The 54,821-nt window shown below is 70.0% G+C and carries 47 protein-coding genes; 28 read left to right on the top strand and 19 right to left on the bottom strand.

From position 1 onward, the window contains the following. Positions 1–104: 104 nt before the first annotated feature. Complete coding sequence (locus tag E1281_RS03585) at positions 105–1,289, bottom strand: MFS transporter (protein ID WP_131875667.1); 1,185 nt, start codon at positions 1,287–1,289, stop codon at positions 105–107. A gap of 152 nt (positions 1,290–1,441) precedes the next feature. Between E1281_RS03585 and E1281_RS03580 the strand changes: the two genes are divergently transcribed. From E1281_RS03580 to E1281_RS03570, 3 genes are all read left to right on the top strand, one after another. Then, the gene (locus E1281_RS03580; RefSeq protein WP_131875666.1) at positions 1,442–2,737 is read left to right on the top strand and encodes a lipase family protein; all 1,296 of its coding nucleotides are present in this window, start codon (positions 1,442–1,444) and stop codon (positions 2,735–2,737) included. Between the two features lie 95 nt (positions 2,738–2,832). Continuing rightward, a complete protein-coding gene (locus E1281_RS03575; protein ID WP_131875665.1) occupies positions 2,833–3,819 on the top strand; it encodes an acyl-CoA desaturase in 987 nt (328 codons plus the stop codon). 28 nt (positions 3,820–3,847) lie between these two features. Further along, positions 3,848–5,659 (top strand): fatty acyl-AMP ligase, encoded by a 1,812-nt coding sequence (locus E1281_RS03570; protein ID WP_131875664.1) that lies wholly within the window; start codon positions 3,848–3,850, stop codon positions 5,657–5,659. Between the two features lie 52 nt (positions 5,660–5,711). Here E1281_RS03570 and E1281_RS03565 read toward each other — a convergent pair whose 3' ends face one another. The 3 genes from E1281_RS03565 to E1281_RS03555 form a co-directional block, all read right to left on the bottom strand. Beyond that, positions 5,712–6,977 (bottom strand): helix-turn-helix domain-containing protein, encoded by a 1,266-nt coding sequence (locus E1281_RS03565; protein ID WP_243716542.1) that lies wholly within the window; start codon positions 6,975–6,977, stop codon positions 5,712–5,714. A 101-nt stretch (positions 6,978–7,078) separates the two neighbouring features. Beyond that, positions 7,079–7,918: an EamA family transporter gene (locus E1281_RS03560; protein ID WP_131875663.1), complete on the bottom strand. Its 840-nt coding sequence runs from the start codon at positions 7,916–7,918 to the stop codon at positions 7,079–7,081. After that, a complete protein-coding gene (locus tag E1281_RS03555; protein ID WP_131875662.1) occupies positions 7,915–8,433 on the bottom strand; it encodes a MarR family winged helix-turn-helix transcriptional regulator in 519 nt (172 codons plus the stop codon). The genes E1281_RS03560 and E1281_RS03555 overlap by 4 nt, the downstream gene beginning before the upstream one ends. A 111-nt stretch (positions 8,434–8,544) precedes the next feature. On the opposite strand from E1281_RS03555, the gene selA reads away from it, so the two are divergent. From selA to selD, 3 genes are read left to right on the top strand one after another with little or no spacing between them, the layout of a single operon-like run. Then, positions 8,545–9,858 (top strand): L-seryl-tRNA(Sec) selenium transferase, encoded by a 1,314-nt coding sequence (gene selA, locus E1281_RS03550; RefSeq protein ID WP_131875661.1) that lies wholly within the window; start codon positions 8,545–8,547, stop codon positions 9,856–9,858. Beyond that, positions 9,855–11,621: a SelB C-terminal domain-containing protein gene (locus tag E1281_RS03545; protein ID WP_243716540.1), complete on the top strand. Its 1,767-nt coding sequence runs from the start codon at positions 9,855–9,857 to the stop codon at positions 11,619–11,621. Before selA ends, E1281_RS03545 begins: the two co-directional genes overlap by 4 nt. Continuing rightward, complete coding sequence (selD, locus tag E1281_RS03540) at positions 11,618–12,631, top strand: selenide, water dikinase SelD (protein WP_131875660.1); 1,014 nt, start codon at positions 11,618–11,620, stop codon at positions 12,629–12,631. The genes E1281_RS03545 and selD overlap by 4 nt, the downstream gene beginning before the upstream one ends. A gap of 66 nt (positions 12,632–12,697) precedes the next feature. Here selD and fdh read toward each other — a convergent pair whose 3' ends face one another. The 3 genes from fdh to E1281_RS03520 form a co-directional block, all read right to left on the bottom strand. Then, positions 12,698–15,946, bottom strand: coding sequence for a formate dehydrogenase (gene fdh, locus E1281_RS03535; RefSeq protein WP_207943081.1), 3,249 nt, complete (start codon positions 15,944–15,946; stop codon positions 12,698–12,700). A gap of 64 nt (positions 15,947–16,010) precedes the next feature. After that, complete coding sequence (locus tag E1281_RS03525; RefSeq protein ID WP_207943080.1) at positions 16,011–17,738, bottom strand: hypothetical protein; 1,728 nt, start codon at positions 17,736–17,738, stop codon at positions 16,011–16,013. Positions 17,739–17,880: 142 nt separating this feature from the next. Continuing rightward, complete coding sequence (locus E1281_RS03520) at positions 17,881–18,618, bottom strand: hypothetical protein (RefSeq protein WP_131875657.1); 738 nt, start codon at positions 18,616–18,618, stop codon at positions 17,881–17,883. Between the two features lie 132 nt (positions 18,619–18,750). Between E1281_RS03520 and E1281_RS03515 the strand changes: the two genes are divergently transcribed. The 4 genes from E1281_RS03515 to araB all read left to right on the top strand — a co-directional run bounded on the left by E1281_RS03515 (position 18,751) and on the right by araB (position 23,675). Then, positions 18,751–19,791, top strand: a complete 1,041-nt coding sequence (locus tag E1281_RS03515) for a LacI family DNA-binding transcriptional regulator (protein ID WP_243716538.1) — start codon at positions 18,751–18,753, stop codon at positions 19,789–19,791. Positions 19,792–19,858: 67 nt separating this feature from the next. Beyond that, the gene (locus tag E1281_RS03510; RefSeq protein WP_131875656.1) at positions 19,859–20,536 is read left to right on the top strand and encodes an L-ribulose-5-phosphate 4-epimerase; all 678 of its coding nucleotides are present in this window, start codon (positions 19,859–19,861) and stop codon (positions 20,534–20,536) included. Then, positions 20,533–22,029, top strand: a complete 1,497-nt coding sequence (gene araA / locus E1281_RS03505) for an L-arabinose isomerase (protein WP_131875655.1) — start codon at positions 20,533–20,535, stop codon at positions 22,027–22,029. Before E1281_RS03510 ends, araA begins: the two co-directional genes overlap by 4 nt. Before the next feature lie 17 nt (positions 22,030–22,046). Next, a complete protein-coding gene (araB, locus tag E1281_RS03500; protein WP_207943079.1) occupies positions 22,047–23,675 on the top strand; it encodes a ribulokinase in 1,629 nt (542 codons plus the stop codon). Positions 23,676–23,727: 52 nt separating this feature from the next. Here araB and E1281_RS03495 read toward each other — a convergent pair whose 3' ends face one another. From E1281_RS03495 to E1281_RS03475, 5 genes are all read right to left on the bottom strand, one after another. Continuing rightward, on the bottom strand, positions 23,728–24,747 hold the full coding sequence (locus E1281_RS03495) for a LacI family DNA-binding transcriptional regulator (RefSeq protein WP_131875653.1): 1,020 nt from the start codon (positions 24,745–24,747) through the stop codon (positions 23,728–23,730). A 58-nt stretch (positions 24,748–24,805) separates the two neighbouring features. Further along, entirely contained in the window at positions 24,806–26,047 is a 1,242-nt protein-coding gene (gene mmsB, locus E1281_RS03490) for a multiple monosaccharide ABC transporter permease (RefSeq protein ID WP_131875652.1), read from the bottom strand. After that, positions 26,044–27,582, bottom strand: a complete 1,539-nt coding sequence (gene mmsA / locus E1281_RS03485; RefSeq protein ID WP_131875651.1) for a multiple monosaccharide ABC transporter ATP-binding protein — start codon at positions 27,580–27,582, stop codon at positions 26,044–26,046. Before mmsA ends, mmsB begins: the two co-directional genes overlap by 4 nt. Positions 27,583–27,657: 75 nt before the next feature. Next, a complete protein-coding gene (chvE, locus tag E1281_RS03480) occupies positions 27,658–28,734 on the bottom strand; it encodes a multiple monosaccharide ABC transporter substrate-binding protein (RefSeq protein ID WP_131875669.1) in 1,077 nt (358 codons plus the stop codon). Positions 28,735–29,180: 446 nt separating this feature from the next. Then, entirely contained in the window at positions 29,181–29,375 is a 195-nt protein-coding gene (locus E1281_RS03475; RefSeq protein WP_131875650.1) for a hypothetical protein, read from the bottom strand. A 127-nt stretch (positions 29,376–29,502) separates the two neighbouring features. Between E1281_RS03475 and E1281_RS42525 the strand changes: the two genes are divergently transcribed. Continuing rightward, the gene (locus tag E1281_RS42525; RefSeq protein ID WP_165958777.1) at positions 29,503–34,098 is read left to right on the top strand and encodes a cation-translocating P-type ATPase; all 4,596 of its coding nucleotides are present in this window, start codon (positions 29,503–29,505) and stop codon (positions 34,096–34,098) included. 329 nt (positions 34,099–34,427) lie between these two features. Then, positions 34,428–35,003, top strand: a complete 576-nt coding sequence (locus tag E1281_RS03460) for a hypothetical protein (RefSeq protein WP_131875647.1) — start codon at positions 34,428–34,430, stop codon at positions 35,001–35,003. Between the two features lie 24 nt (positions 35,004–35,027). Here E1281_RS03460 and E1281_RS03455 read toward each other — a convergent pair whose 3' ends face one another. Next, the gene (locus E1281_RS03455; protein WP_131875646.1) at positions 35,028–35,522 is read right to left on the bottom strand and encodes an MSMEG_6728 family protein; all 495 of its coding nucleotides are present in this window, start codon (positions 35,520–35,522) and stop codon (positions 35,028–35,030) included. Positions 35,523–35,690: 168 nt separating this feature from the next. On the opposite strand from E1281_RS03455, the gene E1281_RS41070 reads away from it, so the two are divergent. Together E1281_RS41070 and E1281_RS03445 are read left to right on the top strand one after the other, a co-directional pair. Beyond that, positions 35,691–35,948, top strand: a complete 258-nt coding sequence (locus tag E1281_RS41070; RefSeq protein ID WP_207943078.1) for a hypothetical protein — start codon at positions 35,691–35,693, stop codon at positions 35,946–35,948. A gap of 75 nt (positions 35,949–36,023) precedes the next feature. Further along, positions 36,024–36,485 (top strand): hypothetical protein, encoded by a 462-nt coding sequence (locus tag E1281_RS03445; protein WP_131875645.1) that lies wholly within the window; start codon positions 36,024–36,026, stop codon positions 36,483–36,485. Between the two features lie 287 nt (positions 36,486–36,772). Here the strand turns inward: E1281_RS03445 and E1281_RS03440 are convergent, their stop codons facing one another. Further along, positions 36,773–37,669 (bottom strand): phosphotransferase, encoded by an 897-nt coding sequence (locus E1281_RS03440; protein ID WP_131875644.1) that lies wholly within the window; start codon positions 37,667–37,669, stop codon positions 36,773–36,775. Positions 37,670–37,800: 131 nt separating this feature from the next. Here E1281_RS03440 and E1281_RS03435 point away from each other — a divergent pair, with 131 nt between their 5' ends. Further along, on the top strand, positions 37,801–38,160 hold the full coding sequence (locus tag E1281_RS03435) for a hypothetical protein (RefSeq protein WP_131875643.1): 360 nt from the start codon (positions 37,801–37,803) through the stop codon (positions 38,158–38,160). Between the two features lie 501 nt (positions 38,161–38,661). Here the strand turns inward: E1281_RS03435 and E1281_RS03430 are convergent. Both E1281_RS03430 and E1281_RS03425 read right to left on the bottom strand, forming a co-directional pair. Then, entirely contained in the window at positions 38,662–38,883 is a 222-nt protein-coding gene (locus tag E1281_RS03430) for a hypothetical protein (RefSeq protein ID WP_131875642.1), read from the bottom strand. Then, the gene (locus E1281_RS03425; protein WP_165958776.1) at positions 38,880–39,206 is read right to left on the bottom strand and encodes an ATP-binding protein; all 327 of its coding nucleotides are present in this window, start codon (positions 39,204–39,206) and stop codon (positions 38,880–38,882) included. The genes E1281_RS03430 and E1281_RS03425 overlap by 4 nt, the downstream gene beginning before the upstream one ends. A 167-nt stretch (positions 39,207–39,373) precedes the next feature. Here E1281_RS03425 and E1281_RS03420 point away from each other — a divergent pair, with 167 nt between their 5' ends. The 7 genes from E1281_RS03420 (at position 39,374) to E1281_RS03400 (ending at position 44,187) form a co-directional block, all read left to right on the top strand. Beyond that, on the top strand, positions 39,374–40,186 hold the full coding sequence (locus E1281_RS03420; RefSeq protein WP_131875640.1) for a helix-turn-helix transcriptional regulator: 813 nt from the start codon (positions 39,374–39,376) through the stop codon (positions 40,184–40,186). Next, the gene (locus E1281_RS03415) at positions 40,183–40,374 is read left to right on the top strand and encodes a DUF397 domain-containing protein (protein WP_131875639.1); all 192 of its coding nucleotides are present in this window, start codon (positions 40,183–40,185) and stop codon (positions 40,372–40,374) included. The genes E1281_RS03420 and E1281_RS03415 overlap by 4 nt, the downstream gene beginning before the upstream one ends. 353 nt (positions 40,375–40,727) lie before the next feature. Beyond that, entirely contained in the window at positions 40,728–40,877 is a 150-nt protein-coding gene (locus E1281_RS39960; RefSeq protein ID WP_165958775.1) for a hypothetical protein, read from the top strand. A 584-nt stretch (positions 40,878–41,461) separates the two neighbouring features. Beyond that, positions 41,462–42,916, top strand: coding sequence for a tyrosine-type recombinase/integrase (locus E1281_RS03410; protein WP_131875638.1), 1,455 nt, complete (start codon positions 41,462–41,464; stop codon positions 42,914–42,916). Positions 42,917–43,036: 120 nt separating this feature from the next. Continuing rightward, positions 43,037–43,168 (top strand): hypothetical protein, encoded by a 132-nt coding sequence (locus E1281_RS42520; RefSeq protein ID WP_279433583.1) that lies wholly within the window; start codon positions 43,037–43,039, stop codon positions 43,166–43,168. 219 nt (positions 43,169–43,387) lie between these two features. Beyond that, on the top strand, positions 43,388–43,714 hold the full coding sequence (locus tag E1281_RS03405; protein ID WP_131875637.1) for a hypothetical protein: 327 nt from the start codon (positions 43,388–43,390) through the stop codon (positions 43,712–43,714). Between the two features lie 44 nt (positions 43,715–43,758). Continuing rightward, positions 43,759–44,187 (top strand): PIN domain-containing protein, encoded by a 429-nt coding sequence (locus E1281_RS03400; RefSeq protein WP_165958774.1) that lies wholly within the window; start codon positions 43,759–43,761, stop codon positions 44,185–44,187. A gap of 38 nt (positions 44,188–44,225) precedes the next feature. On the opposite strand, the gene E1281_RS03395 is transcribed toward E1281_RS03400, so the two are convergent. Beyond that, positions 44,226–44,492, bottom strand: a complete 267-nt coding sequence (locus E1281_RS03395) for a hypothetical protein (protein WP_131875635.1) — start codon at positions 44,490–44,492, stop codon at positions 44,226–44,228. A gap of 83 nt (positions 44,493–44,575) precedes the next feature. Next, complete coding sequence (locus E1281_RS39955) at positions 44,576–44,902, bottom strand: ATP-binding protein (RefSeq protein WP_165958773.1); 327 nt, start codon at positions 44,900–44,902, stop codon at positions 44,576–44,578. 169 nt (positions 44,903–45,071) lie between these two features. On the opposite strand from E1281_RS39955, the gene E1281_RS03385 reads away from it, so the two are divergent. Together E1281_RS03385 and E1281_RS03380 are read left to right on the top strand one after the other, a co-directional pair. After that, positions 45,072–45,884, top strand: a complete 813-nt coding sequence (locus tag E1281_RS03385; RefSeq protein ID WP_165958772.1) for a helix-turn-helix transcriptional regulator — start codon at positions 45,072–45,074, stop codon at positions 45,882–45,884. Beyond that, positions 45,881–46,072: a DUF397 domain-containing protein gene (locus tag E1281_RS03380; RefSeq protein ID WP_131875632.1), complete on the top strand. Its 192-nt coding sequence runs from the start codon at positions 45,881–45,883 to the stop codon at positions 46,070–46,072. The genes E1281_RS03385 and E1281_RS03380 overlap by 4 nt, the downstream gene beginning before the upstream one ends. A gap of 164 nt (positions 46,073–46,236) precedes the next feature. Here the strand turns inward: E1281_RS03380 and E1281_RS03375 are convergent, their stop codons facing one another. Continuing rightward, complete coding sequence (locus E1281_RS03375) at positions 46,237–47,577, bottom strand: hypothetical protein (RefSeq protein WP_131875631.1); 1,341 nt, start codon at positions 47,575–47,577, stop codon at positions 46,237–46,239. Between the two features lie 1,055 nt (positions 47,578–48,632). Here E1281_RS03375 and E1281_RS03370 point away from each other — a divergent pair. The 4 genes from E1281_RS03370 (at position 48,633) to E1281_RS03355 (ending at position 54,476) form a co-directional block, all read left to right on the top strand. Further along, the gene (locus E1281_RS03370; RefSeq protein WP_207943077.1) at positions 48,633–49,190 is read left to right on the top strand and encodes a hypothetical protein; all 558 of its coding nucleotides are present in this window, start codon (positions 48,633–48,635) and stop codon (positions 49,188–49,190) included. Beyond that, complete coding sequence (locus tag E1281_RS03365; protein WP_131875630.1) at positions 49,187–51,139, top strand: hypothetical protein; 1,953 nt, start codon at positions 49,187–49,189, stop codon at positions 51,137–51,139. Before E1281_RS03370 ends, E1281_RS03365 begins: the two co-directional genes overlap by 4 nt. Before the next feature lie 51 nt (positions 51,140–51,190). Beyond that, the gene (locus tag E1281_RS03360) at positions 51,191–53,137 is read left to right on the top strand and encodes a hypothetical protein (protein WP_131875629.1); all 1,947 of its coding nucleotides are present in this window, start codon (positions 51,191–51,193) and stop codon (positions 53,135–53,137) included. Between the two features lie 1,027 nt (positions 53,138–54,164). Next, a complete protein-coding gene (locus E1281_RS03355) occupies positions 54,165–54,476 on the top strand; it encodes a plasmid mobilization relaxosome protein MobC (RefSeq protein ID WP_131875628.1) in 312 nt (103 codons plus the stop codon). Positions 54,477–54,821 lie beyond the last annotated feature (345 nt).

Below are 54,821 nucleotides of genomic sequence, written 5' to 3'. Positions count from 1 at the left end.
CCCCTGACGCCCTCCCGCGCCGCACGGCCTCGGAGGGGAGGGGCGCGACGGGAGCGGCCCGCCGGCCGGAGCCGCCGCGCCCCGCGCGCGGCTAGCCTCCGCGGTCAGCCCGCGCGGCGGCGGAACGCCAGCGGCAGCGTGAGGAAGATCACCCCGGCGGTCAGGGCGAAGGCGGCCGGGTAGCCGGTGTGGGTGGCGGCGACGCCGAACGCGACGCCTCCGATGCCCATGCCGCCGTCGTAGCCGATGTTCCAGATCGCGCTGACCGTCCCGTACCCGGAGGCGGGCACCCGCTCGTACATCGTCGACAGGCTCGCGTTCTGCGTGACCCCGAACCCCGCGCCGAACAGGATCATCGAGACGAACACCGCGACCGGGTTCGGCACGAGGACCAGCAGCGCGACCCCGGCCGCCGAGAGCAGGACGGCGGGCGCCAGCAGGCGCGCGGCGCCGTGCCTGTCCCCGACGCGTCCCGACCACCAGCGGGTGAAGGTCGTCGCGGCCGGCTGGACGAACAGCGCGGCGGCGGCCACTCCCGCCGCCGGCACCGCCTCCGGCAGGAACGTGATCAGCACGCCCGCCGCCATCGCCGTCGAGGCGAACGCGGCCGCGGGACGCAGCAGGCCCGCCGACCGCAGCCCCTCGACGATGCCGAAGGGCCGCTCCGCCGGCGTGGACGCCCGCCGCCGCGGCAGGCCGGGCAGCATGGCCAGTGCCGGGAGCGGGAGCACCGCGGCCGCGACGAACACGGGCGGGTAGCCGACCTGCTCGGCGAGCCACACGCCCAGCGGCAGCGCGAGCACCGCCGGCAGCTGGGAGGTGACGCCGAACAGGCCGAGCGCCTCGCCCCGCCGCCGCGCCGGGGCGAGCTCGGCGACCATCGCGTTCGGGACGACGACGGCGATCCCGAAGCCGACGCCGCGCACCAGGCTCACCGCGATGATCGTCGGCATGTCCGACGAGGCGGTCAGCGCGAGCGGCGGGAGGCCGAGCAGCAGCAGCCCGGCCGCGAGCACCGGCACGTGTCCGAACCGGGCGAGCAGGCGGGGCAGGGCGAGTTCGACGAGCACCGTCGTCAGCATCAGCGAGCCCGTCGCGAGGCCCGCGCCGGTGCGGCCCGCCCCGCCGGACACGGCGTACATCGGGACGACCGACAGCAGCAGGAAGACCCCGGCCAGGCTCGTGAACGTGGCCGCGAACACCAGCGCCAGGTGCCGTCCGACCAGGCGGGGGCGGGCCTCGTGGGCGTTCTCGCGGGCGCCCCCGTCCCGCCGTGACGACTTGCTCATGCCGACGACGTTAGGAGATCGCCCGGACCGCCCGGTTCTTGAGTTGGTTGCTAAGAGCGGCCGCCGACCATGTGAGGAGACTTCATACCGCCTTTTGTGCCCGTGGGACACGGTGGTCTGCGTTCGGTGTCCAGCCCACCCCTGGAGCGAGAATGCGACTACGGAGCCTGTTCACCACCGCGGCGCTGGGCGTCGCCCTCGCGATTCCCGTGGTCGCGGCGCCGCAGGCGGTCGCCGTGCCCCAGACCAAGGCCGCCGCGCCGCCGGGCTGTGACGCCACCGACGCCGAGATCTACGCGGAGCCGCCCGCGACCGTCCGGGGGAACCCGGGCGACCTGCTCGCGTGCCGCCCGGCGAAGCTGACCAACATCCCCGGCGGCATCCCGATGCAGGCGTGGAAGGTCCGGTACGTCTCGACGGACGTGAAGGGCGCCAAGAACGTCGTGACCGGGACGGTCGCCGTCCCCGACGCCGCCTGGGACGGGGACGGCTCCCGCCCGACCGTCGCGTTCAACCCCGGGACGCTCGGCTCCGGCCTGCAGTGCGCGTTCTCCAAGCAGCTCGCCGGACAGTACGTCGACATGTACGAGGGCGGGAACCTTCAGAGGTTCCTGGAGGCCGGCCACGCGGTCGCGGCGACGGACGGCGTCGGCTACCTGAACGGGCAGGTCCACACGTACATGATCGGCGCCAACGCCGGTCACGCGCTGCTGGACATCGTCCGGGCGTCCCGCCAGATCCCCGGTGGAACGCTCACGGCGGACGGCGACGTCGGCATCTCCGGCTACTCCGAAGGCGGCGCCGCCGCGCTGTGGGGCGCGCAGCTCGCCGCGTCCTACGCGCCGGAGCTGAACGTGGTCGGCGCGGCGGCGGGCGGCGTGCCCGGTGACCTGAAGGTGACCGCGAAGGCGCTCAACGGCAGCCTGTTCGCGGGCTTCCTCGCCGACGCGCTCGTCGGGCTGAACGCCGCCTATCCGGAGATGCCGTTCGACGAGCTGATGAACGAGCGGGGCGAGCGGGCCATCGCGGACGTGAAGTCCAACTGCCTGTTCGGGACGCTCGCGGTGTTCCTCGGCGCGAGGGTCGAGGACTTCTCCACCGACGGCCTGACGCTGGAGCAGCTCTACGCGGTGGAGGGCCCCGGCGGCGTGACCTGGGGCGAGATCGTCGACAGGCAGAAGCTCGGCGTCGGGATCGGCACCGCGTCCTCGAACGCCAAGTACAAGATCGGTTTCCCGGTGTTCCAGTATCGGGGCTGGTTCGAGGAGATCATCCCGCACGAGACCGAGGACGCCACGAGGCAGCGCTACTGCGACGCCGGCATCAACACGACCTGGAAGAACGACTACCCGGCCGAGCACCTGAGCACCGACTGGGCCGCGGCCCGGGACGTGACGGGCTTCCTCGATGACCGGTTCACGGGCAAGCCCGCCGAAGGCAACTGCTGATCCGTCCCCCGCCAGGCGGGCCGGGCCGCCGGGACGACCGGCGGCCCGGATCCGTGACCGGGGACCCGCCGACCAATCCGTAAGGAGCCATCCATATGACAGCGGGCGTCGCCGATGCCGGCAGCCGTACCCCGCAGCCCGACATCTCCGGGACCGTCCCGCTGCCCGAGCGCATCGCGGTCGTGGTGTTCGTGGCGGCGCCGATCATCGGGGTGCTGGCGGCGGTCCCCTTCCTGTGGGGCTGGGGGATCGGCTGGACCGACGTGGCCATCTTCGCGTTCCTGTACCCGCTGAACGCGATCGGGATCACGGTCGGCTACCACCGGCACTTCACGCACGGCGGATTCAAGGCCAAGCGCTGGCTGCGGATCGCGCTCGCGATCCTCGGCGGGCAGGCCATGCAGGGGTCGGTCGTCCGGTGGGTCGCCGATCACCGCCGCCACCACAAGTACGCCGACCAGGAAGGCGACCCGCACTCGCCGTGGGCGTACGGGCCCGGCGTGTGGGGCCTCACCAAGGGGCTGTACCACGCGCACATGGGCTGGCTGTTCAGCAAGGACCGCACGTCCCGCAGCAAGTACGCGCCCGACCTGCTCAGGGACAAGGACATCCGCTTCCTGTCCCTCGACCCTGTCTACGCGGTGATCGTGCTCTCCACGTTCCTCGTCCCGATGGGGCTCGGCGCGCTGCTCACGTTCTCCTGGCACGGCGCCCTCACCGCGCTGTTCTGGGCGGGGCTCATGCGGGTGTTCGCCGGCGAGCACATCACGTTCTCGATCAACTCGATCTGCCACGTGTTCGGCAGGGAGGACTTCAAGACCCGCGACCGGGCCCGGAACGTGTGGTGGCTGGCGATCCCGTCGTTCGGCGAGTCCTGGCACAACCTGCACCACGCCGACCCGACGTGCGCCCGGCACGGCGTCCTCAAGGGGCAGATCGACATCAGCGCCCGCGTCATCTGGCTCTTCGAAAGGCTCGGCTGGGTCTGGGACGTGCGCTGGCCCGACCACGAGCGCCTCGCCGCCCGCCGCGTACCCCGCGAGCCCCACGGCGCGACCGCCGAGGACTCCGCCTCGTCCTGACCCGCCTCCAGTACGGGAGCAACGAAGCATGACCGAAACGCCCGCACTCGACCGGACCCCCCTCATCGAGCGGCTCTCCCGGTTCGCCAAGGACTTCCCCGACGACCGGGCCTACACGTTCATGGACTACATGACGGACCCGGACGGCATCGCCCTCGACGTCACCTGGGGTGAGCTGGACAGGCGCGCCCGGTCCATCGCCGCGGCGATCCGCCGCGCCACCGGGCCGGGACGGTGCGTGGCGCTGCTCGCGCCGCAGGACCTCCACTACGTCAGCGGGTTCCTCGGCGCGATGTACGCCCGCGTCATCGGCGTCCCGCTGTTCTCGCCCGACCTGCCCGGCCACGGCGACCGGCTGCTCGCCGTCTACAAGGACGCCGAGCCTGACGTCGTGATCACGTCGAGCGCGTCGCTGCCCCACGTCGAGGCGTTCCTGGCGGACGAGAGCGTCCCGGCGCCGGCCGAGATCATCGTCGCCGACCGGGTGGACGGGTCGCTCGACTGGACGCCCGAGCCGATCGACCCGGGCGACGTCGCCTACCTGCAGTACACGTCCGGCTCGACCCGCACCCCCGCCGGCGTGATCATCACGCACGGCAACTTCGCGACGAACGCCGAGCAGCTGTGGGGCACGTTCGAGGGCATCCCGCGCGAGTCGACCGGCGTGAACTGGCTGCCGGTGTTCCACGACATGGGCCTGGTCACCACGGTCGCGCTCCCGCTGGTCTACGGGAACCCGGGCGTGATCATGGACCCGGTCGCGTTCATCATGCGCCCCGTCCGCTGGCTGGAACTGCTCAGCGAGCAGTCGCACGCGTTCACCGGCGGCCCGAACTTCGCCTACGAGTACCTCACCGAGCAGGTCACCGAGGACGAGAAGAAGAACCTCGACCTCAGCGGCGTGCAGGTGTTCATGAACGGCGCCGAGCCGATCCGGGAGAGCACGCTCAGCGGGTTCTACGAGGCGTTCAAGGACTGCGGGCTGCGGCCCGAGGCGCAGGTGTGCGCCTACGGCCTGGCCGAGGCGACCGTCTACGTGTCGGCGTCGTCGCGCTTCCGGCCGCCGACGCGGCGGGCGTTCGACCACGAGCTGCTGCGCCGCGGCGCGGCCGAGCCGTGCGACGCCGGTGCGCCCGGCGCGATCCAGCTGATCGCCTGCGGGACGTCCTACGGCCAGCACGTCGTCATCGTCGACCCGGACACCGCGGACCGCCTCCCCGACGGCAGGGTCGGCGAGATCTGGGTGCACGGGCCCAACGTCGCCGCCGGTTACTGGGGACGCCCGGAGGCCACCAAGGAGACGTTCGAAGCCGAACTCAAAAGCGTTTCCGGGGGGTCTGAGGGGTCGTCTCCCCAGAACGGCAACGACCCGGGGGACCTGCCGCGCCGGCCGTGGATGCGCACCGGCGACCTGGGCGTCATGCACGAGGGCGAGCTTTTCGTCACCGGCCGGATCAAGGACCTGGTCATCGTCGACGGCCGCAACCACTACCCGCAGGACATCGAGGTCACCGTCTCGGGCGCGCACAAGGCGATCCGCCGCGAGTACACCTGCGCCGTGTCCGTCGACGTGCCCACCGCCACGGGCGAGACCGAGGGCCTCGTGGTGGTCGCCGAGCGGAACCGGCGGGTGCCGATCGCGCTGCTCGACCTCGACGAGGTGGCCCAGGGGGTGCGGACGGCCGTGAAGCAGCAGCACGACCTGCGCGTCCACGACTTCGTGCTGATCGAGCCCGGCGGGTTGCTCCGCACCAGCAGCGGCAAGATCGCGCGCGCCGCCTGCCGCCAGGCCTACCTCGACGGGGCCCTGCCCCTCACGAAGCCCGCCCGGCTTCGTTGACCTGCGGCGTGTTGTTGTTATGGAAGGCCGGATAACAACAACACGCCGCAAGTCAACGGCTCGTCGCTCCTGTGTCGCGGATCCAGACGGGGAGCAGCAGCATCAGCTCCAGCCGCAGCGCGGGGTCCTCGATGTCGTAGTCGAAGAGCTCGTGGAGCCGCGCGAGCCGGTACCGGACCGTCTGCGGGTGCACCGACAGCGCTTCGGCGGCGTCGGTCGCGTTGAAGCCGTGCCTGAGGCACTCCAGCATCGTGACCGCCAGCCGGCCGCCGCGCTGCGGGCCGAGGGCGGTGAGCGGCGCGAGCCGGCGCCGCGCCGCCGCCTCGGCGAGCGTCCAGCCCTCCTGCAGCAGCAGGTCCGGCAGGTACCCGTCCGCGCGGACGAGGGCGCCGGCCCGCGCCTTTCCGTTCGTGCCCGGGTCCGGGGCCTGCCCGAGCCGCCCGGCCACCATGAGATCGAGCGTCCGGTGCGCCCAGTGCAGCGACACCCCGGCCTGGTCCGCCGGGACCGAAGGACCGACCGCGCCCGTCCAGCCGCGGAGCGTGGCGGTGAGCCGGTCGGCCCCGCCGGGGCGGTCGGGGTCCGGCATCACCAGGCAGGGCCGCCCCTTGTCGAGCCCGCTCAGCAGGAACGGCGGCAGCCCCGCCGGTCCCTCCCCGCCGCTGCCGGGACGCGGGCTCAGCACGATCACCGCCAGCCGTTCCGGGAGGTCCCATCCCGCGAGGCCCGCCTGCTCGGCCACGATGTCCCTGGGCGCCGCCGGCTCCGACAGCAGCAGGCTCAGCAGCCGGCCGCGCCGCTGCTCCCGCTCGCCCGCCGCCTTCTCCCGCGCCCGCGCGTAGCCCTGCGCGGCGGCGGAGGCCAGCAGGTCCAGATACGCGAAGTTCACCTCGGTCAGCGAGATCGCCAGCTCCCGCGGTTTCTTCAGCCGTTCGGCCTCCCGGGACAGGTACCGCCAGGCCGTCCGGGACGCGATCCGCAGCGCGTTCTGCAGATGCTCCAGCGACCGCCCCTCGACCGCCTCCCCGTACCCGATGTCGAAGAAGACCTGGTGCACCTCCCGCCAGGACGCGTCGGGGTCGGCGATCATCTGGACGAAGTGCCCCATGCCCTGCTCCGCCGCGACCCGAATCACATCGATGTAGACGGGATCGTCCGGGCGGGCGTACTCGGGAACGTGCCGCAGCACGCCCTCCACCATGGAGTCGACCAGGGCCGGGAGATGCGGCCGCATCCACCGCGCCACTTCCTTCGGGACGTCCCGCCACGGCTGGTCCGACAGCCCGTCCCCGGAGGATTTCGCGCCTAGTTCGGTCAAAGCGTCACCTCCACAGCGGACACCCGGGCCGCCAGGCTAGGCACATCCCGCCCCCTGCGACACACACTTCGCTGACAAACCCGCCCGAAACCGGAGACCGGCTACGCCGTCAGCGTGAGCAGGACGACCGCGACTCCGGCGCCCGCCAGCCCCGCCGCCTGCGCCGCCGACAGCCGTTCGCGCAGCGCGGTGACGCCGAGCAGGACCGGCACCACCGGATACAGCGACGACAGCACGACCGCGATGACGACGAGCTGCTCGCGTGTGGCCAGCAGGTAGAAGACCAGCGCGACCGTCGCCAGGGCTCCGTTCAGCGCGGACCAGAGCCAGGTCTTGCCGGACGGGAGGCGGCACTGCGGCGACCCGGCCATCGGCGCGATCGCGAGGACGGCCGCGACCCTGCCCGCCGCCACGGGCCAGAGGCCCGCATCGCCGCCGGCCTGTGCGAGGGCCAGGTACTGGATCCCGATGCCGCAACTCGCGACGAGCCCGTTGAGGAGCGCCGCGCGTACCCTGCCGTGGTCCTCCGAACGCGACCGGGAGACGAGCCACAGCGCGGGCAGGACCACGGCGATCCCCGCCCACGCGGGCGCCGACGGGCGGTCGCCCAGGAACGCGACCCCGGCCACCACCGGCAGCGCCACCCCGCCGACCGCGCTGACCGGGACCACCACGCTCATGTTCCCGTTGCTGATGCCCCGGTAGAGGAAGACCATCGCGGCGCCCGTCCCGACACCCGACAGCGCGCCCCACCCGAGGTCGGCGCCGGTCACGCCGGGCGCGGGGACGAGCAGCGCGGCGGCCACCGCGCACACCAGCCCGCCGGCCTGCCCGAGGAGCGCGACGGCACGGAAGTCCGCCCGCCGCGACAGCAGGCCGCCCCAGACGTCGGCGACGCCGTAGGAGAGCGCCGACGCCAGTGCGAGGGATACGCCGGTCACGCGGCTCCCGCGTCACGCTCGGCCTGGCCGACCGGGCACACCGCACCGTCCGTGCAGCACCGGCGGTCGCACAGCCGGCACATGACCTCCGCGTCGCCGATCTCCTCGTACAGGCGGGCCAGCAGCTTGGCCAGGAGGACGGTGAACGTCTCGCGCTCGTCCTCGTCCAGGACGGACAGCACCCCGGCCAGCGGCGCACCGCGCGCCGTCAGCATGTCCCGCACCGTGTCCTCGCCCGCGGGGGTGAGCCGCACGTGGACGGCGCGCCCCTCCCGCCTCCGGCGCTCGGCCAGGCCGGTGGCCTGCAGTCCGTCCACCATCCGCGCGGCGGCGGACTGGGTCAGCCCGACGCGCCGCCCCAGCTCGGTCACGCCCAGTTCCGGCGCGTCCGAGAGGACGATCAGCGCCGCCGCCCCGCTCGCGCTCACCCGCCCGGATCCGGTGGCGGCGTCCAGGACGAGGTCGGTCACCGCCAGCGACGCGGCGCCGAGCAGGTTCGCCAGTCTTTCATGCATGACTCATGCATAGCATGCGTTCGCCCAACGGTGAAGGGGGCGTGTCCGTCCGGGGAGGCGGGCCGTTTCGCGTGCCATGCTGGCGGGTACCGGCGCAGCGGAGGTCGGCCGATGGATCATGGAACGGTGCCCGCCGGGGACGGGCGGCGGCGGATAGCGCGGACCGATGTCCTGCTCGCCGATCCCCGGCTCGGCGAGGCGGCGGGACGGCTCGGCCGCGGGGTGGTGAAGGCGGCCGTCGCCGAAGCGCAGCGGCGGGCCAGGGCGGGGGAGATCCCGCCGGAGGCGGTGGCGGACGCGGCGGTGGAGTCGCTTCCGGCGACCGCGTCCGGGCTGCGTCCCGTGATCAACGCGACCGGCGTCCTGCTGCACACCAACCTCGGGCGGGCGCCGCTGTCGGACGCCGCGCGGGAAGCCGTCGCCCTGGCCTCGGGCGCGACGGACGTGGAACTCGACCTGGAGACGGGCCGCCGGGCGCGGCGGGGGCGGTCGGTGCTGGCGGCGCTGCTGGAGCGGGTGCCGCAAGCGGAGGCGGCCCACGTGGTCAACAACGGCGCGGCGGCGCTCGTGCTGGCCGCGACCGCGCTCGCGGGGAACCGGGAGATCGTCATCAGCCGCGGCGAGATGGTCGAGATCGGGGACGGCTTCCGCATCCCCGCGCTGCTGGCGGCGACGGGCGCGCGGCTGCGGGAAGTCGGCACCACGAACCGCACCACGCCGGACGACTACGCGGCGGCCGTCGGGGACGAGACCGGCTTCATCCTGAAGGTGCACCCCTCGAACTTCCGCATGACCGGTTTCACGCACGGCGCCGACGTCGCGGAGCTGACCGGGCTCGGGGTCCCGGTGGTCGCCGACATCGGCTCGGGCCTGCTCGCGCACGAGCCGCTCCTGCCGGACGAGCCCGACGCGGCGTCCATGCTCAAGGCGGGCGCGCACCTGGTCACGGCCAGCGGGGACAAGCTGCTCGGCGGGCCGCAGTGCGGGCTCGTCCTCGGGCGGGAGGAACCGGTGCGGCGGCTCGCCCGCCATCCGCTGGCACGGGCGCTGCGGGTGGACAAGATGACGCTCGCCGCGCTGGAGGCCACCGTCCGCGGCCCGCGCCCTCCAACGGACGCGGCCTTGCACGCGGATGAGGCGGCGCTGCGGGAACGGGCCGGACGGCTCGCCGCGCGGCTGCGGGACGAGGGGGTGGACGCGATGGCCGTCGAGAGCGAGGCGGCGGTGGGAGGCGGCGGCGCGCCCGGCGTCGTGCTGCCGAGCGCGGCGGTGTCGGTGCCGGACGCGTACGCGGCGCGGCTGCGGCGGGGGACACCGGCCGTGATGGGACGCGTCGAGGACGGGCGCTGCCTCCTCGACCTGCGCGCGGTGCCGCCCGGCCAGGACGGCGAGATCGCCGGGGCCGTCCGGGCGGCGGCGTCATGATGCACGTCGTCGCGACCGCCGGGCACGTCGATCACGGCAAGTCCACGCTCGTCCGGGCCCTCACCGGGATGGAGCCCGACCGGCTGGAGGAGGAGCGGCGGCGCGGCCTGACCATCGAGCTGGGTTTCGCCTGGACGGCGCTGCCGGGCGGCGGGCGGATCGCCTTCGTGGACGTCCCCGGCCATGAGCGCCTGGTCGCGACGATGCTCGCGGGGGTGGGGCCCGTCCCCGCCGTGGTGTTCGTGGTCGCGGCGGACCAGGGCTGGCAGCGGCAGTCCGAGGAGCACCTGGCGGTCCTGGACGCGCTCGGCGTCCGGCACGGCCTGCTCGCCGTGACCCGCTGCGACCTGGCGGACGCGGCGGCGGCGGACCGGGTGCGGGACGAGGCGCTCGCCCGCATCGAGGCGACCTCGCTCGGCAGGGTGGAGGCGTTCGAGGTCAGCGGCTCGAAGGGCGACGGCATGGACGGGCTGCGCGCCGGGCTGGAACGGCTCGCCGGATCGCTGCCGCCCCCCGATCCGGACGCCGACGTCCGGCTCTGGGCCGACCGGGTCTTCACCGTCCGGGGCAGGGGCACGGTCGTGACCGGGACCCTCGGAGCCGGGACCGTCCGCACCGGCGACCGGCTCTCCATCGGCGGCGGACTCGTCCGTGTCCGCGGTCTGCAGAGCCTCAAGGAGGACCGCGACGAGGTGAGCGCCGTGGCCCGCGTCGCCGTCAACGTGCACGGCGGACCGGGCGGGATCGGCCGGGGCGAGGCCCTCCTGACGCCGGGACGCTGGCTGGCGGGCGACGTCGTCGACGTGCGGCTGCGCGGCGATCCCGCACGGGAGCTGCCGCGCGAGCTGATGCTGCACGCGGGGTCGGCGGCGGTCCCGGTCCATGTCCGCCCGCTCGGCGGCGACACCGCACGGCTCTCGCTGCGGCGGCCGCTGCCGCTGCGGGTCGGCGACGTCGCGCTGCTGCGCGACCCCGGGCGGCACCGCATCCCCGCCGGGGTCACGGTGCTCGACGTCCGCCCCGAGCCGTTCACCAGGCGGGGCGCGGCGGCCGCCCGGGCCCGCGAGCTGGCCTCGCTGACCGGACGCCCGGACGGCGACGACGAGCTGCGCCGCCGCGGCCTCATCAGACGCTCCGAGCTGGTCGCGATGGGCGTCCCGGTGCCCCGCGAACCCGTCGCGGGCGAATGGCTCGCCGACCCCGGCCACTGGGACGGGCTCCGCGAGCGGCTCGTCACGGCCGTCGACGAGCACGCCGCCGCCAACCCGGCCGACCCCGGCCTCCCCGCCGACGCCGCCCGCCGGGTCCTCGGCCTGCCCGACCGGGCGCTCGTGGAGGCCCTCGCCGCCGGGCTGCGGCAGCGCGACGGCCGGATCTACGGCCGGGTGACCGCCCCCGAACTGCCCGCGGACGTCCAGGCGGCGGTGGACGCCGTCCGCCGGGAGCTGACCGAGACCCCGTTCCTGGCACCGGACGCGAACCGGCTCGCCGAACTCGGCCTCACCCCGAAGCTGCTCGCCGCCGCCGCCAGGGCCGGCGCGCTCCTCCGGCTCGGCGACGGGATCGTCCTGCTGCCCGGCGACGACGCCCGCGCCGCGGAGCTGCTCGCCGAGCTCGGCGGCGCGTTCACGATGAGCGAGGCGCGCCGCGCGCTCGGGACCACCCGGCGCGTCGCCGTCCCGCTCCTGGAGCACCTGGACGAGGCGGGCTACACGGCCCGGGTGGACGACATGAGGCGCCGCTGCACCGGAAGGACGACATGACCCGGACCGGGACGACCAAGAGGCTGACCGAGTACGCGCACGGCGGCGGCTGCGCCTGCAAGATCCCGCCCGGTGAGCTGGAGGACGTGGTCGCGGGCCTGAACGCGGCCCCCGAGGTTCCGAACGGGGAGCTGATCGTCGGCCTGGACACCGGCGACGACGCGGCGGTCGTGCGCGTCCCCGGCTCCCCGGACGGCCTGGCCGCCGTCGCCACCGCCGACTTCTTCACCCCCGTCGTCGACGATCCGTACGACTGGGGCCGCATCGCCGCCGCGAACGCGCTGTCGGACGTGTACGCGGTCGGCGGCCGTCCCCTCGTCGCGGTGAACCTGCTCGCCTGGCCCCGCGACGTCCTGCCGTTCGAGATCGCGCGGGAGGTGCTGCGCGGCGGCCTGGACGTCGCGTCCCAGGCGGGCTGCCACGTCGGCGGCGGCCACAGCGTTGACGACCCGGAGCCCAAGTACGGCATGGCCGTCACCGGGGTCGCCGACCCGGCCCGCCTCCTCCGCAACGACACGGGCAAGCCCGGTGTGCCGCTCACCCTCACCAAGCCGCTCGGCCTCGGGATCCTGAACAACCGGCACAAGGCGACCGGCGAGGTCTTCGAGCACGCCGTCGCCGCGATGGTCGAGCTGAACGCCGCCGCGTCCGCCGCCGCCCTGGACGCCGGGGCGGTCTGCGCGACCGACGTGACCGGCTTCGGGCTTCTCGGCCACCTTTACAAGATGGCCCGCGCCTCCGGTGTCACGGCCGTGATCGACGCCGCCGCCGTCCCCTATCTGGACGGGGCCCGCGAGTCCCTCCGCGCCGGATACGTGAGCGGCGGCACCCGCCGCAACCTCGACTGGGCCGCCCCGCACACCGACTTCGGCGCGACGGGCGAGGAGGAACGTCTGCTCCTCGCCGACGCCCAGACGTCCGGCGGCCTCCTGGTGGCCGGCGAGATCCCCGGCGCCCCTGTCATCGGCGAACTGACCCCCGCCACCACCCACCCCCTCATCATCCGTTGACTTGCGGCGTGTTGTTGTTATGGAGCGCTCCATAACAACAACACGCCGCAAGTCAACGAGGCTCGGTCAGATCTCTGTGCCCGTCTCGTCCGTGATGCCGGCTCGGGTGCGGTACTCGCGGACCAGTGCCGGCGCCTCCGGGCCGCGGGGGCGGCGGCCCGGCAGGATGTCGACGGCCAGCGCCTTCGCCTCCTGGATGTGCGTGTTCGGATCCAGGACGAGGTGCAGCAGCTCGTTCGCGGCGTCGCCGACGCTGTACCCGTTCGGGCCCCAGTGGTAGGGGAGGCCGATCTGGTGCAGGGTCCGGCCGTCCACGGTGAGGGGCTGCATCCGCTCGGTCACCAGGACCCGCGCCTCGACCACGGCGCGCGGGCTGACGATCGTCGCCCAGCCACCGTGCTCCAGCCGCCGCTCGGCCGCCAGCTCCGGCGACACCTCGCAGAAGAACTCCGGCTGCAGCTCGGCGAGGTAGGGCTGCCACCGCGACATGCCGCCCGCCGTGTGATGCTCGGTCAGCCGGTACGTCGTCGCCACGTACGGGTACACCTCCGCGCCCGGCGACGCGCCGCTCGGCGCGTACCGGTTGTCGGGGTGCGGCGGCAGCAGGTGCCGGACGGGGTTGCGCTGCTGCCCGTACAGCGGGTTCGTGAACGGCGACTCCTGCGGCTCGTAGTGCGCGGGCAGCGGCCCGTCCGTCAGCCCGGCCGGGACGTACAGCCACGCCTTGCCGTCCGCCTGCATGATGAACGGGTCGTCGCCGGCGAGCGCGTCCGGGCCGGTCGCGTCCCGGGGCGGCTTGTGGTCCGGTGCGCGGTCGGCGATGAAGTCGGGCACGTCGTGGCCCGTCCATGTGCCCTGCTCGGCGTCCCACCACACGAGGGCCTTGCGGTCGCTCCACGGGTTGCCCTCGGTGTCGGCGGACGCCCGGTTGTAGATGATGCGGCGGTTCATCGGCCACGCCCAGCCCCACTCCGGCGCGACCCAGTGCTGGTCGCCGCCCGGCTTGCGGCGCGCGGTCTGGTTGACCCCGTCGGCGTAGCAGCCGCAGTAGATCCAGCAGCCGCATGAGGTGGACCCGTCGTCCTTGAGCTGCGTGTACGACGACAGCGGGTTCCCGTCGGCGTCGTAGCCGTTGATCTCGCCGAGGACGGCCTCGGCGTCGGGTTCGCCGAGGCCGCCGTGCGTGGGGTAGTCCCACGTCAGGTCGAGGACCGGGCGGTCCATCTCGTCGGCCGAGTCCGCCAGCTTCTCCCGGATGATCCGACCCAGGTGGTACGTGAACCACAGGTCGCTGCGCGCGTCCCCGGCGGGCTCCACCGCCTGGTGGTGCCACTGGAGCATCCGCTGGGTGTTGGTGAAGCTGCCGTCCTTCTCGGTGTGCGTGGCGGCGGGCAGGAAGAACACCTCGGTGCCGATGTCCTCGGTCCGCATCTCGCCCGACTCGATCTCCGGGCCGTTCCTCCACCAGGTCGCCGACTCGATCAGCGAGAAGTCGCGGACGACGAGCCAGTCCAGGTTCGCCATCCCGAGCCGCTGGATCTTGGAGTTCGCGGACCCGACCGCCGGGTTCTCGCCCATCAGGAAGTAGCCCTTGCACGTCCCGTCGATCTGCGCGATCGACGTCTCGTACGTGCTGTGCGAGCCGGTCAGCCGCGGCAGGTAGTCGAAGCAGTAGTCGTTGCCGGCCGTCGCCGCGTCGCCCCAGTACGACTTCATCAGGCTCACCATGTAGGAGCGCATGTCGCCCCAGAACCCCTTGCGCGCCGACTCTCCCTTGATGAACGAGTCCAGGCCCTGGCCGGCGTGCGCGTGCGGCATCGGGATGTAGCCCGGCAGCAGGTTGAACAGCGTCGGGATGTCCGTCGAGCCCTGGATGGACGCGTGCCCGCGCAGCGCGAGGATCCCGCCGCCGGGGCGCCCGATGTTGCCGAGCAGGCTCTGCAGGATCGACGCCGTCCGGATGTACTGGACGCCGACCGAGTGCTGCGTCCAGCCCACCGCGTAGACGAACGCGGACGTCCGGTCCCGGCCCGAGTTCGCGGTCAGCATCTCGCACACCTGGAGGAACTGGTCGCGTGGAACGCCGCAGATCCGCTCCACCAGCTCCGGCGTGTACCGCGAGAAGTGCCGCTTGAGCACCTGGAACACGCACCGCGGATGCTGGAGCGTCGGGTCCCGCTCCGGGTGGCCGACGCCGATCGGCGCGCCGCCGGATCCGTGCTCCTCACCGCGTCCCGTCTCGGCCCTGACGAGGCTCTCGTACGCCATGTCCCGCTGGCCCGACGCCGCCTGGACGTGCATGCCCTCGTACTGCCACGTGGTGTGGTCGTAGCTGCGGGCCTCCCGGTTCAGGCCGGAGAACACGCCGTCGAGGTCCTCGGTGTCGCGGAAGTCCTCCGAAAGGATCACCGAGGCGTTGGTGTACGGCACGACGTAGTCGCGGAAGTACTTCTCGTTCTGGACGACGTAGTTGACGATCCCGCCGAGGAACGCGATGTCACTGCCCGCGCGCAGCGGAACGTGGGCGTCCGCGAGCGCGCTCGTCCGCGTGAACCTCGGGTCCACGTGGATCAGCTTCGCGCCGCGGGCCTTCGCCTCCATCACCCACTGGAACCCGACCGGATGGCACTCGGCCATGTTCGAGCCCTGGATGACGATGCAGTCCGAGTTCTGCAGGTCCTGCTGGAAGGTGGTCGCGCCGCCGCGTCCGAACGAGGTTCCCAGACTGGGAACGGTGGAGGAGTGTCAAATGCGCGCCTGATTCTCGATCTGCACCGCGCCGAGCGCGGTGAACAGCTTCTTGATCAGGTAGTTCTCCTCGTTGTCGAGCGTGGCGCCGCCGAGGCTCGCGATGCCCAGCGTCCGCCGGACCCGCAGTCCGTCCTCGGTCTCCCACTGCCAGCTCCGCCGGCGCGCCTCGATCACCCGCTCGGCGATCATGTCCATCGCCGTGTCCAGGTCGAGGCTCTCCCAGCGGGTGCCGTGCGGGCGCCGGTAGAGCACGCGGTGCTCGCGGGCGGACCCGGTGGTCAGCTGGAGGCTGGCCGAGCCCTTCGGGCACAGCCGCCCCCGGCTGACCGGTGAATCCGGGTCGCCCTCGATCTGGGTGACCTTGCCGTCCTGGACGTACACGTCCTGCCCGCAGCCGACCGCGCAGTACGGGCAGACGGATTTCACGACCTTGTCGGCGGTGTTCACCCTCGCGTCGAGCCGTTCGCTGCCCGCGCTCTTGGCGGCCGCTCCACGGCCCAGCGGATCGTCGCCGGTGAACTGGCGGTAGACGGGCCATGACCCGATCCAACTGCGAACGCCCATGTCACACCACCCCTCACCTCGGCGCGGCCTCCACCTACCCGTCGCCCGAACCGTGAAACACGGCTCATTCGACCGCGAAGGCCGCCAGGTTCGCGGAGATCGGCTCGGGCTCGCCGTCGTTCTGCACGGCGGACGCGGTCAGCACGTCGATGTGCTGGTAGCCGGGGGCGATGACGTCGCCGGGCTGCGGATCGCCGAACCCGAGGCCGTCACCCGCCTGCAGGTTGATGACCGGGTTGGCGGTGACCCCGCCCTCGTGGACGGCTTCGTCGGCGATGCCGGGCGCACCCGCCAGCGCGATGTCGGTGACCATCCTCGTGGGGAAGTAGTGCTCGGTGAAGTCGAGCGGGTGCTCCGACAGGCTGCGGGCCAGCTCGGCGATGTCGGTGACCTCCTTGCCCGCGGCGGTGAACGGCGTGCCGTCCTTGGACCTGTACACCGGGTCGTCCGGTGCGCCGACGCGGTCGTAGTTCCGCCAGGTGTAGAGGGGGCCTTCCGGCTCGTCCGGGATCGCCTTCTTCTCCGTGCCGAGGAGGCGCGTCAGGCCGCCGAGCCCGAGTTCCTCCAGGTTGTTCGGTGCGGGGAACTCCTTGTCGACGATCTTCCCGCCGTCCCAGAAGCCTGCACTGGCCTGCATGAAGGCGAGCGGCTGGGAGTTGTCGTCCAGCAGCCCGCCGAGCGCCGCCGCGTTGGTGAACCCGAAGTCCCGGACCGTCGGGGAGCCCTTGATGAACGTCGGGTAGTCCTTGGAGAACAGCAGCCGGAACGTCGTGTCCTGGTTGAAGCCGGACGGGATGTAGGTCGCCAGGTCGGACCGCCCGTCAGGGGCGAGGTTGGCCGCCAGCCCGGCGATCGCCAGCAGGTTCATCGTCTCGGTGTTGACCACCGCCGGGGCCGACAGCGCACGCGGGACGACCCCCGCCTCGAACCCGACGTCCACCGCGCCCGCGCCGAACCGGAGGAGCGGGACCCACTCCTCGGGGACCTGCCCGCCCAGCCCCGGCAGGCCCTTCTCGATCCGGGTGTCCAGGGCGAAGTAGCCGGAGCACTGGTTGTATCCGGCGTCATCCGTGGTGGCGCGGTTCCCGTCGAAGTCCCATTCGGCGAAGTACGCGGTCAGGACGCCGCCGAGGGAGTGGCCGCCGCAGAGCATCTTCTCCTTGCGCGCCCGCTGATCCGGAAGCTCGGCGGCCATCAGGTCGTACTGGTCGCGGACGGTCTGCTCCAGTCCGACGTTCTGCAGCCATTTCACCTGGTCGTTGGTCTGGTAGCCGGCGAACGTCCTGCCGTCGATCTCCCGCTGCCGGTAGTAGTAGTCGACCGCGAGATGGACGTCCCCCGCCTCGAGCCCGGCCCGGACGCCGGTGCCGTCCTCCAGGCAGTTCGAACGCCGGTCGAGGGCCCAGAACTCGATGTGCCTCCCGCGCGCGGCCGCCGCCGCGACCGTGTTCCGCGCGACGCTGCCGAACGCGCCCGCCCCCTCAAGGATGCCGGGCTGCGCGACCAGGATCCGGTCCGCGTCCGCCGACGCCGCCGGCCCGTCCTTGTGCCGGAACCGCAGGTACGACAGCCAGTCGCACGCCTCGGGGTGCGGCCCGGCCGACGCCGGCAGCGGCACCCTGACCCGCACCACCGACTCGCTGACCTCGGTGACGGGCGAGCCGGAGGCGACGGGCGCCTCCGACCGTCCGGCTTCACGCGCGCCCGCCGGCGCGGCCGCCGCCGCCCCGGCGGCGAGGGCGGAGGCGGCCAGCACCGCGACCGTGACCATGGGGAGGGAGGGTCGCCCCATCTCTGGCTCCTTCTGGAGGAGGGATGACTACGGGGCAACGATGAACCTGTCGTTCTCCCGGCGACAGTCGTCTTTTTGCGCAATCTCCGCGCGGCTCTTGTCGCCGCCCGACAAGTCCGGGCGTCCGGGCTGGGAGAACGGCTCAGCCGAGGACGGCCGTCCCCACCTCCCGGACGCGGGTCGTGAACTCGGCGCGCTGGGACGGCGACAGCGCCCGCTCGTACACGGCGGCGGCGAGGCGGTCGGTGATCTCCTCGGCCTCCGCGTGCCGGGGCTTGAGGTGGTCGAACTCGGGGAGGTCGCCCTGCCAGCCGGAGAAGCGCGCCTTGTCCGGGCCGTCCGCGGTCAGGACGGCCTCCAGCGGCGAGAGCCCGACCGCGGTCGTCGCGACCAGGTGGAGCCCGCCGCGCCATTCCCGCATGACGTGGAGCACCTGGGTCAGGCGGCCCGGCCCGCCCTCGGGGAGGGGCACGGCCCGCCAGCCGCAGAACAGCGGCAGCCCCGCCCCCTCGGCCTCCCGTACGACGCGCTCGGCGAGCTCGCAGAGCCGCGGGTCGTCGGGGACGTGCTCCCGCCCCCAGTCCGTGCCCGCGAGCATGTACCGCCGCGCGGCCTCGTGCGGCCCGGCGACCGCGACGCCCTCGTCCCACATGGACCGGACGAGCCCCGGCTCGAACCAGCCCATCGCGGCCGTCACGACCCCGGCGTCGACGTCGCCCAGCACGCCGCACCGTCCGGCGAAGTAGTGCGCGAACGGGTTGTCGAACCCGTGCGTCTTTCCGTGCGCCCACGTCGCGGGGGCGAGCATCCACTTCGATCCGATCTCGTGGATGGTCTCGTCGGCGGCCTGCACGGTCTCCATGGCGCTCAGTTCGCCCATCGGAAGCTCCTCGCTCGGGGGTCGTAAGCGCGAGATTACTGCCCCGGGAGCGGGCCGGGCCGGGCGGGTGTTGACATCCCGGGTGGTTAGCGCAAACATTCCTCGTAGCACGAGACGCCGTGGGGAGGCGATGTGGCCGCCGAATCACCGGAGACGCCCGACGGCCGGCGGCTGGCGGTGATGGAGGACGTGGCCGCGATGGCCGGCGTGTCGGCGATGACGGTGTCGCGCGTGCTCAACGCGCCCGAGAAGGTGCGGCCGCAGACCCGCGCCCGGGTGATGGCCGCGGTGCAGGCACTCGACTACCGGCCCAACACGGCGGCGCGCGTGCTGGCCACCGGCCGGTCCGGGGTCCTCGGCGTGGTCGGCTTCGACACGACGCTGTACGGGCCGGCGTCGACGCTGTTCAGCATCGAGCAGGCCGCGCGCGAGCACGACTACACCGTCAGCATCGTCAGCCTGAGCTCCCTGAACCGCCGCTCGATCGGCGAGGGCGTGGAGCGGCTGCGCGGCCAGTCGGTGGACGGGATCATGGTCGTGGCGCCGCACGAGTCGGCGGCGGCCGGGCTGCGGGAACTGCCGTCCGGCCTCCCGCTCGTCGCGGTCGGGGCGGGCGCCGACGTGCCGTTCCCCGCCGTCGCGGTCGACCACCGGGCCGGTGCCGAGCGCGCCGTCCGGCACCTGCTCAGCCTCGGCCACGAGACCGTCCTGCACCTCGCGGGCCCGGCCGACTGGGTGGACGCCGGTGGCCGGGTCGACGGCTGGCGCGCCGCGCTGGAGTCGGCCGGGCGGCGGGCCGCCCCGCCGCCCGCCGGCGACTGGAGCGCCCGGTCCGGCTACGAGTACGGCCGCCAGATCGTCGCCGACCCCCGGGTCACCGCCGTCTTCGCCGCCAACGACGCGATGGCGCTCGGCCTGCTGCGCGCCCTGCGCGAGGCCGGGCGGGACGTGCCCGGCGACGTCAGCGTCGTCGGCTTCGACGACGTCCCCGAGGCCGCCTACTTCCCGCCGCCGCTCACCACCGTCCGGCAGAACTTCGGCGAGGTGGGGCGGCGGGCCTTCGACCTGCTGCTCGACCGGATCGGCGGGAGCGCGGCGGCCGGGGCGCCGCACCGCGTCGTCGAGCCCGAACTCGTCGTGCGGGAGAGCACGGGGGTCCCCAGGGGGACCTGACCTCGGCCGGTCCGCGGACCCGCCTTCGTCACGCCGGAGATGTTAGCGCTAACAGAACGGAGCCGAGATGCCAGAGCCGACCGGCGGGATCGCGACGCTCCGCACGGAGCTGACCGTCCTGCACCGGACCCTCGTCGAGGCCGGGCTGGTCGTGTGGACCGCCGGGAACGTGTCCGCCCGCGCCGGCGACGACGCCTTCCTGATCAAACCGAGCGGAGTCCCGTACGAACGGCTCACCCCCGACTCGATGGTGCTGTGCGACCTGGAGGGCGCGCCGGCCGGCGAGTCGCCGCTCACGCCGTCCAGCGACGTGTTCGCGCACGCCTACGTGTACCGGCACCGCCCGGACGTCGGCGGGGTCGTGCACACCCACTCGGCCTACGCCACCGCGTGGGCGGCCCGCGATGAGCCGATCCCGTGCGTCCTGACGGCGATGGCGGACGAGTTCGGTGGCGAGATCCCCGTCGGCCCGTTCGCGCTCATCGGCGGCGACGAGATCGGCCGCGGCATCGTCGAGACGCTCGACGGGCACCGCAGCCCCGCCGTGCTGATGCGCAACCACGGCGTCTTCACGATCGGCGCCGACGCCCGCGCCGCGGTCAAGGCGGCGGTGATGTGCGAGGACGCCGCCCGGACCGTCCACCTGTCGCGCCAGCTCGGCGAACCGCTGCCGATGGACGCCGGCGACATCGACCGGTTGTACGACCGCTACCAGAACGTCTACGGGCAGGGGAGCCGGCCGTGAGCCTTCCGAACCGCGAGATCTGGTTCCTGACCGGCAGCCAGGGCCTGTACGGCGAGGACACCCTGCGCCAGGTCGCCGGGCAGTCCGCGGAGATCGCGGCGGGGCTCGGGGAGGCGCTGCCGGTCGCCGTCAGGTGGCTGCCCGTCCTCACCGGCGCGGACGCGATCCGGCGCACGTGCCTGGACGCGGGCGCCGACGACTCCTGCGTCGGCCTCATCGCCTGGATGCACACCTTCTCCCCGGCGAAGATGTGGATCGCCGGGCTGGACGCGCTCACCAAGCCCCTCCTCCACCTGCACACGCAGGCGAACGTCGATCTGCCCTGGCATTCGATCGACATGGACTTCATGAACCTCAACCAGGCCGCGCACGGCGACCGGGAGTTCGGCCACGTCCAGTCGCGGATCGGCGTCGCCCGCAAGACCGTCGCCGGGCACGTCACCGACCCGTCGGTCACGGCGCGGGTCTCCGCGTGGGCGCGGGCGGCGGCGGGCCTGCACGAGTTGCGGCGGCTGAGGCTGGCGCGGTTCGGCGACAACATGCGCGACGTCGCCGTCACCGAGGGCGACAAGGTCGAGGCCCAGCTCCGGTTCGGCGTCTCCGTCAACACCTACGGCGTGAACGACCTGGTCGAGGTCGTGGACGCCGTGCCGGACGGCGACGTCACCGAACTGGTCAAGGAGTACGGCGACCTCTACGACGTCGCCCCCGGGCTGCGCCCCGGCGGCGAGCGCCACGACTCCCTCCGCTACGGCGCGCGGATCGAGCTCGGCCTGCGGACGTTCCTCGACGACGGCGGCTTCAAGGCGTTCACGACGAACTTCGAGGACCTCGGCGGGCTGCGCCAGCTCCCCGGCCTCGCCGTCCAGCGGCTCATGGCGGGGGGCTACGGCTTCGGGGGCGAGGGCGACTGGAAGACCGCGGCGCTGCTGCGCGCGCTCAAGGCCGCGTCCGCCGGCCTGCCCGGCGGGACCTCGTTCATGGAGGACTACACCTACCACCTCGAACCCGGCAACGAGCTGATCCTCGGCGCGCACATGCTGGAGGTCTGCCCGTCCATCGCCGCCGGGCGCCCCTCCTTGGAGATCCATCCGCTGGGCATCGGCGGGCGCGAGGACCCGGTGCGGCTGGTGTTCGACGCCGCGCCCGGCCCCGGCGTCGTGGCCGGCCTCGCCGACATGGGCGACCGGTTCCGCCTGGTCGCGGCAGAGATCGAGGTCGTCGCGCCGCCGGAGCCGCTACCGATGCTGCCGGTCGCCCGCGCCGTGTGGCGCCCGCTTCCCGATCTGCGCACGTCGACCGAGGCGTGGCTGACCGCCGGGGCGCCGCACCACACCGTCCTGACCGCCGCGCTCGGGACGGAGGAGCTGGAGGACCTCGCCGCGATGGCCGGGGTGGAGCTGCTCACGATCGACGCCGGCACCACGCTCCGGCAGTTCACGAAGGAGATCCGCTGGAACCAGGCGTACTACCGCCTGGCCGGGGGCCTGTGACGACCGAGGAGGAGCCTGTGAGCGCGGACGAACGGTACGTCGTCGGCGTCGACTTCGGCACGCTGTCCGGGCGGGCGGTGCTCGTCCGCGTCCGCGACGGCGTTGAGGTCGGCGACGGCGTCCACGAGTACGACCACGGAGTGATCGACGAGGCGCTCCCGGCCGGTGCCCGCCTCGGGCCCGGCTGGGCCCTCCAGGCGCCCCGGGACTGGCTGGACGTCCTGCGCTTCGCGGTCCCCAAGGCGCTGGCCGCGGCGGACGTCCCGGCGTCCCGCATCATCGGCGTCGGCACGGACTTCACCGCCTGCACGGTGCTGCCGGCGACCGCCGACGGGACGCCGCTCGCCGACCTCCACCCCGCGAGGCCGCACGCCTGGCCGAAACTCTGGAAACACCACGCCGCCCAGCCGCAGGCGGACCGGATCAACGCGCTGGCGGCCGAGCGCGGCGAGCCGTGGCTGCGCCGCTACGGCGGCAGGATCTCCTCGGAATGGGAGTTCGCCAAGGGCCTGCAGCTCCTGGAGGAGGACCGCGACCTCTACGGCCGGGCCGAACGCTGGATCGAGGCCGCCGACTGGATCGTCTGGCAGCTCACCGGCCGGGAGTCGCGCAACATCTGCACGGCCGGCTACAAGGGCATCTACCAGGATGGCGGCTACCCGTCCCGCGATTTCCTGTCCGCCCTTGACCCGGACTTCGCGGAATTCCCCGCCAAGCTCGGCCACGACCTGGCCCCGCTCGGCGGCCTCGCCGGAACCCTGACGGCGCGGGCCGCCGCCTGGACGGGCCTCCCCGAGGGCGTCGCGGTCGCGGTCGGGAACGTCGACGCCCACGTCACCGCCGCCGCGGCCGACGCCGTCCGCCCCGGCCAGATGGTCGCGATCATGGGCACGTCCACCTGCCACGTCATGTCCTCCGACCTGCTCGCCGAGGTCCCGGGCATGTGCGGCGTCGTCGCGGACGGCATCGTGCCGGGCCTGTGGGGCTACGAGGCCGGGCAGTCCGGCGTCGGCGACATCTTCGCCTGGTTCGTCGACAACTGCGTCCCGGCCCGCTACAACCAGGCCGCCGCCGCGGCGGGGCTGACGGTCCACGAGCACCTGACCGCCCTCGCCCAGGAACAACCGGTCGGGCGGCACGGGCTCGTCGCGCTCGACTGGCACAGCGGCAACCGGTCGATCCTCGTCGACCACGACCTGTCCGGCCTGATCGTCGGGCAGACCCTCGCCACCCGGCCGGAGGACGTCTACCGCGCGCTCATCGAGGCCACCGCGTTCGGCACCCGCGTGATCGTGGAGACGTTCGAGGCGTCGGGCGTCCCCGTCGAGGAGTTCGTGGTCGCGGGCGGACTGGTGAAGAACCGCTTCCTCATGCAGGTCTACGCCGACGTCCTGCGCCGCCCGCTCTCCCTCATCGGCTCGTCGCAGGGCCCGGCTCTCGGCTCGGCGATCCATGCCGCCGTCGCCGCCGGGGCCTACCCCGACATCACGTCCGCCGCGGCCGCGATGGGCCGCCGCGTCCCGTCCGCCTACGTCCCCGACCGGCGTCGCGCCGACGCCTACGACTCCCTCTACGAGATCTACCGCGGCCTCCACGACGCGTTCGCCGACGGCAGGGTCATGCACCGCCTCCGCGCCCTCCGTTGACTTGCGGCGTGTTGTTGTCATGGCGGGCCGGATAACAACGACACGCCGCAAGTCAACGTTCGGGGGCGGGGGCGGTGCTGTGGCGGACGACCAGGTGGCTCGGGACGAGCTTCGGCGGCCCGGTCGCCCCGGGGGCACCGGTGAGCTGCGCGATCAGTAGGTCCACGCAGTGGCGGCCCAGGGCGGTGAAGTCCTGCCGGACGGTCGTGAGCGGCGGGGTGAGGAACGCCGCCTCGGGGATGTCGTCGAAGCCGATGACGCTGACGTCGTCCGGTACCCTCCGGCCGTTCTCGTGGATCGCCCACAGCAGCCCGAGCGCGATCTGGTCGTTGGCCGCGAACACCGCCGTCACGCCCGGGTCGGCGGCCAGCAGCCGGCCGCGCTCGTAGCCGGACCGGGCGCTCCAGTCGCCGGGCGCGCAGTCCGGGACGTCCACGCCCGCCTCGACGAGCGCGTCGCGCCAGCCGCGGGTGCGCTCGTTCGCCTCCCACCAGTCGGCCGGGCCCGGCAGGTGGTGGACGGTCCGGTGCCCGAGCTCCAGCAGGTACCGGGTCGCCTCCCGCGGCGCCAGGTAGTGGTCGGCCGACACGGTCGGGACCGCGGCCGCGGGCCCCAGCAGGACGCTCGGGAGGTCGTCCGGCAGGTGCCGCAGCGCCTCCTCCGGCGGGACGTGCCCGGGGATCATGATGATGCCGTCCACGCCCTGGTCGCGGAACCGGTCCACCGCGCCCGCGGCCGCGCCCCGCCCCGGCGAGTCCAGGCTGGCGACGCTGGTGAAGAAGTCGGCAGCGCGGGCGTTGCGCTCGACCGCCGCGATGATGGACGCCGGGCCGAACAGCGCGGTGTCGAAGCTGACGACGCCGAGCGTCCGGGACCGCCCGGTGGCCAGCGCCCGCGCCGCCGCGTTCGGCCGGAAGTCCAGCTGCGCCGCCGCGGCGAGCACCCGGTCCCGCGTCTTCGCGCTGACCATCGGATGGTTCTTGAACACCCGGGACACGGTCTGGTGCGACACCCCGGCGAGCCGGGCGACGTCGCGGAGCCCGGGGCGGGCCGGTGGTGGCGTGGCGGTCATGTCACTACGGAAGATACCGGGTCGCCCACCCGGCCGGCGGGCGCGCCGGGCGTCCCGGTCAGCGGGCCGTCCCGCTGCGGCGCTTGGCCCAGATGTCGAACGCGACCGCCGCCAGCAGCACCAGTCCCTTGATCAGCATGACCCGCTCGCTCGGCGCGCCGAGCAGCGACATCCCGTTGTTGATCACGCCCATGATCAGGCCGCCCGTGATCGCGCCGATCACCTTGCCGACGCCGCCCTGGACGGCCGCGCCGCCGATGAACGCCGCCGCGATCGCGTCCAGCTCGAACATGTTCCCGGCGGTCGGTCCCGCCTGGTTGAGCCGCCCGGCGAACACGATCCCGGCGACGGCCGACAGCACGCCCATGTTGACGAACAGCCAGAACGACACCGACTTGACCTTGATGCCCGACAGTTGGGCCGCCAGGAGGTTCCCGCCGAGCGCGTAGACGTGCCGGCCGAACACCGCCCGGTTCATCACCAGCGTGGAGCCAAGGACGAGCACGCCCAGCAGGACGAGCACCCACGGCATGTTCTTGAACCGCGCCAGCTGCACGGCCATGAACATCACGACCACGACGGCCAGCGCGTTCTTCAGCGCGAACACGGTGAACGGCTCGACCTTCTGCCCGTAGCCGACGCGCCCCTGCCGGTTCCGCCACCCGTAGGCGACGTACCCGCCGACCAGCACCAGCGCGACCAGCAGCGTGAACAGGTCGGCGCCGCCGAGCGGCCCGAGCCCGACGTTGCCGAGGTACCCGGACAGGAAGCCGTTGGCGATCGTGCGGACCTCGTCCGGGAACGGGCCGATGCCCTGGTTGCCGAGGATCGTCAGGGTCAGCGCCCGGAACACCAGCATCCCGGCGAGCGTCACGATGAACGCCGGGATGCCGAAGTAGGCGATCCAGTAGCCCTGCCACGCGCCGATCGCGGCGCCCGCCAGCAGCGTCAGGACGATCGCGATCGGCCACGGCACGTTGTGGTTCACCATCAGCACCGCCGCGATGGCGCCCGTCACGGCCACCACGGACCCGACCGACAGGTCGATGTGCCCGCCGATGATGATCAGGATCATCCCGATCGACAGGATCAGGATGTAGGAGTTCTGGACGATGATGTTGGAGATGTTCTGCGGGGACATCAGCTGCCCGTCGGTGAGCACCGCGAACAGCGCGACGATCAGGCCGAACGCGATGTAGATCCCGCTCTGCCGCAGGTTGACGGGCAGGGTCCGGCCCGCCTTCGGCCGCTCGTCGGGCGGCGGGGACACGGCCTGGTCGGCCGGCGCGACGCTGCTCATGCTCGGGTCTCCTCGGTCTGGGTCATGAACTGCATCAGCCGCTCCGGCGTCGCGTCCGCGCGGCTCACCTCACCGGTGATCCGGCCCTCCGCCATCGCGTACACGCGGTCGCAGATCCCGATCAGCTCCGGCAGCTCGGACGAGATCACCAGCACCGCACGGCCCTGGTCGGCCATCCGGTTGATGATCGAATAGATCTCGTACTTGGCGCCGACGTCGATGCCGCGGGTCGGCTCGTCCAGGATCAGGACGTCGGCGTCGGTGAACATCCACTTCGACAGGACGACCTTCTGCTGGTTGCCGCCGCTCAGCTGCCCCGCCGGCGTCAGCACGTTCGGCGCCTTGATGTTCATCTCCTTGCGGTACCGCTCGGCGACCTCGTACTCGCGGTTGTCGTCCACCCAGCCCGCCGTGGCGAGCCCGCGCAGCCCGGCCGCGGAGATGTTGCGCTTGATGTCCTCGATGAGGTTCAGCCCGTAGGTCTTGCGGTCCTCGGTGGCGTAGGCGAGCCCGTGCCGGATCGCGTCGCTGACCGTCCGGACGGTGATCTCCGCGCCGTTCTTGTAGACGCGGCCGGTGATCCCGATGCCGTAGCTGCGGCCGAACACGCTCATCGCCAGCTCCGTCCGGCCCGCGCCCATCAGGCCCGCGAGCCCGACGATCTCGCCGCGGCGCAGCGTCAGCGCGGCGCCGTCCACGACGAGCCGCCCGTGCTGGGTGGGGGAGTGGACGGTCCAGTCCTCGATCCGCAGCACCTCACCGCCGATCTCGGGGACGCGGGACGGGAACCGGTGGTCCAGTTCGCGGCCGACCATGCCGGAGATGAGGCGGTCCTCGGACACGCCGCCGCGCATGTCGAGCGTCTCGATCGTCCGGCCGTCGCGCAGGATCGTCGTCCGGTCGGCGACCGCGCGGATCTCGTTCAGCTTGTGCGAGATGATCACGCAGGCGATGCCCTCGTCGCGCAGCCCGCGCAGCAGGTCGAGCAGGTGCTCGGAGTCGGCGTCGTTCAGCGCGGCGGTGGGCTCGTCCAGGATCAGCAGCCTCACCCGCTTCGACAGCGCCTTGGCGATCTCCACGAGCTGCTGTTTGCCGACGCCGAGGTCCATGGCCGGCGTCACCGGGTTCTCCCGCAGCCCGACCCGTTCCAGCAGCGCGGCCGCCTCGGCGTTCGTCCGGTTCCAGTCGATGAGCCCGAACCGTCCCCGGCGCTCGTTGCCGAGGTAGATGTTCTCGGCGACCGACAGGTACGGGCTGAGCGCCAGCTCCTGGTGGATGATGACGATGCCGCGCCGCTCGCTGTCGCGGATGCCGGAGAACCGGCACGGCTCGCCTTCGAACTCGATGTCCCCGCTGTAGTCGCCGTGGGGGTGGACGCCGGACAGCACCTTCATCAGCGTCGACTTGCCGGCGCCGTTCTCCCCGCATATCGCGTGGATCTCGCCTCGCCGGACCTCCAGGTTGACGTCCTGGAGCGCCTTCACCGCGGGGAAGGTCTTGGTGATGCCGCGCATCCGCAGAATCGCGTCGGTCATGCTCCTCCTCGGAGGCGGGCGCCCGTGGTTCGGGGAGGCGGGCGCCCGCCCCGGCGCGTCACGTCGCCGGTCCCGCTACTTCAGCTGGTCGTCGGTGTAGTAGCCGGTGTCGATGAGCTGCTCCTTGTAGTTGCCCTTGTTCACGATCACCGGGTTCAGGAGGTAGGACGGCACGACCTTCACGCCGTTGTCGTAGTCCTTGGTGTTGTTCACCTCGGGCTCGCCGCCCTTCAGCACGGCGTCGGCCATCTTCACGGTGACCGAGGCGAGCTTGCGCGTGTCCTTGTAGATCGTCGAGTACTGCTCGCCCGCGATGATCGACTTGACCGAGGCGACCTCCGCGTCCTGGCCGGTCACGACCGGGTACGGCTGCCCAGGCGTCCCGTAGCCGCTGGACTTCAGCGCCGACAGGATCCCGATCGACAGGCCGTCGTAGGGGGACAGGACGCCCTGGATCTTCGTCCCGCCGCTGTAGGAGCGGGTGAGGAGGTCCTCCATGCGCTTCTGGGCGCGTCCCGGATCCCAGCGCAGCGTGGCGATGGTCTTGAAGTCCGTCTGGCCGCTCTTCACGACGAGGGATTTGTCGTCGATGTAGGGCTTCAGGGTGTCCATCGCGCCGTTGTAGAAGAACGTCGCGTTGTTGTCGTCGGGCGAGCCGCCGAAGAGCTCGACGTTGAACGGGCCCTTCTCGGACCCCTCCGAGCCGTCCGGCTTCTTGAGACCGAGCCCGACCAGCAGCGACGTCGCCTGCTGCACGCCGACCTTGTAGTTGTCGAAGGTCGCGTAGTAGTCGACGTTCTCGGAGTTGCGGATCAGCCGGTCGTAGGCGATGACCGGGATGTCGTTGTCGGCGGCCTTCTGCAGCTGGGTCGTGATCGCGGTCCCGTCGATCGAGGCGATGATCAGCAGCCGGGCGCCCTTGGTGATCTGGTTGTCGATCTGGTTGGCCTGGGTGGGGATGTCGTCCTCGGCGTACTGGAGGTCGACCTTGTAGCCGAGCTGTTCGAGCTGCTTCTTGAGGTTGTCGCCGTCGTGGATCCAGCGCTCGGACGAGCGGGTCGGCATCGTGACGCCGACGAGCGCGCCCTTCGCCGGCGCGTTCCCGGCCTTCTCCTTGTCGATGGTCTTCTCGCTCGACCCGCACGCGGTCATGCCGAGCGCGAGCCCAAGGCCCAGCGCCAGGCTGACGAGCTTCCTACGCTTCACGTCTCACCTCGGGGGTGGCTGCCGGTGATCGGGGGTGTCGGAGGCAGGTGGTCGGGGTCAGGCTGTTACCGGTCACACCAGCATGTCAAGAGGCCGGTGTGGGCCGCGTCACAACCGTGACCCAACTCGCCATCCGATTGTTAGCGTTATCACCACGCCCGTCAACACCCCCGGAAGTCCGCACTCGCCGAACCGGCGTCGGACCCGCGAAGGGCAAGCAGGAACGCTCTTCCAGGCGGCGCTCCATGAGCACTTCACACGGTTAACGCAAACATTGCGCGTCCGGCTCACGGTGGTGCCGGTCTCCTTGGACACCGCTGTGGACGCGCGGCGTGCGCCACCCCGGAGGCCGCCGCCGCGGCGGCCCGTGCCCGCGGGCCGCGGGCACGGCCTCAGGACTCGGTGAAGTCGTCGCGCGACAAGCCCTTCTCGGACATCCTGTCTTCGAGTTCCGCGCCGAGCTCCGTGCGGTCGTCGGGCTTCGACCTGGGTTCCTGATCGGGATCCCGGTCGGGGTCCCCGCCCGGCTTCATCACGACCTGGTCGGTGTCCTCGGTCTTCGGTGCGTTCTCTTCAGGAGTGGTCATCTGGCGCTGCTACCCGCAAGGGGTCCCGCTCTAACGGGCGCCGTCCGCAGCCGTTTACGGAACGTAGTCAGGGGTAGGCGGCACTGGTCGGTGGGCCGGTCATCCGCGGGGCAGGAGGAACGGGGCGGTGGCGATTCCGGGGGCGTCCCTGGCCAGGACGGCGCTCAACGTGCCGGTCTCGGCCGCGGCCGCGGCATCGACGCTGGCCGTGCGGGGGGCGAAGGCCGGGCTGCGGACCGGGCCGGTGGCCAGGACGGTCGGCGAGGGGGCGCACCGCGCCGCCAGGGCCGCCGGCGCGCTCGCGTCCCTGGCGGCCGGAGGACCGGAACGGCGCGTGTGGTCGCACGGCGGGCGCGCCCACATCCAGGTGAACGGCCTGTCGGGCGGCGGCCGGCTCCACCGGCGCTACGTGAAGGCGCTGACGGACGCGCTCCAGCGGCTGGACGGGGTGACCCTGGCCGAGGTCAACGCGGTCGCCGGTCACGTCCTGGTCGCGTTCGCCGAACACGAGGTGGACCTGAGCGCCCTGGTGGCGGCGGTGCGGGACGTGGAGGCCGAGCACCGCGCCGCTCCGTTCGACGAGGACGCCCACAGCCGCCCTCCCGATGACGAGATGGCGTGGACGGCGGCGGCGTCCACCCTCGCGGCGGACTGCGCTGCCGCGGCCGCGGCCGTGGCGGGCAGGCTGCTGGCCCTCCCGCCGGCGCCCAGCCCGGTGCGGGCCGCGGTGTCGATCGCGGACGTGACGCCGCGGATCCGCGCGGCCGTGGAGGACCGGCTGGGCGGCGCCCGCGCCGACGCCCTGCTCGGCGTCGCCAACGCCGTCGCCAACGGGGCCGCGCACGGCGTGGCCCCGGTGGCGGCCGACGCCGCCCAGCGGGTCTTCCACCTCTACGAGATCAGTGCCCGCCGCGAGACGTGGAGGCGCCGTGAGCCGCACCTCGCGGAGCTGGGGCAGCCGCAGGAGTGCGGCGTCCCCGCCCGGCGGCCGTGCCCGCTCCCGGACGGCCCCGTGGAGAAGGCCGTGCACCGCACGGAGCTGGGGCAGTTGGTGGGCGGGACCGGCGTCCTGGCAGGCACCCGGCAGGCTTCTCGCGCCGCCGACCTGCTGCTGGCGACCGTGCCCAAGGCGGCGCGGCACGGCCGGGAGGCGTTCGCCGCCGTGCTGGCCCACGACCTGGCCGTGCGGGGCGCGGTGGTGCTGGAACCGGCCGCGCTGCGCCGGCTCGACCGGGTCGGCGCGGTCGTCATCGACTCGGCGGTGCTGTGCGCGACGGAGCCGCGGCTGCTGTCGGCGGCCGCGACCGGGGACGGACTGGACGACGCGGGCGTCTGGCGCATGGCCGCCGCGGCGCTGGCGGGCCGCGACCCCGGCGACCTGGCAGGGCCCGGCCCATGGCCCGCCGGACGCCCCGGCGGCGGTGCGGACGGCGATCCGGAATGGCGCCTGGTCAGGGCGTCCGGCGGAGATCCCGCCGACCCGGAGGGCGTCACGCTGGACCTTCTGGACGACGGCGGCGAACGCCGCGGCCGGGTACGGGTCGGCCGCTCGCTCGACCCGCTGGCCGAAGCGCTGCTCGCGGCGGCGCACGAGGCGGCCGGCGTGGTCGTCCTGACCGAGCACGCCAGCACGAGGGAGCTGGTGGCCTGGGGCGACGACTCCCCGGTGGCCGCCGAGGACCTGGCGGGCACCGTGCGCGCCCTGCAGCGCGAGGGGCACGGGGTCCTGGCGATCGCCCGCGGCCGGGACCGGGCGCTGGACGCGGCCGACGTCGGCGTGAGCGTGCTGAGCGGGGACGGGCCGGCCGACTGGCGCGCCGCCCTGGTGTGCGGACCGGGACTCGGCGAGGCATGGCGGCTGCTGGCGGCCGTCCGGCCCGCGAGGCGCGCGAGCGACCGCGCCGCGGAGCTGTCGGTGAGCGCGTCGGCGCTCGGCGCGCTGCTGATGATCTCCGGCGGGCGGCCCCGGCGCCGCGGGTTCGTGTCCGCGCGGGACCTGCCGCCGGTGCACCTGGCGGCGATGGCGGCGATGCTGGCCAACGCGGTGAGCGCGCGGCGGCTGGACCACCGTCCGCTGCCGCCGCCCGTCGTCCGCGACGCCTGGCACGCACTCAGCGCCGAGGAGGTCTTCCGGCGGCTGTCGCGCGCCGCCGAGCCCGCGCCCGCGGAGGCCGGGACGCCGGCCACGCGTGCCGCCGCGCTCCTGTCCCTGCTGTCCTCCGTGCCGCCGCTGCACTCGGCGGTGGTCCGTCCGGCCGGGGCGGGCCTGCGGCTGGCGGGCGCGGTGCGGCAGGAACTCGACGATCCGCTCACCCCCGTGCTCGCGCTCGGCGCGGCGGCGTCCGCGGTGGTGGGCTCCAGCGTGGACGCGCTGCTGGTCAGCGGCGTCATGACGGGCAACGCCCTCATCGGGGGCGTGCAGCGGATGCGGGCGGAGCGCGTCCTCGGCGATCTCCTCCTGGGACAGCAGGTGCCCGCACGCCGCATCGACGGCGTCGCCGCCCCGCCGCCCGGAGCCGCGGACCCGGACGCGTTCGCCCGCCTGCGGTCGGCCGCCACCGAGAAGGTCCCGGCCGCCGCCCTGCGGATCGGCGATGTGATCCTGCTGCGCCCGGAGGACGTCGTCCCCGCGGACGCCCGCCTGCTGTGGGCGGAGTCGCTGGAAGTGGACGAGGCCACGCTCACCGGCGAGTCGGTGCCCGTCGGCAAGAGCGTCGAGCCCGCGCCGGGCGCCGACCCGGCCGACCGCTCCTGCATGGTCTACGAGAACACCACGGTCGTCGCCGGAAGCGCGGCCGCCATCGTGGTCGCCACCGCCGAGGCCACCGAGACCGGCCGCGCCGCGGCGCTGGCCGGCGCGGCGGAGGCCTCGTCGAGCATGCAGGCGCGCCTGGCGGAACTCACCCACCAGGCCCTCCCCGCCACCCTGCTCGGCGGCGCGGCCGTCACGGCGCTGGGCACGCTGCGCGGGCTCCCGCTGCACCGCTCCCTCGAATCCGGCATCGCGGTCGCCGTGGCGGCCGTCCCCGAAGGGCTGCCCCTGGTCGCCACCCTCTCCCAGCTCGCGGCGGCGCGGCGGCTCTCCCGCCTCGGCGTGCTGGTCCGCTCCACCCGGGCCCTCGAAGCGCTGGGACGGGTCGACACCCTGTGCTTCGACAAGACCGGCACTCTCACCGAGGGCAGGCTCCGCCTGGTCCGCGCCGCCGGCCCGGCCCGCCCGCTCCCGCTCACCGGCGAGGACGGCCGGCGCATCCTCCGCGTCGCCGCGCACGCGAGCCCGGCCCACGGCGGGCGGGTCGCCCACGCCACCGACCGGGCCGTGCTGGAGTCCGCCGGCGACCTGCCGCCGGACACCGGGTGGACGCTCGACGAGGAACTGCCCTTCGAAGCCACCCGCGGGTTCTCCGCCTCACTCGGACGGGACGGCGGCCGTCCGGTCATCGCGGTCAAGGGCGCGCCCGAGGTCGTCCTCGCCAAGTGCACCCGGATCCACACTCCTAGGCACCCCGGGACGGGTGACGAGCCGCTCACCCCGGCTCGGCGCCGCGCCGCCGCCGCGATCGTCAAGCGCCTCGCCGGCGAGGGCCTGCGCGTGCTCGCCGTCGCCGAGGGACCGGCCCCCGACCGGCTCGACGGCGACATCGCGGACCTCACGCTCCTGGGCTTCGTCGGCATCGCCGACACCCCCCGTCCGACCGCCGAGGACGCCGTGCGGCGGCTGGTCGAGGCCGGAGTGCGCACCACCATGATCACCGGCGATCACCCGGCCACCGCCGCGGCCGTCGCCGCCGAGCTCGGCATCCCCGACGCCGATCAGGTCCTCACCGGAACCGAGCTCGACGGCATGTCCGCCGGCGAGCGGCGCCGCGCCGTGCAGCAAGCCGCGGTCTTCGCCCGCGTCTCCCCGGCCCAGAAGGTGCGCATCGTGAAGGACCTGCGCAAGGCCGGCCGGGTGGTCGCGATGACCGGCGACGGGGTCAACGACGCCGCCGCCATCAGCCGGGCCGACGTCGGCATCGCGGTCGCCGGCCGCGGCTCCGGCGCCGCCCGCACCGCCGCGGACCTCGTCCTCACGGCGCCGGACAACGCCCTGATCCTGGACGCCCTGCGCGAGGGCCGCGCCCTGTGGCACAGCGTCCGCGACGCCGCCTCCATCCTCGTCGGCGGCAACGCGGGCGAGGTCTCCTTCACCATCCTCGGAACGGCCCTGAGCGGCGACGCCCCGCTCAGCACCCGGCAGCTCCTCGTCGTCAACATGCTCACCGACATGCTCCCGGCGCTGGCCGTGGCCCTCACCCCCGCCGACGACGCCGCGCCGCTCGGGGGCGCCCCCGTCCGCGGCTTCACCGGCCGGGACATGCGCTCGGCCCTGGCCGTGCGCGGCACCGCGACCGCGGCCGCCGCGCTGGCCTCCTGGCAGGCGGGACGCCTGACGAGCCTCGTCCCCGGAGGCCGCCGCAGAGCCTCCACGATGGCCCTGGCGGCCCTGGTCGGCGCCCAGCTGGGCCAGACCCTCATCACCCGCCACCGCAGCCCCCTGGTCATCGCCACCTGCGTGATCTCGGTCGGCGCGCTGTTCGCGGTGGTCGAGCTGCCGGGCCTCAGCCATTTCTTCGGCTGCACCCCGCTGGGCCCCGGCGCCTGGGCGATCGTCACCGCGGCCGCGGCGGCCGCGACCGCGGGAGCCGCGCTGGCCCCCCGCTTCCTGCCGCCCGCGCACTGACACGCTCAGCGGCCGCCGCCCGCCGACCTGGAGCAGCCCGGTGACGCCGCCGAGCCCGTCGGTGCCGACTCAAAGCCATGCACCCGCACGCCCTCGACCCGCATGCCGCCCCCTCTCGACGAGCTCCGCATACCGCCAAAACCCCGTCCAAAACCGCCGTAAACCCGCGAACCCTCAGTTCAAAACCTGGCGGATCCTGGGCCGACCGGACCGCCGAGCCGGTTGGGATCGGGCATAGCGGGTACCGCGATGTCTGAAATGTCGGACTATCACCTGGTCAGGAGGGGATACTCATGACTGGGAAATTGCGAGCGCCCCGAAGCCGCGGCATGCTGAGCGGGCTCCTGCTGGTGCTCCTTGCACTCTGGGGCGGGCTCATCCCGTTCATCGGCCCCTACTTCGGCTTCGGCTTCGGTCCGGACGAAACGTGGGTCTACAGCGCGGACCGTCTGGTGCTGTCCATCCTTCCGGCGATCGCCGTCGGTATCGGCGGGCTGATCCTGATGACCGCCGCGAACCGGCCCCTGGCCCAGTTCGGTGGCTGGCTGGCCGTCCTCGGCGGACTGTGGTTCGTCGTCGGCACCACGCTGGCCGCGCTCTGGAACATGGGCGTGGGCGCGCCGCTCGGCGGTGAGGCCCGCCAGATCGCCGAACGCCTGTCGTTCTTCGAGGGGCTCGGCGCCGTCATGGTCCTGCTGGCAGGCCTGGCGCTGGGACGATTCCTGGTGGTCGGCGTGCGCGAGGCACGGCGGGCGGACGAGAAGCACCGCCCCGTCGACGACCGTCCGGAGGCTTCCGCCGTCCCGGCGCAGGGCCGCAGGCGAGGCCCCTTCCACCGCGGCTGGCAGAAGACGGGAGGCACCACGGAGAAGGAGCGCCACCCCACGCCTCCGCGCAGAGGCTGAGCCACGGGCGCGGGCGATGCGGCGCTACATCGGTGCCGCATCGCCGCGCCCCCCGCCCTCACGATCCGAACGGGGCCACAGGTACGGCAGGTCGGCGGGGATGTCCGGGAAGACCGGCCCGTAGAACGCTGGATCCTTGCGGGCCAGCGCCGAGCGGTGACTGAGGTGCAGCGCCGGATCCCCCAGCCAGGGCGGCAGTTCTCCGGCCTCACCCAGCAGCTTCTGCCCCCGGGGCCGCCGGACACCCGTGGCGGCGGCCAACTCGGCGGTCAAGCTCCCGGCGCACGTGTCGGCATGCCCCAGTTCGCACCATCGCCGGCAGATCTCCAAACCGTACCGGACCAGCGCCTCCTCATACCCCGTCCACATCCGCACGGCCGGATGGCGCCGCCACCCGTACCCCGGCACGGTGAGCCCACGCAGCACCTGCAGCGCCTCGACCCGCTGCTTCCCCAACCGGCGCCGGTCCAGGACACGCGCCGTAGCCACGAAGTCGCAGTACGGAAGAAATGTCTGCACACCCTGACCTGAAACCTCGGAGCGGGCGCCGAAACCGGACCCGCGCAACCAGTCCGGAAGCTGCCGGACCAAGATCATAAAACCGGTCCGGACGCGGCTAGCATCCCCTGCCCCGTGATGCACAAACGACCGTCACCGACCACTGGCGCACCGGGGTCGGAGGAGGGCATGTACGGCGCCAAGATCATGATCGACGAGGGGGTGCTGGACGCGGCAGGCGACCGCGTCGTCGGCGCCTACGCCCTGCACGCGTTCTCCACCGTGCTCCCTCAGGGAATCGCCGTGACCCCGCCCCAGCCGGTGACCGCCATCGTCTGCACGCCCGCGCTCGGCCGCTCGGCGACCTGTACGGGCACCGCCGCATGCCGCGGATCGCGCCGCCGGCCGGGCCCGTCCTGCTCGCCTTTAGGCTGGTGCTCCTGCTGATCGTCCGGATCGCTCGCGAACACGCGCTTCCTCGTTGACGGGAGGAAATCTCAGGTGGCACAAAGACTGTCCGCCGTGCTCCAGGATGTGTACGTCGTGGACGGCATGTTCGGTCTGGTTGATCAAGCCTGTGACGGCGAGGGCGTGCCGGATCGCCTACCGGGGAGCGACTGGGTCCATGCAAGCTCTGGCTCGGTATTTCTGGAGACGGCGGACAGCCTGATCATCAAAGCGAGGTTGCAGCTAGAGGTCTGGGACGAATCCGCAGAGATCGACGCCTCGTACTGGCCTGATCAGGTGTGCCTGTCGCTGGACCTGCCGACCGCGCAGTTCTTCGTGGACCAAAGCGACGCGGGCTCGGGCCACGGGCCAGATCTTCCGTCACCTGGTCGATGGCGACTACGAATCGGCCGACGCGAGCAGCCCGCAGAACTTCCATGGGAGGCAGCGGCAAGCGACCTTGTAGGCGCGTGCTTCCTCTTGCAGTTCTGGCCGGATCCCGTCGTGGCGCCACCCGACCCGGGAAGGCACGGGTGATCAAGGCTCCGTGAGATGTTGCACGGCGATAGGAGAACGGCACGGTGAGAGAACCGTCCGCGCCAGGTGCGGGCGCTGACCCAACGAAAAGGAGGACGCTGTGGCGACGCACGTCCGCAAACGCCGCGGAAACAAATAGTGGGCACTGGGGGGCGGCACCCACAAGCCCGTCTCCGGGCCGTACGACACCAAGGAAGCGCAGGCTCAGAGCCGCTGAGCCGCTTCGTTGGTGGGAACCACTGGCTGCCGCAGCGCGCGGGGAGCCGGCACCTTCGGTGAAGCGTGCGTCAAGCACCCTTCAGAACACGATCAAGTGCCGCCCGGCCCGCAGACCCCCAGTGAGGCTTGCCGCCGGGAAGGCCCCGATCCCCGTTCTGCCCCATGAGCATCAGGAAGAGGCTCTTCATGGCGGCCAGCCCGCGGGCGCGCCGGATCGCCGCCTCGTCTGCATGCGCGTACATGTCGAAGAACCGCGAGGCCGTGCCCGCGGGGAGCAGCACCCATGCGGCGGCGAGGTCCCACGCCGGATCGCCTGCGAACATGTCACCGAAGTCGACGATGCCCGAGAGCGTTCCGTCCGAGACGACGACATTCGCGGGATGGAGGTCGCCGTGCACCCACACCGGCGGGCCCTCCCACGTCCGGGCCGCAACGGCGTCGTCCCAGACGGCCCGGACGTCGGCAGCGAGGTCGTCGGGTGCAACGGCCTGGAAGAAGTTCTCGAAGCCGTCCGTGCAGTTCCTGGGATGGGCGCCGCGGTCCAGAGCGATCGGCGCCTCGGCGGGCGCCTCCACATGGAGCGCCCGCAGGAAACCCGCCAGAGTGTCGGCCGCGTGGGCCCCGCGGCTGATCGAGCCGTGGTCGAGCGGCTCGCCGGGAACCCACGTCATCACCGTCCAGTGCTTGGGGAAACGCTCGGACGGATGGCCGAACCGCACCGGGGTCGGCACCGGGAGCGGCAGGAGCGGGGCCAGCACAGGTAGCCATCGCCGCTCCTTGAGCTGGAGCTCCGGGGTGGGGTCCATGTGCTGCATTCGCACGGCCAACTCGTCCCCGAGACGCCACATCCGGTTGCCCCAGCCGCCTGCCACCTCGCGGATGGCCAGCCCCGCAAGGTCTGGATGCTGCTCCTGCAGCAGGTCACGGACCAGGTCCGCGGTGATCTCGATCGCGGTGCCGCTCATACGAAGTCACAGTACTGAGGCGGCATGCCCCGCGAGCGGACGCGCGCTCTCCGCTGCCGCTCCTTGTGCTGTCCCGCGTATTGCTCCTCACCATGCTGCCGCGCCCTCCGGGTGCCTATAACGTCGGCCGCATGGAGATGCCCGACCTCGCGGACCTGATCTGGCTCTTCGAAGACGAACCGTCCTCGGAGCACGAGGACATGGCCTGGCCTGTCGGGCTTCAGTCGTTCCGTCTCCGGCGAGGGGCTCGTGAAGTGCTCTTCTCGCTCGATCCCACGTCGGGCGAGGCGTACGTGACGATGTACGAGGCGGGCGAAGAGACCATGTCGATCGGTCGGCTCCGCAGGTTGGAGAGCCTCACCGTCGAGAAGCGGGACGAGTACGAGGGGTTGGTCCTCCACTTCACGAGTGACGCCCTAGAGCCGTTGCGGGTGCAGACACGTCCCGCCATTCGTCTCTCCTGGGACGTCATGCCGCTCGGAGTCTGGTGACCGCCGCGCGCTCGCACGCGGTGCCCGAGCGTCCCGGCGTCAGAGTTCCCCCGGGAAACAAGCCCCTTGCAACCCCTCTACCGGCCACCCTGACGGGCAAGACTAGACCCGGGCCCGCGAACGGGCGGCCCTACACAGTACGAACGGGGCCGTCCGTTCCGTGGTTGCTCCGTGGCGCGTCCGAGCATGCGATCGGGTGTCGGGCGAGGCATGTGGCGCAGCGTTCGAAATGTGCTGGGACCGGATCGTGCCAAGAGCGGCCAAAGGGGAGAAGGCGTGCCACCTGCCCGCAGACGGCACGGCTCGAACCGGCCTCGACCGCGTGAGCGATGGGCGGGCCGTCTTGGACAAGCGTGAGGTTGGAGTAATCCGGTAGATCAAGAGGCAGTTCCGGGTCCTTGGCGACCACACGAACGTTCCCCCGGAACCAAGCCTCGATCACCTTCACAGCGTAGCCGGGAAGAGATCGGCAGGCGGGTTGGAAGCGGCGCCGCCGCTCCCCTAAACCGCCAGCACGACGACCCCGAGCCCGACGTGGTTGTAGGGGCCGGTGACGTAGACCCACAACAGGGGCAGCGGAAACCCCTGCGCGCGGTAGAGCCGGACCAGGCGCCACCCCCGAGGCTCCAGAACCACGGCCAACCCGCTCAGGAACCTCTCCGCCGTAGCGCCGCCCCGGTACGTCCGCCATCGCAGGACGCACTGCTCAACCTGGCCGCTCACAGGGAGCACTTCGCCCATACGATTTTTCCGCCTTCGGTGATCGGTCGGGTTCCCCAGTCGTGCACGAACTGCGACATCAGCAGCAGGCCCCGCCCCGAGGTCGCCTCCGGGTCCTCTTGGCCGACCACCGGCAGCCCCTCTCCCTGGTCCCACACCTCGATCACCGCCAGGTCCGCGCGGACGTCGCGGAAGACGCGCAGGATGATCTGACCTTCACCGTGCCGCCACGCGTTGGCCACCAGCTCGCACACCACCAGGCGCGCCACGAAGTCGTCCGTGGAGCCCCACTCCCGGAACTGCGCCGCGACGAAGTCTCTCGCCAACGCCGGCGCACGGTCACCGGGGTCGAGGAAGATTGTCGGGATTTCAGAGGTAAATGCGGACATCTCTACGACCTTTGGACGGTTTGTTTTGCATTGGAGGTCAAGAGTGCCTTCATGGAACTAAGCTCGCTACGTTCCGGAAGCAACCGCAACGAAAGAGATCATGAATGCCGATACGCGACGCACTGAACCCGGATCGCTCGCTGTGGCACTTCATCGCTGTGCACCTGCGCCGATATCGTGAGGCGCACAGCCTCACGGGCCAGGCTCTTGCGGACATTTTGGACTGTGACCGTTCCACTGTTTCCAGATATGAGTCCGGACTTCTCAAGCTCACTCGTAAGCACTCGGAGATCATTGACCGGACGTGCCAGACGCGGGGCATGTTCACGTCCCTGGTCACACTGGCAGGAGCAGGCGACGAAGGAGACTGGTTCACCGGGCTCACGGAGTACGAGGGACGCGCGAGTCGCATTCGCATGTGGGAGACGCTGTACGTTCCCGGCCTGTTTCAGACGCCGGAATATGCACTCGCCACGTTCACCGGCAACGCGGTAGCGGACCCGCAGGCCGCCCTGAACCGGCGGCTCAGCCGTCAGGCCGCCGTGTTCGACAAGCCCAACCCACCGCATCTCACGGCGATTCTGAACTGGACGGTCTTAGCGCAACCCATCGGCCCAGCTGAACTGATGCGCGAACAACTCGCCCGCCTCGTCGAGTTGAGCGAGCATCCGTCCGTGAGCATCCGGATCGTCGAACGGCAGGACAGGGCACACCCAGGGCTGGACGGACCATTCAAGATCGTCAGCGCAGACGGTCGCGACCTGGCGTACACCGAAGCAGTGACGAGGGGACGTTTCCTGACAGACCCACATGATGTGGAAGAGGTGGCCATAAGGTATGACCGTATTAGCGACATAGCCGCCCCGGTCGACCCGTCCCGGGCGCTGCTGGAGGCCGAACTGGAGAACCATCGATGACGAATTGGCGCAAGTCGAGCCACAGCGGCGGCAGTGCGACCTCCGATTGTGTCGAACTGGCGCGCTTCTTCCAGGCGGTCGGCGTGCGTGACAGCAAGGACCCGAGCGGCTCCCGCATCACGCTCCCGGTCGAGCGCTTCCGCCGGCTGACCGCCGACATCAAGCGCGGAGCACACGACCTACCCTGACATCCCCATCATGCGCATCACGACGAGAGCCCCTGAGCCGAGCGGTACGGCCGGGGCTCTCCAAGTGCGTGATCGAGAACGATCTCGCGATAGGTATGCCCGGCGTGGTGGGAGCCGGACCTTCGGTGTTGGGTCCGTCTGCTCTGCGACATGTCGATCTTCACGCTGAACCCGGCGAGGACCACGCCGTCACTCGGCAGGTGGAGAAGAACCACCCTGCCTGATCTGCCCGTCTACCGTCGTCCTGCGCTTGCCGGGAGCAGATCCGGTTGGACTGTTCTACTACGGAAGCACAAACCAAATCGGTGATGCGGCCTCGCGGTCGTGTCACCCAACCTGTCGGGAGAAACCTGATGTACACCCTGCGCAAGATGCTGGCCAACTGGCTCTACGCGCTGATCCGCCTGATCGACCCGTCCCGCACCCTCATCGTCAACGGCCCTCCCTTCGCCAGGAGGGCCGTACGCTTCTCTTCTCCGCTGGGCACGCAGGGATTGACGTAGCGGCGTTCGTCCTCCCACCTTCCTTCCTCCCCGCGGCCCCGACGAGACCTGTGCCTGGCGGCCGGCAGATGGAAGCGCCTGCCGGATGGGGGCGGTTCACGAGTTGTCGGCCTCATCCAGGCGCAAGCCGCAACAGACGAACGGACCGGGTGCGGAGGGTGCTCCCGCGCGAATGGCGCGCCCGTCAGGTGCCCGGCGCCCACGCCGCACGCTCCGGGCGGCCTGGCACGGGGCCGCGCAGCGGCCTGAGCGCCGTCGCGCGGCAGGGTGACAAGAGTGACAAGGGCACCGCCAAGCCATCGGGCACGCAACGGGCACGGAAGCCTGAGCGATCATGGGAAACATCAAGGCCCAGGAGGGGGAACACGCTTCCTGCCTGGGCCTTCGTGGTGGGAGCGGGCGACGGGAATCGAACCCGCGTAGCCAGTTTGGAAGCGGCGCCGATGGGCCTTTGAGTGATCATGAAAAGTCCATTAAACTGCAGGTCAGAGGGTGTTTCGTGTGCCATCCTGTACTCGTCGGTATCGCTCGGATTTTCATGATCCAGTGACAAATGAGTGACAGATGATCTTGTTCGGGGGGTCATGGGTTTCACACGCAAGCGCAAGGGTCCAGAAGGAACCCGATACCAAGCGCTCTACGACGACGCCCGAGGCGTCCGCCAGACAGCCGGCACCTTCGGCACCCGCAAGGAGGCCGACCGAGCCTGGCAACGAGCCGAGTCACGCATCGCCGAAGGCAAGGCGGGCGACCCCCGCCGCGCTCGCCAGACCTTCCGCACCTACGTAGAGGAGCGCTGGTTCCCGAACCACCGCATTGAGGCATCGACTCGCCAGGACTACGCCTACGCCCTCGCCGCCCATGTCATGCCGTACTTCGGCGACATGAAGCTGCAGGACATCACCTCAGAGACCGTCCGTGAGTGGATCACACACCTCAAGAAGCAGGGCGCCACGGCCTACAGCATCAAGTACTGCAAGACGGCGATCCTCAACGCCATCTTCACGACCGCGGTCAACGACGGCGTCCTCGCCTACCACCCGAGCCGCGGCGTGAAGACCGACCCCGTCCCCGAGAAGCCGCGACAGATCATCACCGCAGAGCAGTTCGCCCGCATCTACGAGGCCCTCCCAGACGCGACCGCCAAGCTCCTGGTCGAGACGGACATCGAAAGCGGCCTCCGCTGGGGCGAGTTGACCGAACTCCGCGTCAAGGACCTGGACTTCGCCACCGGCATCCTCACCGTCAGCCGCTCCGTCGTCGAACTCGTCCCCAGGTTCCATCCCGAAGGCCGCCGCTTCCTCGTCAAGGACTACCCCAAGGGCAAACGCTGGCGCCGCTTCAAGCTCAGCCACCAGATCGTCGCCAGGCTCAAGGCCCATGCAGAAGCCAATAACCTGGCCCCCGACGACCTCTTCTTCAGCCGCCGCCGAGACGAGCCGCCCAAGCTCGAACTCCTAGACCCCGACACCCTCACCTTCGAAGCCCCGAACGGCCGCACCTACACCCACGGAACGACCACGGCCTACAGCCTCGGCAAGTGCAAATGTCACCATTGCCGAGCGGCGTACGCCGCCTACCGAGCCGAGCGCCGCGCCCAGGGCAAGGACAACCCCCGCAACCCCCGCGTCATCGACGACGATCCCCACATCTCCGCCAACTGGTTCCGCACGCACTGCTGGCACCCGGCCCGAACCGCCGCCAACCTCGGATGGTCACCCCGAATCCACGACCTCCGCCACGCCCACGCATCTTGGCTTCTAGCCGGCGGCGCCGACCTCCAGGTCGTCAAAGAACGCCTCGGTCACCGCAAGATCTCCACGACCGAGCGCTACCTCCACACTCTTCCCACAGCCGACGAAACCGCCCTCGAAGCCCTCGCCAAGATTCGTACGACCCAGGGGAGCCAGGACGCGCCCTCAGACCTAGAAGCACAACTCGCCGAAGCCCAAGCGAAGATCAGCCAACTCCAGGCCGTCCTCGCTGACCAGTTGGTCGCCCAGCACGCCGAGACAAGACCGAACCTGCGCTCCGTGTAGCGCTGCGCTGCCGCTCAGGGACCCGGACACAGGAGCTGATCACTGATGGTGCCCACTTCCTCGGATGACCAAGAAGGATCTCGTGGTGAGATCGCGCGGGCCCATCTGGAGTTCCGCCGCATGGAGATGCGTCAGGCCATGCTCGACAAGCATTGCAAACTCGACGGGTCGACAACCTCCAGCGTCTCCCTCCTGGCCGACATCCCAGCCGAGGACGTCGAACGACTCGGCGGCATCAGCGAGGACACCTGATCAACGCAACCGACGCGGCCGACGCGACGACGGCAAGCGCTATCAATCGGAAGCAGGCCCCCGCCTGGTCCGCCGCTTGATCAGGGTAATCCGTAGCCTGGCCCGCGGATCCCGGCACCATGGTCACGAGCATGCCGCCGTAGGGATCCAGGCGCCCGCATGCGAGATCTCATTCCCTCACCGAGGGCAGCTCACTCCTACCATTGGTATGATTGGGTTGTGGACGCCAAGCAGACTCCCGTCAAGCAGCCCCTTCGTGTCGCGAAGCGCGGCAAGGCCACGAAGGTTCGTAAGCCCGCGGGCGGTCCGGGTGCGACCGAGAAGTTGTCGGCCACCATCCGCCGGGGCCGCAAGGCTGAGATCCGCGAACAGGCCCGCAAGCTAGGTCTGTCCGATTCTGCCTACGTAGATGAGGCGATCGCGGCCAAGCTCCAACTCGACGCCCTCGCCGAGTTCGTTGACGAGCTGGAAGAGCGGCACGGACCGTTCAGCGAGGACGAGATCCAGGCCGCCCTCGCCGCTTGGCCGTCTGCGCAAGATCAGTGAGCACCGTGCGAGGCCGTCGTGCTGCGAGGCTCGGCGGGGTTTTGGTGCTCGATAACGACGCCATCAACAAGGCCGCCACGGACCGCAACGTTGCGATCTTCTTCGCGGCTGCGCTGCGCAAGCAGGCACGCTTGATTACGTCCAGTGCCGTGCTGACGGAGATCCTGCGCGGTTCCGACCGGGACACGAAACTGAACCATGTGCTGTCCAGCACCCGGGCTGTCGTTGAGCCTGTCACCGAAGACCTTGCGCGCTCCGCCGGGAAGTTGATCGGTGACGCCGGGTTCGACTCGACGGAGGTTGTTGATGCCTTGGTCGCCGCGACGGCTCACATGTACGCCGACCGTGCGGAGGCGGCAGGACAACAGCCTGATGTCCTGATCTTGACCGCCGACGCTACCCATCTGCCGGGGTTGGCCGGTGACCGAAAGGGAGTAAGGGTACAGAACGTGAAGGACATTCCCTCGTCCTGAAGCCCGCTTGTCACGGCCCCCTGGACGGCCCTCGGCGCTTACCAGGTGCCTGGGAACATGCGGTGCTTGAGCAGGTCTTCGACTTGTCCAGCGGCGGCTTTGGCGTCCCCGCAGGGAGCCAGGTAACCGCGCCGCCCGCGCTCCGCGTCGTGGTATCCCCATGTCCTCCCTGAAACCGCCAGGACGACTACCCCGAGTCCGACGTGGTTGTAGGGGCCGGCGGCGTAGACCCACAACAGGGGCAGCGGAAACCCCTGCGCGCGGTAGAGCCGGACGAGGCGCCATCCCCGAGGCTCCAGAGCCACGGCCAACACGTTCAGGGACCTCTCTGCCGTAGCGCCGCCCCGGTGCGTCCGCCACCGCAGGACGCACTGCTCGACCTGGGCGCTCACAGGGCGCACTTCGCCCATACGATCTTTCCGCCTTCCGTGATCGGTCGGGTTCCCCAGTCGTGCACGAGCTGCGACATCAGCAGCAGGCCCCGGCCCGAGGTCGCCTCCGGGTCCTCCGGGCCGACCACCGGCAGCCCTTCTCCCTGGTCCCACACCTCGATCACCGCCAAGTCCGCGCTGACGTCGCGGAAGACGCGCAGGATGATCTGACCCTCACCGTGCCGCCACGCGTTGGTCACCAGCTCGCACACCACCAGGCGCGCCACGAAGTCGTCCGTGGAGCCCCACTCCCGGAACTGCGCCGCGACGAAGTCTCTCGCCAACGCAGGCGCGTCTTTGTTGGGGTCGAGAAGAAGAGTCGGGATTTCTGGGGCAGGGACGGACATATCGCTACCACCTTCGGAACGTGGCCGGTTACTTCGGGTGTAATCGTGTTCGCTCTGAGCTACGCTCGCTACGTTCCAGAACCATTCGCAACAAACGGGAGAGGCCGTGCTCACGCGAGAGTCACTCGACCCGTCAAGATCGATTTGGCACTTCATAGCGTTCCACCTGCGCCGTTACCGCAAAGCACACGGGATGTCGGGGCAGGCTCTCGGTGACCTGCTTGAGTGCGACCGTTCGACTGTTTCCCGGTACGAGTCCAACACGCTCAAGCTCAAGCGGGAGCACGCAGAGATCATCGACCGCGTGTGGAGCACGGACGGCATGTTCACGGCTCTGGTCGGGTTCGCCGAGCGCGCCGACGAGGGCAACTGGCTACTGGAACTCGCCGAGCTGGAGGCGCGCTCATCAAGGCTCAGGATGTGGGAGTCATCAGTCATCCCGGGGTTGTTCCAGACACCGGACTACGCCCGTGCCGCACTGAGCGCCGGAACAGCGGAAGATCTTGAAGCGACCCTTGAGCGGCGGCTGGCACGGCAGGCCACCGTATTCGGCAAGACGAAGCCACCGCGAGTGACAGCTCTTCTCGGCTGGGCGGCAGTGTCGCAGATCGTGGGCGGTCCGGACGTCATGCACGGCCAACTCACTCGGCTGATCGAGCTGAGCGAGCTTCCCTTCATCAGTATCCGGATAGTCGAGAACAACGCAGGTGCGCATCCTGGCCTCGACGGCCCTTTCGTACTCCTCACGGTCGGGGACCGGGACATCGCCTACACCGAAGCGGCGACGCGTGGCTGCTTCCTCATGGACCCGTTCGATGTGCAAGAAGTGGCAGTAAGGTACGACTTGATGAGCGACATAGCCGCCCCAGTCGGCCCAAGTCGGGCCTTCCTGGAGGCCGAACTGGAGAAGTACACATGACCCAGTGGCGCAAGTCGAGCCGCAGCGGCACAGGCGGCCAGTCCAACTGCGTGGAGGTTGCGAATCTCTCTGGTCACGTCGGCGTGCGCGACAGCAAGGACCCGAGCGGCCCCCGCATGACGCTCCCGGCCGAGCGCTTCCGCCGGCTGACCGCCGACATCAAGCGCGGGGCACACGACCTCCCCTGACAGCCCATCATGCGCATCACGACGGGAGCCCTGAGCCGAGCGGTACGGCCGGGGCTCTCTAGCGCCCGCTAGGTGGCCGCCGGCGTCGGTTCGGGGCAGGTATGCGGCCTCTCCGGGCCGACCCGCCTCGGCTGCCCGGCAAAGTCGTGCGACTCCATTGACCCTTAGAGCGTTGACATAAACGCACGGATAAGAGAAGCTTGCGCAGCTTTGCGCTCATCTACTGCTCGTGAAATCTGCGCCAGATCTTCCCGTGTGACCAGATAGTCGGCTTCTATGACTTTCCTTCTAATCAATTCGATCGGCGTCGGCCCCACCAAATTTTCGCGCAGCGTAGCCAATTCTTGGGCAACGCAAAATCTGACTGGAATTCCTGCCTTGGCCTCCAATTTTTTCAACTTTCCTTTGAGAGTTTTTGATGGGCTTGGTCCTACCACTAGAACAAAAGCAAGGGGAGGGGAGGTCGTCAGAGCCATTCGTGACTCGTTGATGTAGTCGAGCAAGGCGCGCTCGTCCTTGGCAGGGAGCGAGTAAGCACTACTTGAAGTCTTGGCCTCAAGCAGGAAAGAGAATGGTGCAGACGGGTCCCCACTTATGCAGACAAGATCGATGGTGCGTTCGCCGATCCGGGTTCCCACCACATAAAAGCCAAAAGATTGGACCAGAAGGGCCAGTTGGTGCTCAAATATCTTCTCGAGATTCTTGATGCCATACCGGTCGACAGCCAGTTTTCTTCTCTCCGCTATGAGTTGCAGCTCTGGCAAACGCAGTGCTGAGAACGCACCTTGTGTGTGACTTTCATTCCATGGATTTGCGGGATGGTGATAGACGGTGTGGTTCAGGTGCATTGCGTAGCTCAGGACATAGCGAATCAGATATTGTGCGTCTGGCCCGAGTTTGCAAAATCCATTGCTATCTACGTAGTCTTGGTAGACATGGAAGACTCCGAGGAGCGAATGCGCGAAAGCGACCTCCAGGTCATCTAGACGCGACCGCATCTCGACAACTCCCCGCCGCAACAGGTAGAGAAGGCGCGCACACTGCAGAGCGCTCACATAGTTCTCAAGTAAACGCTGAGACCATACGTGGCCAGTTTCCGATATTTCCCTTTCTTGAATATTGGTTAGATCTGAGGCGCTTGCGCCCGGAAGGCCGATTCCCTTATAGCCTCCCATTGGGAGGGTCACGAGAAGATGGCTCGCAAAGGTGTAGTAGTTGCCTGCAACCATAATCGCCCGGATGACGGCATCGTCTCTGCTGAAATGATGACGATCCGTGCAGGTTGAGCAGTAATAGAAAACCTCCTCAGCTTCATCTATGTTAATGTCGTAATCGCCATTGGTCAAATCTACCCAAAGGCGAAAATGAGTCTGTGCGACGCGGTATAGTAGATCAACGTCGGACTTGCTGGAAATAATAGTCCTTGGGGGTGGCAAAGAGATTAAGTCCATGAACTCTGGATCGAGAAGCGTATTTATCGCCTCGTTCGGGGTCCTGTCTGCCATAGCATCCTCCTTCAGTGAGTGTCTTCGGCCTCATAGTGATGTGACCTGCGAGCCTTGATCGTGTTAGCTATATATACCGGCGGTACGACAACAGGAGGAGACAGGCTGGATCCTGGGGCCGGGTGGTTAGGCACGCCTTGAGCGGGGCTTCGTAGCCCCCCAGAGGCCGGAGTATAGGCCCGCGCGAAGCTGTCTGTCGCACCGTCTCGCCGTTCGCGTGGACGCACCCTGCGGGGCGGGTGGGGGTGCTAACGGCGCCGCTAACAACGGAGCTGAATGATCTTGGATGGGTATGGACGTGCGGAAGGATGGGGCTGGTCAGGGGATTTGTGGGGACACCGCTGGACAGTCCTGAACTCGCTCGTAATGAGTTGCTCCGTGGTTCATTCCTACAATCGCTACAGCGTGGCTGAGGTGGGTTGTGTGGTCGGGGTGATCGCTGTCGCGCGGCTTCCGGTGCTCGGGCCGTGGCCGACCGTGTGCTCCGGGTCCGCTTGCCCTCGGGTGACTCGGGTGCTGTGAGCGGTTAAGGACACGCAGGCCACCGGCCAGATGGCGGGCCATTAACCAGGGTGGTCAAGGGGAATTCACGGTCACTTGCGGTAGCACGCTACGCCAGGTCAGCCGTGTCAACAGGCAAGATCAAGCCTATTCCCAAGCTGGCAGCGCGGTTCGATTTCCGTCATTCGCTCCGAGCCGAAGGCCCAGGCCAGGGGACGCCCCCCACCGGGCCCTGCTGTCGCCGGGCCGCCACGAGCCCTTGCGCGACAAGCGTGCAACTAGACCGCTGGGACATCAGCGCCTCCACCTCGTCTCCGGCCACGATCGGACATTTCCTGTGCGGTTGGTTACGTCCTCCTTGCGGCGTGTGTTATGTGTTGAAGATCCTCGATTTTATCGGAGAGTTGGACTGAGAGGGCGATGTGGCGGGGCTCGAGGGGGTGCGTCGTGCGTCGAGGGCCCAAGATGCGGTACGTCTGCTGTTCGTGCTCGACCGCTGTGGGGCTCCATGGGATGCAGGGCCGGACGAGCCAGCGCCACAAGGCGCTGTTGCGGTGATCCGGGGTCAGAAGCGCCTGCAAGCTTTAGATTTCTGGCTGCGAAATCCGGACTACCTTGCTGACGAACTACTCGCCCAGGCTGAGGATGGCTCAGCATTGAACAGGGATTGGGCTCTGGCGCAGGCCAATGTGCTTCTAGACGGTGACGAGCCTGATATATCGCGGTATCCGATGGTGCGCTGGAGGTTTGGTGCATGGGAACCGCTGGACGACGCATTGGCGCTACTGCTGTCCCACGGTTTGATCAGCGTTGAAGCGGTCGGTGAGACACCAGTAAAAGTGGAGCGCTGGGACTACTTCCTGCTGACAGCAGGCCGGGACCTTGCCGCCGAACTGCGCACAGAGGCCCCAGACCTTGCCTGGTACGACGACCGAGCCGCGATCGTGCTGGCCGTTGCAGGGCAACGTAGCGGGAGCCAACTCAAGGACATCCAATACAAGCAAGCCGAGTACGAGCGCACCGTGTGGAAGGCCAGCATCAGCGGCATTACCGAACGAGTCCGCGAGCGGCTGAAGAGGCTGAACGAGCAGACGGCTGGGGCAGGCGGATGAGCGACTTTGTGCAGGCGGTTGCCCAGCGGGCTGGCTTCGGTGATGACCAGACGGCGGAGATCCTGGCGCGGCACGGGGTTCGGGAGAGCGGCATCCTGCCGAGGCCGCGCCGGCTGCAGGTGCGACGGATCGCGTTCACGGGACAAAAAACCGGCACCTCTGCCACGCCAGTAGACTTCACTTGGGACCTCGGTCCTGGTCTGTGGTGTGTGACAGCTGACAACCTGCGAGGCAAGAGCAGCGTTCTGGAAGTCGTCTGGTGGTGCCTGCGCGGCTCGGGCCGCCTGCAGTCCGACGTATTGCACTGGATTCACCACGTGCACCTGGCTGCAGAGATCGACGGCGAGCCGTTCACCGTGAGCGTCGACACCACCGGCGAACAACTCACCGGCACGCTGGAGGTCGGAGCCCAGTCACACCGCAGCACATTTACCGGCGAAACAGAATTCGCCTCGGTCATGGGCGCGTTCATGATGGACCGGCTGGGCCTGGAATCTTTGCGCGGCTGGCGCAAGGACACCGCCGCATCCGTCGGCGAGAAAGAAGAAGGTGCTGACGGCCAGATGGTGGTGACCTCCTGGCCCGCATACAGTCACGCCCTGATCTGCCGCAATCGGGAGAACGATGCCCTGTTGGGAGAGACATCCGGCGGCGGAACCATGGTCAGTCTGCTGCAGATGTTCGTGGGCCTACCTTGGACGACCACCCGTCGGGACGCTGCAGCTGCCTTGAACGTCCTGCAGCAGTCCATGAGAGGCGAGCGCCGCCGAGCCCAGCAGGACCTCCAAGCACGCAGCGCCTCGCTGAAGGAGTTGAAGGACCAGCTAGCGCGAGCCCGCCAAGCGGTCGCACAAGCGGGCGACGCCCCCAGCATGGAGGCTGCCGCCGAAGCCATGGAACAGACTGCCGCACGCCTGGCAGAGTTGACCGCCCGGCACAAGGACCTGGTTCAACGGAGCGACGGAGCTCGGAAGGCGGAGGAAGAACTCCATGAGACACTCGTCATGGATCAGGCCCGACTGCGTGACATACGTGAGACCGCTGCTGCGCAGCGATTTTTCGGAGCCCTGAAGCCAACCTGCTGCCCTCGATGCTCGACCGCCCTGGACCAGTTGCCGCATGCGGACCTCGATGACCAGCACTGCCGTATCTGCGGTTCCTCTCCGCCGGAACGTCCGATCGACACCTCCGTAACAGAGGAACTCGCCGCCTCCATCGACGCTCTCCAAGCAGGTCACCAGCAGGCAAAGCTTGCCGCTCAGAGGGCCGCCGCGGACGTCGAGGCGTCGGAGGTCCGGCGGGAAGAGGCCCGTGCCGCCTTCGAGGCAGCGCAGGCAACCATGCCACGCGAATCAGTGCTGCGTGCACAGCTGGAGGTCGCCCGTTTGGAGGGTGCCCTCCAGGAGCGCCAGGCGGCCGAGCGGCGCGCCCAGCCTCCACATGGCCTTTCAGAAGAGGAAACCGTTCTTGATGCTGCCGTCAAGGAAGCCGACCGACGAGCGAAAGCCGCCTCAACAACGCTGCTCAGCAACGTGAGCGTCGAGATTCGTCGTCTGGCTGTAAGGCTGGGCATGGTGGAACTCCAAGACGTCAAACTGCAGGCCAACGGTCCTTTGAAGATCACTAAGGGCGGCAGTGCCCCGACCACCTTCACCGCTGTCACGCCCGGCGAGCAATTGAGACTGCGGATCGCGACGCTCCTGGCATTGCTGCGCGTGGGCAACGGGTCCGGGGTGGGTCGTCATCCTGGGCTACTGCTGCTCGATTCCGCTGGTGCCCAGGAGACAACCGACGTCGATCTGGCCGAAGTCCTTAGCCAACTGAGAAGCATCTGTGAAGAGAGCGAAGGCTTGCAGGTCATCACGGCCACCGCCAAGCGAGACGTAGCAATTAGGGTCATTCCAGAGAATCGCCTCGTCGTCGCAGGCCCAGGAGAGGCTGTCTGGTGAGCCAGACCGCTGATGTGACCACTCATCTCGCCGCCCTGGAGGTCACCCGCCGTGACCCCCCTTGAGATGCTGCTCGCTCAAGATGGCGCCCCGCCCACGCTGGCAAACCTTGGCGGCGAGGACGTCTTTTGGCAACAAAGCGACACGCTGATTACCTCCAAGCTGTGGTTTCGCGCTGCAGAGGCTCTGCTGGCTGAATGGGACACGCTGGACCAGCCCGAACGGGCTGCGGCATTCATCACCAATGCTCTCAGCACGACATCGAGCCCGGCGGCCGCCGACGACGTCCTCGATCAGCTTGTGGAGCATCCAGGCTATCTCCGCCAAGCCGCCAACCAGCTTAACGACCTCTCGCTGGCACGCAGCCGCCGCTACGCGACCCCCCTGGACGCCGAACTGGCCGGCATCTTCCTAGAAGCCGCACTCCGTCTTGCTCTAGCAGGAACCACAAGCCGCTACGGACTCCTAGACCGTCTCGTCGACTCGTCGGTTTCTGCCGCACCCCATGTCTATGCCCGCCGCGTTGTCCGCGCGCTCGGTACTGCCTACGAACACTGGCGTGACCAGGACCTGCTCGTCGCGCTGGGACGCTTCACCGGCACCTATGCTCACGGCGACGCGGCCTACGAACTCGCCATGTGTCACCTGGCCGACGCCTTCAACGCCGCCGACCGCCCCGCCCTCCTCGATAGCTTCACCACCGCACGAGAATTGCTCCAGGAGGCCGTCCGCGCAGAGGAAGACCGACCGGATGCTGTCGCCTACCTCGCTGCTCTCGACGCCGTCCTCGCCTTTGACAGCGGGCACACCGAAACCCTCGAGTCGGCCACACAACGGCTACGCCGCTCAATCACGGAACACAGTATGTGGCTGACCGGCAGCCGCACTCATTGGAGAGCCGGCCGCTACGACACCGAGGCCGCCTGGTACAACCTCAGCGCAGATCTTGACCACGCACACACTCACCTCGGGCAGCCCTTGACCAACTGGTCCGCTCGGACCATCCAGCACGTCCTCGCCGTCTACACCGCGCACCGAAGCGTCCGCATCCAACCCGTCGATGCAGCCCGGGGTCTTCAGATATTGCTCGCCCCACCCATTGAGGACGCCTTCGCCAGTCGCGAAGGACTTCGGCTGCACTTGAGGGGCATCCTCGCCGACGCGCCCGCGGATTGGGACGTCGACGCAGCCGAGCAACTCCTCCACGCCATCAACGAACGCCTAGCCGCCGGAGATCCGCAGCTAGCACCGGGAGGCTTGGGAAAAGCCCCACAGGCGGCCTACCCTCAACTGGCCGCCGCCCTCGGTAGCCAGGCTCTGGCTGGTCTCCCAGCGCCGATGCTGCAAGCGCTCCAGGACGGTATCTCGGACGGCGACGCCGCACTAACTATGCGCATGCCCATCGCCCAGCAGGACATCTTCAACGATGCTCTCGTTGCACTCAACCACAGCCCCGACTTCCGGCACCCAGTGGTTCGCAAGCACTTCGTCAGGCTCATCACCCAGACGATCCGTTTCCTGCATAACCGCACTAACCGTGGCCGCGCACACCACAGCCCAAGGTTCGCTTACCTCTTCGCTCCGGAGCCCGGTGATAAACTCCCGCTGGAAAACACCATCCAGGAAGACTTCCAGGACTACCTGGACGGTAACCTTGAAGACGTCGACATCGAGAAGGTTGATAGAAGCGGTGGTCGCGCCGACCTCGAAGTTACTTTCCCTGGATTCGCTATCATAATTGAGTGTAAGCGGACCAAGGGAAAAACCACCCATCGGGGACTGCGGCGATACCTTGGCCAAACCGTCGCCTATCAAGCCAGCGGTGTCGCCCTCGGAATGCTCGTCGTCCTGGACCTGACACCCAAAACGGAATGGATCCCCAGCATTCGTGATAATATGTGGGTGGAGCGAATCCGTGCCCCCACATCCGATCAAGGTGACCGATGGGCCGTGATCGTTCGAGTACCGGGAAACCGCATAACGCCTCACGAGATGTGAACATGGCGCCGTAACGTCAAACCTAGAGGCCGAGATAACAGCACCGCTGCACGACCTCGCATCAACCGGCCGCAATATTTCCCTTACCGCAGCCACCTCAGGCCTTCAGGGCCGCAGGCCGCACAAGTCCGCACGCATTGACGCTTGCCTGTAGCGCCTGACGAAGTTCCAGGCGCTGTCGGCGTCCAGCAGGGCGGCCGCCTCGGGGTGATTATCCTTGCACCGCCTGACAATGCGAGGCGAGGGTTCTCGTCGCGGCGATCTGACGGTGGGACTGATGGCCCGACCGCGACACAGCAGACCAAGAGTGTGTGCGTCACTCCGACTTCAGCTCTGCAGACCTGCACAGTACTGGGGCACCCAGTGGGGCCCGTGTGCCTGACCAACATCCCGCCGTCGTCCACCCGACCCCAGGGATCTCCGACTCACAACACCACATCTTCTGGGCGGAAGGCGTCACACACATCGGACCGCGTACCGAGGATTGGGCGGCCGAGCGGATCGAGTAGGTGCATCTGGCTGACATTCGCAGCTTGGTCGATGGTGGGAAGGCCGTCAGAGGAACGGGTATGGCTGCCCTCCTCCTCGCAACCTGCAAAGGGCGACCTCCGCCTCGCCGGTTCGACTGGCCGAACTCGACACGGAAGGCGTTATCGGCGTTTCTTGTTCTTGCCGCGCATACCGCATAGTTGGGATTCATCAGCAAGGTGAACGCTGCGGTAAGGTCCGGCAGCGAGCATCAGAATCGGCTCGTTGATCGATATGAATTGACCTTTGCGAACTGACTCATAGTCAGCTCAGTGCGGGATGCAAGATAGTTGGTAGAGCGCTACCTGTTGTGGATAACTTCCGCTCGGAAGATCACACTGGCCAGGTAGGGGACCGAGCGCGGTCCCTCAAAAGCCAGGAGTGGAGGTACACGACGACATCCAAACAAGGCAGCGACGGGGCAGAGCCGCTGCAGCGTCGAGCGAAGCTCGGCAGAGGGCGGCGGCGAGAGCGGGAACTGAGAATCCGCGTCAGTGACGTGGAGTACGAAGACATCCATCAAGCGGCAGCGCAAGCTGGGCTTGCCTGTAGCGCTTTCGTCATAAAGACGGTTCGCACCGCAATCCATGAACAGCGGCCCCTGGATGGGGCGCTTGTGGCGATGCATGCCGAGCTGCGGAATGCCAGCCGTCAGGTGAACGCGGTCGGGGTCAACCTCAACCAGCTTGTGCGCCATGCCAACGCCTACAACGAGGTCCCGGAATCGGTGTCGTGGTTGGCGGCGTACTGCTTCCAGGTGGTGCGGCGGGCGGAGGCCGTCATTGTGGAACTCGGCAGGCGTCTGCCGTGATCGCGAAGGTCACTCGCGGCTCCGATGTCGGGAACCTCTTGCGCTACCTGTACGGGCCGGGCAAGCGCAACGAGCACGCCGATCCGCACATTGTTGCCGGGTACCGGCCAGGGCTAATGCGTTCTCAAGTGCTGAGATGAGCTGGTAGATCGGCAGGCCAACGGCGAGTGGCACCCGGGGTTGTGAACGACGAACGCGGTCCCCGATGATCTTGGGTGTCTAAGCCAGTCGATCAAGACAGGGACCGCGTTCGCGTGCCATCCTCCCCGATCGACGCCCTGGTCCGCCACTGCGAGGGCGTCGTCCTGCCATGTCCCGTCACCGACCTTCCCGGCCTGCCGGTAC

Source organism: Actinomadura sp. KC345 (assembly GCF_004348515.1).
GTDB lineage: Bacteria > Actinomycetota > Actinomycetes > Streptosporangiales > Streptosporangiaceae > Spirillospora.
The sequence above is the reverse complement of the archived record's forward strand: the minus strand, read 5'-3'. Positions and strand labels throughout refer to the sequence as shown.

What these genes read in the sequence shown, in the direction of transcription:
- E1281_RS03585 (WP_131875667.1), bottom strand. Translation starts at nt 1,289, where the DNA reads ATGAGCAAGTCGTCACGGCGGGACGGGGGCGCCCGCGAGAACGCCCAC.
- E1281_RS03580 (WP_131875666.1), top strand. Translation starts at nt 1,442, where the DNA reads ATGCGACTACGGAGCCTGTTCACCACCGCGGCGCTGGGCGTCGCCCTC.
- E1281_RS03575 (WP_131875665.1), top strand. Translation starts at nt 2,833, where the DNA reads ATGACAGCGGGCGTCGCCGATGCCGGCAGCCGTACCCCGCAGCCCGAC.
- E1281_RS03570 (WP_131875664.1), top strand. Translation starts at nt 3,848, where the DNA reads ATGACCGAAACGCCCGCACTCGACCGGACCCCCCTCATCGAGCGGCTC.
- E1281_RS03555 (WP_131875662.1), bottom strand. Translation starts at nt 8,433, where the DNA reads ATGCATGAAAGACTGGCGAACCTGCTCGGCGCCGCGTCGCTGGCGGTG.
- selA (WP_131875661.1), top strand. Translation starts at nt 8,545, where the DNA reads ATGGATCATGGAACGGTGCCCGCCGGGGACGGGCGGCGGCGGATAGCG.
- E1281_RS03545 (WP_243716540.1), top strand. Translation starts at nt 9,855, where the DNA reads ATGATGCACGTCGTCGCGACCGCCGGGCACGTCGATCACGGCAAGTCC.
- selD (WP_131875660.1), top strand. Translation starts at nt 11,618, where the DNA reads ATGACCCGGACCGGGACGACCAAGAGGCTGACCGAGTACGCGCACGGC.
- E1281_RS03525 (WP_207943080.1), bottom strand. Translation starts at nt 17,738, where the DNA reads ATGGGGCGACCCTCCCTCCCCATGGTCACGGTCGCGGTGCTGGCCGCC.
- E1281_RS03520 (WP_131875657.1), bottom strand. Translation starts at nt 18,618, where the DNA reads ATGGGCGAACTGAGCGCCATGGAGACCGTGCAGGCCGCCGACGAGACC.
- E1281_RS03510 (WP_131875656.1), top strand. Translation starts at nt 19,859, where the DNA reads ATGCCAGAGCCGACCGGCGGGATCGCGACGCTCCGCACGGAGCTGACC.
- E1281_RS03495 (WP_131875653.1), bottom strand. Translation starts at nt 24,747, where the DNA reads ATGACCGCCACGCCACCACCGGCCCGCCCCGGGCTCCGCGACGTCGCC.
- mmsB (WP_131875652.1), bottom strand. Translation starts at nt 26,047, where the DNA reads ATGAGCAGCGTCGCGCCGGCCGACCAGGCCGTGTCCCCGCCGCCCGAC.
- mmsA (WP_131875651.1), bottom strand. Translation starts at nt 27,582, where the DNA reads ATGACCGACGCGATTCTGCGGATGCGCGGCATCACCAAGACCTTCCCC.
- chvE (WP_131875669.1), bottom strand. Translation starts at nt 28,734, where the DNA reads ATGACCGCGTGCGGGTCGAGCGAGAAGACCATCGACAAGGAGAAGGCC.
- E1281_RS03475 (WP_131875650.1), bottom strand. Translation starts at nt 29,375, where the DNA reads ATGACCACTCCTGAAGAGAACGCACCGAAGACCGAGGACACCGACCAG.
- E1281_RS03460 (WP_131875647.1), top strand. Translation starts at nt 34,428, where the DNA reads ATGCTGAGCGGGCTCCTGCTGGTGCTCCTTGCACTCTGGGGCGGGCTC.
- E1281_RS41070 (WP_207943078.1), top strand. Translation starts at nt 35,691, where the DNA reads ATGTACGGCGCCAAGATCATGATCGACGAGGGGGTGCTGGACGCGGCA.
- E1281_RS03440 (WP_131875644.1), bottom strand. Translation starts at nt 37,669, where the DNA reads ATGAGCGGCACCGCGATCGAGATCACCGCGGACCTGGTCCGTGACCTG.
- E1281_RS03435 (WP_131875643.1), top strand. Translation starts at nt 37,801, where the DNA reads ATGGAGATGCCCGACCTCGCGGACCTGATCTGGCTCTTCGAAGACGAA.
- E1281_RS03420 (WP_131875640.1), top strand. Translation starts at nt 39,374, where the DNA reads ATGCCGATACGCGACGCACTGAACCCGGATCGCTCGCTGTGGCACTTC.
- E1281_RS03415 (WP_131875639.1), top strand. Translation starts at nt 40,183, where the DNA reads ATGACGAATTGGCGCAAGTCGAGCCACAGCGGCGGCAGTGCGACCTCC.
- E1281_RS39960 (WP_165958775.1), top strand. Translation starts at nt 40,728, where the DNA reads ATGTACACCCTGCGCAAGATGCTGGCCAACTGGCTCTACGCGCTGATC.
- E1281_RS03410 (WP_131875638.1), top strand. Translation starts at nt 41,462, where the DNA reads ATGGGTTTCACACGCAAGCGCAAGGGTCCAGAAGGAACCCGATACCAA.
- E1281_RS42520 (WP_279433583.1), top strand. Translation starts at nt 43,037, where the DNA reads ATGGAGATGCGTCAGGCCATGCTCGACAAGCATTGCAAACTCGACGGG.
- E1281_RS03380 (WP_131875632.1), top strand. Translation starts at nt 45,881, where the DNA reads ATGACCCAGTGGCGCAAGTCGAGCCGCAGCGGCACAGGCGGCCAGTCC.
- E1281_RS03375 (WP_131875631.1), bottom strand. Translation starts at nt 47,577, where the DNA reads ATGGCAGACAGGACCCCGAACGAGGCGATAAATACGCTTCTCGATCCA.
- E1281_RS03365 (WP_131875630.1), top strand. Translation starts at nt 49,187, where the DNA reads ATGAGCGACTTTGTGCAGGCGGTTGCCCAGCGGGCTGGCTTCGGTGAT.